We start from the raw sequence: 55,587 nt of genomic DNA, 5'->3' as shown, positions 1-55,587 counted from the left end.
GCACGACGCCGACGAGCGCGAGCACGATCATGAGATGGATGACAATCAATACGGTCTGCATGGGTCCAGTCCTGCCCGTCTGAGGACGGACATAAATTAAAAATCTGGCGGCTCTTTACATGAGGTCATCAGCTATTCCAAGCCCTTCGGCCAGGAATATGCAATCGACTCAGGCGAGCAGCGCCTCGTATGTGCCGTAGATGGCGAGGAAGTCGGTGGCTTTCAAGCTCGCGCCGCCGATCAGCGCACCATCGACATTGTCGACGGCAAGCAGTTCGCGGGCATTGCCGGGCTTGACCGAGCCGCCGTAGAGAATGCGCATGCCCTTGCCCTCATCACCGAAGCGGTGGACGAGTTCGGAGCGGATGAAGGCATGGGCGATTTCCACGTCCTTTGCCGTCGGTGTCAGCCCGGTGCCGATCGCCCAGACGGGCTCATAGGCAATGACGGTATTGTCAGCAGTTGCTTCCCCCGGCAGCGAGCCGGAAAGCTGGCGCTTGAGAATGTCGAGCGTCTGATAGGCGTCGCGCTCTTCGCCGGTCTCGCCGACGCAGACGATCGCCGTCAGGTCTGCCTGATAGGCGGCTTGCGCCTTGCCGCGGATCATATGGTCGGTCTCGGCATGGTCGATGCGCCGTTCCGAATGGCCAACGATCACGTAAGTGCCGAAGCAATCGGCGATCATGTCGGCCGAAATATCGCCAGTATGTGCGCCGGACTGGGCCTGATGGCAATCCTGTCCGCCGATCGCAAGTGGGCTGTCGGTCGCAAGCGCGGTCGAGACGTAAAGCAGTGTCGCCGGCGGGCAGATCAGCGTTTCGACCTTGTCGGACAAGGGAACCATGACGCCCTGGGCAATCGCCTTGATCTGGTCCAATGAATCGCGCGTGCCGTTCATCTTCCAGTTCCCCGCCACGAGCGGGCGTACGTCAGGTGTCATGCTGCTCTCCCAAAATCCGCATATCCGGCGGCCTTAGCAAAAGCTTAGCTCAAAGGAAAGCGCCTGGGGTGGCCTCGGCGAAATATGATGGCCTGAAAGCCCTATGTGACCTGGAATCTGCCCGCTCAGGACGCCAGAACCCAGTTCAGCACTCTGCGCCAGTCGATCATGCGGATCGGCGTCCCATGATTGCCATTCTGGAAGAGCGTGAAATGCGTCGGGTATTTTGCCTTGTGGAGCTTTTCGTACAGCGCCTGCTGGTCGGTGGCGGCATAGACAGGGTCACGGCTGCCATGGGCAAACCACAGCGGCAGCTTGGCCTTGTAGAATGGGCTTTTCGCAAAATCCGGGTCCGAGACGCCGCTCATGATCAGCATGCCCTTCAGCCGTTTGACGCTCTCGGCGTCACGGGTGATGCCCCAGCAGATCTGGCTGCCCATCGAGGCGCAGCTGAGGATGACCGGGCGGCCGGGAGACTGTGCGTTTGCATAGCGGATGAGCCCGGCAATGGCGGTCACGCCAGTGGCGTCGAAGGTTTTGACCGTCGGCGAATAGTAGACGCCGCCATTGCCCGCCGTAAGGTTCTTCAGCCGGTTGAAATTGCCGCCGAAGGAATAGTCGTTGGCGCCGAGGCGCCGGTCGCCGTCGCGGCCGTGTATGAAGATGACCGTGAAGGCGGCATTCTCAGCCGGTCCCACCCTGGTGACATCGAGTCTGATGCCGTCGAGCGACAGCGTTTCGTCCGCCTGCAGTTTCTTGATGCCGAGCGAGACATATTTCTGCTGTACCCGCTTTTGAGGGATCTGGTCGCGCCCATTAATGTCGCGCATCTCGTCGTAATCGATCACTTCCGATGCGCCGTCATCGCCCGTCTGCAGCACTTTCTGCGTCGAAAACAGATCGTCCTTGTAGGGCGGCAACGTCTCGGCCGAGGTGGTCGTGACAGCCACGGACAGGAAAAAGGCCGCAATTGCAGTGATTATGGTGCAATGACTTGTGGACATCGGCATGCAGATGGTTCCCAAAGAGCTGCCGCGACTTGCCATTCGGCGCCCGGCAACGCAAATCACATCTTGAAAAGCTCCGCAAATCCGGGGCGCGTCGCGTATCGGGGCGCTTTCTGTCAGAATTCCCCTGATTCGCAAACGCGATACGGACCGCGACTATTGTGGGCCAGCGGCGGCCCTTCACGAGAATGAAGATCTGAACGGTTCCATGGAAGACAGCAACGACCTCTTTTCCGGAATGCCCCTTACGCAAAAGCAGGAGGAGGCTGCAAAGCCTGCGGCACCTGCCGAACGGCCCGCCGCGGCTGCGGCACCCGCTGCCGCGCGCCCTGCCCCGGCAACGTCGAGCGGCGATGATTATGGCGCCTCATCGATCCGTGTTCTGGAAGGTCTGGAACCGGTGCGCATGCGCCCCGGCATGTATATCGGCGGTACCGACGAAAAGGCACTGCACCACCTCTTTGCCGAAGTCATCGACAACTCGATGGACGAAGCGGTGGCCGGCCACGCCGATTTCATCGACGTGCATCTCGATATTCAGGGTTATCTGACTGTCACCGACAACGGCCGCGGCATTCCGGTCGAGAACCATCCGCAGGTTCCCGGCAAGTCGACGCTCGAAGTCATCATGACCAAGCTTCATGCCGGCGGTAAGTTCGACGGCAAGGCCTATGAGACCTCCGGCGGTCTGCACGGCGTCGGCGTCTCCGTCGTCAATGCACTGTCGGATGTTCTCGAAGTCGAAGTCGCTCGCAACCGCAAGCTCTACCGCCAGCGCTTCTCGCGCGGCGTGCCGCAGGGCGGCATCGAGGAACTGGGTGATGTGCACAATCGCCGCGGCACCAAGGTTCGCTTCCACCCCGACCCGCAGATCTTCGGCGACCACGCGAAGTTCGATGCGGGCCGAGTCTTCCGCATGGCCCGGTCGAAAGCCTATCTCTTCGGCGGCGTCGAGATCCGCTGGAGCTGCGATCCGGGCGTGCTGCCCGAAGGCTCCGACGTGCCTGACAAGGCCGTCTTCCACTTCCCCGGCGGCCTGAAGGATTACCTGCAGGCGACGATGGGCAAGGAATTCACCGTCACCCGCGAAATCTTCGCTGGCAAGAGCGAAAAGGTTGCCGGCCACGGTGCGCTGGAATGGGCGATCACTTGGTATGGCGGCGATCCGCAGGTTCACTCCTATTGCAACACCATTCCGACACCCGAAGGTGGCACGCATGAGGCGGGTCTGCGCATCGCGCTGACCAAGGGCCTGAAGAGCTATGCCGAACTGACGCAGAACAAGCGCGCTGCACAGATCACCACCGACGACGTGATGATTTCGGCCGTCGGCATGCTCTCAGTCTTCATCCGCGAACCGGAATTTGTCGGCCAGACGAAGGATCGACTGGCGACGGTCGAAGCCCAGCGCCTTGTCGAAAACACTCTGCGCGACCCGTTCGATCACTATCTCGCCGATAATCCGGGTGAAGCCGAGAAGCTTCTCGACTGGGTGATCGAGCGAGCCGAAGAGCGCCTGCGCCGCCGCAAGGAGAAGGAAGTCAACCGCAAGACCGCGGTTCGCAAACTGCGCCTGCCCGGCAAACTTGCCGATTGCTCGCAGAACACCGCCGAAGGCGCCGAACTTTTTCTGGTCGAGGGTGACTCGGCAGGTGGCTCCGCCAAGCAGGCGCGCAATCGCGCCAATCAGGCGATCCTGCCGCTGCGCGGCAAGATCCTCAACGTTGCCAGCGCCGGCCGCGAGAAGCTCGGAGCCAACCAGCAGATCTCCGATCTCGTCCAGGCGCTCGGCTGCGGCACGCGCTCGAAATATCGCGAAGAGGATCTTCGCTACGAACGCATCATCGTCATGACCGATGCCGACGTCGACGGCGCGCATATCGCTTCGCTGCTCATCACCTTCTTCTATCAGGAGATGCCGGAGCTTGTGCGCGGCGGTCATCTCTTCCTCGCCGTGCCGCCGCTCTACAAGATCACGCAGGGCGCAAAATCTGCCTATGCCCGTGATGATGAGCATCGCGCCGAACTCATGGAGACGGAATTCAAGGGCAAGGCCAAGATCGAGATCAGCCGCTTCAAAGGTCTCGGCGAAATGCTGCCCGCCCAGCTCAAGGAAACCACCATGGACCCGTCTAAGCGCACGCTTCTGCGCGTGCTGATCGACGAGGTGGATTTCGAAGGCACGCGCAATGCCGTCGACGACCTGATGGGGACAAAGGCCGAGGCACGCTTCCGTTTCATCCAGGAACGTGCAGCTTTCGCCGAAGACCTCGATATTTAAGCCTTGGCGAATTCATAGAACTGACGAAGAACCGTTACGCTTCCGTCAAAATACCGGCGCAATAGAACGGCCGGCGCTCTGCCCTCCCGAGAGGTCACTGCAGCGCCGGCCCTCTTGTTTCAACCCTTTGCCGGATATTTGCCATGACCAAGCGTTTTCTCGCGACTGCCGCTTTCGTTTTCCTGTCCAGCACCGCTTCCGTTTTCGCAACCGATATTGGCGCGACCGTCGAGACCGCCTGCCCCTTCGGCGATTGCGCCGCTGCGATCTCCCTTTCCTATCTCGGTGAATTCGTCATCCCGACCGGTCAGATGGAAAACGGCGTTGAATTCGGCGGCATTTCCGGCCTCGATTTCGATGCCGCCACTGGCCATTACATTGCCATCAGCGACGATCGCTCCGAAAAGGCCCCGGCCCGCTTCTACGATCTTGATATCGATGTCGGCGCCGCCGGCCTGAAGGGCGTCACCGTCGTCAAGCATGTCACCCTCCAGGACAAGAACGGCCAGCCTTTTGCCTCGCGCACCGTCGATCCTGAATCCATCCGCTTCGGCAAGGACGGCATTTACTGGGGTAGCGAAGGCGACGCTAAGGCGCTGATCGCCCCCTTCGTGCGCGTCACCTCTCCTGATGGCGCCTTCGTGCGCGAGTTCAAGTTGCCCGACGGTTTTGCACCGACCGCCGACAAGTCGACCGGCATCCGCGACAATCTCGCTTTCGAGGATATCGCAGTGTCTCCATCCGGTGATGTCTTCGTCGGCGTAGAGGCAGCCCTCTATCAGGACGGCCCGAATCCCAGCCTGACGACAGGCAGCCTGTCGCGCATTATCCGCTATGACGGCGCAACCGGGGAGCCGAAGACTCAGTATGTCTATCCGGTCTCGCCAATCCCGCAGGCCGCCACGAAGGCCGACGGCGGCAACGACAACGGCATGTCGGAAATGATTGCGCTCGATGATCACCGCCTGCTTGCCGTCGAGCGCAGCTATGCCCAGGGCTTCGGCAACAACGTCAAGCTTTTCATGATGGATCTCGACGGCGCGACCGATGTCTCCGCCATCGCCTCGCTTGCCAAGAACGACCAGCGCGTCGTCCCGGCCCGCAAAAGCCAGGTGCTGGATCTGCGCGCCATCGGCCTGACGCCCGACAACATCGAGGCCATGGCAATCGGCAAGGCGAAGGACGGTACTGATGTCCTGATCCTCGGTTCGGACAATAATTTCTCGACCGGCCAGAAGAGTCAGTTCTACGCCTTCAAGATCAACCACCGCCCTCAATAATATCGAGGCGATCGGAAGCTGAAAACAGCCACGCTTTGTATACGCTTTATCCGGGCGGACCTTGAAACCGCCCGGTTCATAGCCCATAAACTAGGACAACAATAAAAAGAGGCGCGCGTGGGTGTGTTTGACCGTCAGAAAACCAATACGGAGCCGCGATGGCTGGGGCCATCGGCGACGATACGTACGCCGCTGATACCCTCCATTTCGGCTGCCCGCTGGCTGCTCGTGCTCGTTGCCGCAGCCGGCGTCTACTTCTTCTACGGCTTCGTGGTGCCGGTGCTTGCGGCCCTCGTCATCGGCTTTGCGAGCTGGCCGCTTTACCGCAAGCTCCTCGCCCGCGTGGGCGGCAATACGACCATTGCCGCGACCATCGCAATCATCCTTATTCTCACCTTCCTCGTCATTCCGATCGGCCTTGCCGTTGCCTACACGACCGGTGAAGTGCGCACCTGGGTTGCCTGGGCGATTCACGCCAACCGCTTCGGGGCGGAAACGCCGCAATGGATCATCGCGCTGCCGTTCGCCGGGCCCTATCTCGATGAGCTCTGGACGAAATATATCGGCAGCCCCGGCGCCATGGGTGAACTCATCCAGGCCGTCAGCGGCGCTCATATCGGCAACATTTACCGCGCGGTTCTGGCGGCGGGCGGCGGCGCCTTCCACCTGCTCCTGACGCTGCTGTTCATGCTGATTGCGCTCTTCTTCGTCTATCGCGACGGCTTCTCCTTCTCAAAGCAGATCGACATGCTGGGCGAGCGCATCCTGCCGAACCGCTGGGAGCGTATTTCCCGCGTCGTGCCTGCCACGATCAGTTCAACCGTCATGGGCATGACGCTGATTGCCATCGGCGAAGGCATCGTGCTCGGCGTCGCCTATTGGATCGCCGGCGTGCCCTCTCCGGTCACGCTTGGCGTGCTGACCGGCGTCATGGCGCTGATCCCGGGTGGCGCGCCGCTCTCCTTCACGCTGGTATCCGTCTATCTGCTCGCCAGCGGTTCGCATGTCGCCGGTATCGGCCTCTTCGTCTGGGGCACGGTCGAACTCTTCATCGTCGACAAGACGCTACGCCCGAAGCTCGTCGGCGGACCGATCAAGCTGCCGTTCCTGCCGACTTTCTTCGGCCTGGTCGGTGGCGTGAAGACGATGGGCTTCCTTGGCCTTTTCATCGGCCCGGTGCTGATGGCGCTCCTGGTCGCTATCTGGCGGGAATGGATACATGAGGTCCGCACCGCCGATACAGGCCCGCAGATCCTCCTCGACGAGCAGGCCCCCCCGGTGCAACGCGCCGCCGAGGGCTGATTTCCCTGTCAGCGAAGGTCGTCAGACAGTCAGCCGTTTTTCCATGAAAAGGCTGAGCGGATCTGGCTGATAGGGGCCGAAGGGCTCGATTTCGATGTATCCGTATTTCTTGAAGAGGCCGATCGCCTCGGGCTGGTAGATGCCGGTTTCCAGACGCACTGCCATAAGCCCTTTCTCCAAGCCAATTTCCTCCAATCGGTCCATCAGCCGGCTTGCGACCTTCAGGCCCCGCGCTTGCGGGTCGACGAACATGCGCTTGATCTCGGCCGTGCCGTCGCCCGCCTCGACCAGCGCGCAGCAGCCCACGATCTCGTCGTCGTTGCGCGCCACGAGGAAGCTCACCGACGGCTGTTCAAGGGTGGAGATATCGACGAGATGGTTGCTGTCGGGTGGATAGAGCGACTGCGCATAGGCGTCGGAGAGATCGAGAAGGCGGATCACGCCATCCTGGCGCGGCGGTTCAAGAGCGATGGTGACGGGCATTTTCTCTCCTATTGCGACGAAGGGCGCGAATTTTCCCGGATGACGGGGAGTTAACGTCGCTGCCTTCATTCCGTTGGAATTGTGCTGTCGAAGGTGATGACACGCTCAATAGCCATGGAGGCAATATATGCAAGCCGTCCTCATCGCCATGACGATCCTCGGTTGCGACGATTCCGTCAGCCAATGCAATTATGTGGCCACGGTGGACAAGCACTGGGAAACCGTCGTCGCCTGCGATGCCGAGGCTGAACAACGGCTGAAAAACTACGCCAATGCCAGCTATCCGACGGTCATTGCGGTCTGCGAGGCGCCGAAATCGCTTGCCGCTGCCGAACCGGCCAAGCCGGCACCATCCGCTCCAACAGCGCCCGAGGTCGCCGAACAACAGGATGGTATTGGGGCTTTCGTGGACAATATCGCCGGGCGTGTTCGCGCCAATCTGCCTTCCGGCCAGGATGTGAAGAATACCCTGGCGAAGCCATTGCATTTCGTCTCAGCGAGCTATTCCTGGGCCGCTGCTCGCTTTACCGACTAGGCAGCAGCCAGCGACGCATAGACACGGGCCGAACGGCGCTGCTCGGCCACATGCAGCTTCTCCACCATATCGAGCAGCTCGCCGACGGTATCATGCTGCCCCACCCGGCCGTGGAATTTCTGAAGCAGACGTCCGCAGATACTGCCGAGCAGCGAGGTCGATGTCTTGCGGGAAGCCTCACGCCACAGGAACGTCGCTTCCACGAAGATGATGCTGATATCCCGCGGCAGACCTGCCGATTCATAGAGCGCGCGCACGGCATGCATGCGGCCGGTGGCAAGAATTGCCCGTACGCGCCGGTCGCTGCAGCCGGACAGATTGACGATGGCGCAGGCGAAGAACTCCACCTTGCCGCAGCAGAGGGCGTGCATGAGGAAGGACGGCGTCAGACGGTCGTTCAGGCGAAGATGTTCGACCAGATCAGGCACTTCGATGGGCGCGATATCGCCGGCAATGGAAACGATTGCCGCTTCGGTCGCTTCACGGCTGATGCGCTGCAGCCTTTGCAGGCCGATTGCCGCCTGCGCCAGCGGCAGGCCGACCAGCGCATTGCTGACATGCTGTGTCAGAAGCTGGCGGGCATCTGCCGGCAGGTCGATGCGGTCGAGAAGCAGGTTTCTGATGTCGCTGACATCGCCAAGCCGTTCGGCAATCCGTTTCAGGGACTGGGTGGAAATCGTGGCGCCATCGTTTTCCAGGAGGCAGAGAACTTCGTCCTCATCGCCAACCTCGGCAAGTGCTGCGGAAACCGGGCGCGTCACATGGGCGCGTGCCGCAATCAGCATCCGTGTCGTGCCACTGCCGCGTGCTGCGAGATCGACGAGATCGGCGTCGGTCAGGATGGGCGAGCAGGTGACCGCATGGCAGGCGATCTCCGGCTGGTCTTCGGCGAGCGAAAGAATGATGTTGCGCGGTGCATGCGGCGCCCAGGCGATCGCTTCGGCGAGCGCTAAGCGCACACGCGGCGACGGATCGTCGAGCAGATAGGTCATTGCCTTCTCAGCCGCGTCGCGCCGCTCGTCCGACATTTCGCATCTGAGGTAGACGCGTCCGAGGGCATTTGCAGCGGCCGCCCTGTCGGCGGTCTTGGCCGTTTCAGCCCAACGAAGAAATGCCTCTATGATCACGACGACGCCCCAGCACTGAACGCGATTCCTTCGCGTCTCATTCAATACAGCGACGGTAGCCTGAAAAAGTTTATGATTGGTTCACCATATTTGTTAGGGTTTGCGCGGCCTTACGTAGAAACCGTCAGACCTTCGGCCTGAACATCTCGAAGACCTCGCTTCCTTCGCAATAGTCCATATAGCCCATGCGCGCGACCGGGCGCGCCAGCGCCTCATCGAACCGGCCATTGCTGATGATAGCCTCATCGATATGGATGCCGACGACCTGCCCGAAGACGAAGACATTCTCGGTCGGCTCACCGGATAGCGTCTTCGGCTCGATGATCTCGGTCACCTTGCATTCCAGCACGGCAAAGGCCCCAGCCACATAGGGCGCATCGATCAGTTCGGCCTGCTTCGGTGTCAACCCTGCGAATTCGAATTCGCTCGTACCGTAGGGTAGTGCTGCCGAGGAAAGGTTCATCTTCTCCGCCAGATTACGGCTGACGAAATTGCACGTGAAAACACCGGTCTCCCTGGCATTTCGCTGGCTGTGCTTGTGCCCAATCGACGAAAACATCACCAGCTTCGGCTTGTCGGCTACCGCGTTGAAGAAGGAATAGGGCGCAAGATTGAGCGTCCCGTCCCTGCCCTTGCTGCCGATCCAGCCGATCGGGCGTGGTGCCACGATCGCCTTGAAGGGATCTTGCGCCAGCCCGTGCCGATTGGTGTCCGTCGTATAGAACATCAGTCTTCCCCGCCGACCCAGGTCACCGTTTCGGTCAGTTCAGGGCGCGGACGCTCGACGGGCGGAAAGGTCGTCGAGCCGATATGGATGAAGCCGGCAACCTTTTCTCCCGGCTGAACGCCGAGCAGTGGATAGGCGCGCTCGTCGAAGGCGAACCATTCCGTCAGCCAGTTGGCGACATAGCCGTGCGCATTGGCGGCCAGGATGACATTGAGGCATAGCGCGCCCGCCGACATGATCTGTTCCCATTCCGGGATCTTGAAGTGCGGGCCAGCCTTGCTGACGATGCCGACAATGACGGGCGCACGGGTAAAGCGCGTACGCTCCACCTGGATCATTTCCTCGGAGAGATCGGGTTTTGCTTCGAGGGCGAGCTTCAGCAGTTCTTCGCCAAGCCGCGCGCGTTCCTCGCCGCGATAGACGATGAAGCGCCAGGGGGCGAGCTTGCCGTGATCGGGAACGCGTGATGCAAGGCGCAGGATTTCTTCGATTTCCGGCTTCTCCGGTCCAGGTTCGCACATCTGGAACGCGGGGATGGAGCGGCGCACGGAGAGGTAATCGATCAGTTTGATATCGGATTTCATGCGGGGGAAACTCTCATTTGTATGCAGAGGGAGGCCGGAGGTCTTGAATTTGCCACGGCATTGGTCTTGAAGTGGACTCTGCGATTTCAGAAGTCAATCGGTTCACGAACAGGATGTCTGGCATTTTGCCTTTTGCACGGATCGGCCTTGCTCTTGCCCTGATGCTGACGCCGTTTGGCGCTGCCGCCCAGGATGCCTTCAAGGAATTCAAGCAGCTTGAATCCACGCCCAAAATGCCGAAGCTCAACGCGTTCATCGCGCCGGGTGCGGCTCAGGAAGGCGTGCGCCTGCGTGATGTCTCGCTGGAAGCCAAATTGACGGCCGATGGCGCGCCGGTTGAAGACGGGCTTTCCTGGTATGTATTCAGCCCTGTTGCTGGAAATGACGGCAAGCTGCCGCTGATCGCCAGTTCTCGTGGCGGCACCGCGGCCTTCCAGCTCGCTGCCGGAGATTATTTCGTCAATGTTTCCTTCGGCCGCGCCGGCGTCACCAAGAAGCTGACGGTGCCGGATGATGGCGAGGTCGATAAACAGGTGATGGTTCTCGATGCCGGCGGGCTGTTGCTCAATGCCGTCTCCGGCTCCGATGTCCGTATTCGCCCGGATCAGCTGAGCTTCTCGATCTATTCCGCCGAGGTGCGCGACGATGGCGAACGCGGCCTTGTCATGGCCGACGTGCCGCCGAATACGGTCGTGCGCCTCAACGCCGGCACCTATCACGTCGTTTCCGAATACGGCGACGTGAACGCGAGCATCCGGGCCGACATCCAGGTGGAGGCGGGCAAGCTCACCGAAGCGACGATCCAGCACAGGGCGGCACAGATCAATTTCAAGCTGGTTTCGGAAACCGGTGGCGAAGCGATAGCGGATACGGCCTGGTCGATCCTGACGGCAGCAGGCGACAGCGTCGGCGAAAGCGTGAGCGCCTTTCCGACCATGGTCCTGTCCGAAGGTGAATATACGGCGGTCGCCCGCAACAAGGACAAGATCTATCAGCGTGACTTCACCGTCGCTGCCGGCGTCAATACCGATGTCGAAGTGCTGATGAAGAACCAGCAGGCCCAGCAGCCGATTGCCCCGGCTGCGACAGCCTTATCCCCGGGACCGGCCGCGGCCGGGCCGAAGGGCGTGCCGCAGCCCGGCGGTGAGATTCCGCCGCAGCCGGCTTTGCCGTCTTATGAGGATCTTCAAAACGGCGATGGCGCCAGCCTCGACTGACGTCGCCGCATCCGAACGATCGGGAAATTTCAGCTTGCGCGCTTGAGGAAGGCTTTCTTCTTCGGCGCCATCGAGAAGACAGCGTCAAAGAGGCGGACGAGCAGATCCTTGCGGTCGCTGCCGCTGCTCAATTCTTCCCAGGACAATACCCTGCCGACATGCGCCGTGATCGTGCTGCCTGAGAGACGGCGAAATTCGCGGATCAGCAGCGACAGACGCAGCGTCATCGAAACCCGGCTGGCGAGATGGAAGAGCCGGCCGTTCTGGCCCTCGAAATAGATCGGCAGCACGCTGGCGCGCGCCGCCTGGATGAGCTTGGCCGGGAACATTTTCCAAGGCAGGTCCTCGGCGCGGCCGAAACCCTTCTTTGCTGTAGCGACACCACCGGCCGGAAACACCACGATGGTCGTACCTTCCTTCAGCAGGCGGACAGCCTCGTGACGGCTCTTCATGTTCATTGCCATCGCTTCCTTTGTTTCCTCGAAGGAGATCGGCAGCGAGTAAGGGGCCATTTCCGGCACCTTCAGGAGATCATTGTGGATCAGCACCCGGAACGGGCGGCCAAGCTGCTCGGCAAGCGCCAGTACCGCAATGCCGTCGCCGATGCCGAAGGGATGGTTCGCGACGATGACGATGGGCTCGGTCGGCACCGGCTCAAGCGGCCAGTTGCCCTTCACCTCGACTTCCACATTGATGAGATCGAGCATCTTGCCGAAGACGCGGTCGCTCTTGCCGACGATGTCGCGGCGCCAGATGTCATAGAGCCGTACGTAACGGTCACGGCCGGAAAGGCCCTCGATGGAGCGGATCAGCCAACGCTTCAGGCGCGGATCCCGTTCGTTCGCGTAGGAAAGCTCTTTGAAGCGCACTCTGATGCCTGCCGGGATAAACCCGTCCCCTGTTTTGTGGCGGCTATATTACTGTTGCATGTCAGATTGCTGACAGCGCCGGACAGATCGATGCCGGGCGCTGTCATTGTCCAAGAAGGCAGTTTCAGGCTGCTTTGGCCTTCTTTGCCTCGAGCTTACGACGGATATCGGGCGCAGTTGCCTCCAGGGCAAGGCTTTCGATCGCCGAATCCAGCGACATCGACGTTTGCTCCTGGCTGCCGAGGCGGCGGATATTGACCGTACGCTCTTCCGCTTCCTTCTTGCCGCAAACGATGATGACGGGAACTTTCGTAACGGAATGTTCGCGGATCTTGTAGTTGATCTTCTCGTTACGGAAGTCGGTCTCGACATGCAGACCGGCGTCGCGGAGCGCATCGGCCACTTCCTGGCCGTAAGCATCGGCTTCCGAAGTGATCGTGGCGACAACCACCTGCAGCGGCGAGACCCACAGCGGCAGATGCCCGGCGAAGTTCTCGATCAGGATGCCGAGGAAGCGTTCCATCGAGCCGCAGATGGCGCGATGGATCATCACCGGCTGCGTCTTCTCCGAATTGCTGTCGATATAGAAGGCGCCGAAACGTTCCGGCAGGTTGAAGTCGACCTGCGTCGTGCCGCACTGCCATTCACGGCCGATGGCGTCCTTCAGCGTATACTCGAACTTCGGCCCGTAGAAAGCGCCCTCGCCCGGCAGGATGCCGGTCTTGATGCGTCCCTCGGACTGCGCCTCGATCGTCTTCAGGACGTCGGTCATGACGGCTTCCGCGCGATCCCACAGCGCATCGGAGCCGACGCGCTTTTCCGGACGGGTGGAGAGCTTGACGACGATTTCCTTGAAGCCGAAGTCTTCGTAGACCGAGAGGATCAGGTCGTTGATCTTCAGGCATTCGGCGGCCATCTGCTCGTCGGTGCAGAAGATGTGCGCGTCGTCCTGCGTGAAGCCGCGCACGCGCATCAGGCCGTGCAACGCGCCTGAAGGTTCGTAGCGATGCACGAGACCGAATTCGGCGAGACGGATCGGCAGCTCGCGATAGGACTTTAAGCCATGCTTGAAGATCTGCACGTGGCCGGGGCAGTTCATCGGCTTCAGAGCGAAGACGCGGTTATCCGCTTCCTTGTCTTCCGGATGCGTCATCGCATGCGCCGATTTCACGGCGAACATGTTTTCCTGATACCAGCCCCAGTGCCCCGAAGTTTCCCAGAGCGCGGTGTCGAGCACCTGCGGCGCGTTGACTTCTTCATAGTCGACGGCGAGCCGGCGACGCATGTAGGAGACCAGCGACTGGAAGATGCGCCAGCCCTTGCCATGCCAGAAGACGACGCCCGGGCCCTCTTCCTGGAAATGGAACAGGTCCATTTCGCGGCCGAGCTTGCGGTGGTCGCGCTTTTCAGCCTCGGCCAGCATATGCAGGTAATTGTCGAGATCGGCCTGGTCGGCCCATGCCGTGCCGTAGATGCGCGACAGCATGGCGTTATTGCTGTCACMGCGCCAATAGGCGCCGGCAACCTTCATCAGCTTGAAGGCGCTGCCGATCTGGCCGGTGGAGGCCATGTGCGGACCACGACAAAGGTCGAACCATTCGCCCTGATTGTAGATCTTCAGATCCTGGCCTGCAGGGATCGCGTCGACGAGTTCGACCTTGTACTGCTCGCCCTTGGCGGCAAACACTTCCTTGGCCTTCTCGCGCGACCAGATCTGCTTGGTGAAGGGCGCATTGCGGGCAATGATCTCCTTCATCTTCTTTTCGATCTTCGGCAGATCGTCGGGTGTGAACGGTTCGTTCTTGGCGAAATCGTAATAGAAGCCGTTCTCGATGACCGGGCCGATCGTCACCTGCGTGCCGGGCCACAGTTCCTGCACGGCTTCTGCCATCACGTGCGCAGCGTCATGCCGGATAAGCTCCAGCGCGCGCGGGTCCTTGCGCGTGACAATCTCAATCTTGCCGTCGGTCACGGCATCGGAAAGGTCTTGCACGGTACCGTCGATCGCAATGGCGACGGCGCTCTTGGCAAGCGATTTGGAAATGGATTCTGCGACATCCTTGCCGGTCGCGCCAGCCGGGAAGCTGCGCACCGAACCATCGGGAAATGTCAGGGAAACGGATTGGGACATTCAAATTCTCCTTGTCCAGTCCCGCCAACGAATGCGGGTGGTTGAAACGGAAGCGTCATCTGCTCGGGATGCCGCTGCCGCCTGATACTGATATTTGGTGTCTGAGTAAAGGAAAAGCGAGGCACTTCCGACGCAGAGACGGGAGGGAGCGCCTATCCGCCATAGCTATTCCTATAGTTCTTGAGGGCCGATTTCAGAGGCTGATCGATCTCATCGTCCATTGGGCCATCGTAGAGACCGCGTCGCGACAGGCTTCTTTTCAGCGCCGTGCGCGTGAAGGGCGAAAACGATTTCAGCTCATCGGCAATCTGTCCGTCGCCCTGCCGGATTGCCAGAAGTATGTTCTCGGCTGCATTATCGGAGCTAAAAGTCACGTCATAAGCATAGGCAAGTCGATAGGCGGCTCTTTTGTAGCCCATGTCTGCCGCTCGCAGATACCATTTGATGGCTTCCTGCCGGTTGACGTCAGTGCCTAGCCCATCATCGTAGAACCGCCCAAGCGCGAACATGCCCTCGGCCGAATTGAGTTCGGCTGATTTCTTGTAATAGTTGAAAGCGATCGCTTGATCCTGATCCTTGCCGTTTTCGTAGTACCACGCGAGATTGAGGGCACCGGCCGCAGATCCGGCGTCGGCCGCCTTCTGATACCAGTCGCGAGCGATGGTCTGGTTCTCTTCCGTGGCGATGCCATTCTGATAATAATAGCCGACGGCATTCATCGCGTCGGGGTATTGCTTGAAGGCTGCCATCATGAACCAGCTGAGCGCCTTGGAGCGGTCAATGGGCACGCCCTGCCCATACTCGTACATATCGCCCAGGGAATACTGTGCTTTCGCATTGCCGTTGGCGCCGGCCTTCGTCAACCATTCGAGGGCCTTGCCATAGTCCTTCTGGTTTCCATCCGCCAGGCGATAGAGTGTCCCGAGCCTATACATCGCGTCGGCGGATTTCTTGTTGGCCGCAGCTTCGTACCATTCGATCGCTTTGGCATAGTCTCGCGCGACCCCATCGCCATCCTCATATTTGATCCCGAGCAGGATCATCGCCGTAGCGTTGCCGGCGGCGGCACCCTTTTCCAGATAGTCGGTCGACTTGCCGTCGTCTCGCGGCAGCGTGGCATCATTGGCGTACATGTCACCAAGCTCGACAAAGGCCTCGGCATATCCGTTCTCTGCCGCGGCCTTGAACCAGTGCACCGCCTCTCTGGAATCCTGGGTTGTCCCCTCGCCTCTGCCGTATAAAAGCCCGACAGAATATTGCGCCTTGGCCGAGCCACTTTCCGCCGCCTTGAGATACCAGACAAAGGATTTTTTGACGTCGGCCGTCGTCCCGGCGCCGCTATAGAAGCAGTCGGCGACCTCGATAAATGGTATCTCCCGCGTCAGCCGCCTTATGGAACCATTCGAAGGCTTTTGCCGCATCCTTTGGGAGACCGTTACCCTTTTCATAGGAATAGGCGAGCGCCCGCATGGCATAGGTGTCGCTGTAAGCCGCAGCTTTTTCCAGCCATTTTACGCCAGTCGCGATGTCGCGGGGGCCGCCTATTCCGAAATAGAGCGCGTCGCCGAAACGCCGGGCGCCGGCAGTACTTCCAAGCTTGGCAGCTCTCTCATACCAGATGCGCGCTTCACTTTCGTCCGCCAGCACACCGTTGCCGCCCTCGTAGAGCATGCCCACATACGCCATGGCAGAGGCGTCGCCACGACCGGCAGCTTCCTTCAGCCAATACATGGCCTCGCCATAGCGCCGATCAGGCATATTGAGAAACAGCATGCCCTTGCCATAGTATGCGGCCAGCGTTCCCTGTCCTATTGCTTCATCCAGCAGGCTTTCGGCCTTGGCGAAGTCGCGCGGCAACTCCTTGCCCGCGATATAGACATCCGCCAGCTGTTTCATGGCATCGCCGTCACCAAGCGCGACCGCTTTCTCAAGCAGTTCCACGGCAGTCTTTTTCTGGATTTTGTCGCCGTCTCTCAAATAGTATCGCGCAAGCCTTCTCATACCTTCGACAGAGCCGCTTCGTACCATATCGTCGAACATGGCGACGGCGCGCGTAACGTTCTTCTCCGTGCCGATGCCCCTGGCGGAAAGATACGCCAACTCCGCTGCTGCGACATCGTTGCCTTGCTGCGCCGCTATGGAAAGCAGCTCGAAACCTCGCTTGGGGTTGATTGGAACGCCAGCCCCGTCAATATAAAGCCACGCAAGCGAACGTTTGGCAGGGATGTAGCCGAGTTCATCTGCAAGCTCGAAATAGAAGCGCGCCGTCGCGAAATCCTGAGCAACACCCCACCCCAGCCTATACATCTCTCCCAGATATTCGGCCGAGCGCGCGTCACCGGTTTTCCATGCCTTTCTCAACCAGGACAACGCCACGTCGAAGTCTTGCTGGCGCCCTTTGCCGTTCGCATAAGCGGTCGCAAGATAGACCATCGAGGGCGYGTGCCCCTGTGCCGCCAGGGCTTCGAAACCGGCAAGCGCCGGCTCGTATTGCTGAAGGTTGAACTGGCTGGCGAGCGTGAAATAACGAGCATCCTTAGAGTCGGGGGCAGCCTTTAAATAGGTCTGGCAGGCGGCAAGCGCGTCCCGCCAATGGGCGAGATAAGCGACATCGACGTCGTCCCCTGCCAGACGGCGGCACTCGGTCCAGGTGGTGTCGGTCACATTTGCAGCGTGTGCCGAAAAACTGGCGATGGAGCAGGCAAGAAAGAGCGACGCGGTCGCGAAATATTGAAAGAGTTTCATGAGCGCAAAATTTGAAAAACGGGGCGGGAAACACAGTGATATCTCCAAGTTTTTCAACTGCAAGTATATTTTTTGCCGAGAGGCGAAAAGCGCGGGTGGCGTGCTCTTCAGGCGGCGCCTAGACTACCATTTCAAAAAGGCCGCGCACGGTGTTCCAGTTGCGCATCGTGCCGACGCCCATGCGCTTGGTCGTGAGCGCCGAAAGCAGTTTCGACTGGCTCGGCTTGCCGTGGAAATCGATCCAGAGATCGCAGCCGACCAGCTTCATTCGTTGTCCCTCGACAAGAAGCTGCTTCAGTGCCTCCACCTTTTCCGGGTCGATCGGCAGGCGGTTGACGCGCACGATCACCTGATCCCCGATACCGTCCTTGAAGGGATTGGCACCGCAGAGCGCCATCCAGGTGCAGTCGCTGCGCACGATAATATCGACATGCTTACCGAACTTTTCTTCAAAAGCCTCTTCCAACTGCTCTTCGACCTCATGCGGCCGCATTCCGTCCGCCTCGAAAACAAGGTTGCCGGTGGACACAAGCGTGCGCGGGTCGTGATAGCCGAGTTCTTTGGCAAGCGCGCGCAGATCTTCCATGATGACGCGTCGCTCGGAGGTGAGGACGATGCTGTGCAGAAGTGCGATGAAGGTACACACCTTATGCCTCCTTTCGCCCAAGGGCGAAATAACGCCAGGGCGTGAACCAGCGGAAACGGGATGCGAGAATGTCCGGCACCGGGTCGAGCCCGCTTGTGCCGCCGGGGCCGCATCGGCCGACGCGGAAAAGCGTCATCCAGCCGCCGGCCCACAGCCCGTGGCGCGCAACCGCCTCATAGCCATATTCGGAACAGGTCGGGACATGCCGGCAGGAATTGCCGATGAAGCCTGAGAGTGTCAGCTGGTAGAGACGGATCAGCCCCATGCCAAGCAGGCGGTCCGGCGTCTTGCGGAACGGACCCCGGTAGTTGCGCGAGAATGTTTTCTGCGGCTCGGCGCGAGGCTTCGGGGCTGCGGCACCGCCCTCGTCCTCCTCCTCACGTAGCAGACAGAATTCGCACATGGCTCACGCCTCGACGGTTTCAGCGCGTCTTGCCTCTATCTGTCCGATCGCGTCCACGACGGCATCGAAGGTCAGCATGGTGGAGGCGTGACGCGCCTTGTAATCACGCACGGGAAGAAGATAGCGCATGTCGGCGAACCGTCCATCCGGACCTTCACCATCTTCTTTCAGCATGGCAAGCATATCTTCGCGCGCCTTGCGCACTTCGCCCGATGTCGCGCCGACGACATGGCGGGCCATGATCGAGGAGGACGCCTGCCCGAGCGCACAGGCCTTCACGTCATGCGAAAAGGCGCTGATCGTATCTCCATCCATTTTCAGCCAGATGCGCACTTTCGAACCGCACAGCCTCGAATGCGCCTGGGCGCTCGCATCCGCGTCGTCAAGCGTGCCGGTCAGCGTGATATTGCCGGCAAATTCGAGGATTTTGCTGTTATAGATGTCGTCCATGACGGATTTGGCTCCAAAAACGCCTAAAAGCGACGCTAATTCCTATGTGATTGTCGTGTAAACAAAAAACACACAGTCAAACGACAGCATACTTACATACCGGGGTCGTCTTCCTATATGTATGTCGTTCGAGGGTCATCGAAATGCAATGGCCCCGAACAACTTTGATTGGAGAACCAATAAGTTTGCCAATCGGGTTTGACTGGGAAACCGTGCCGGAAGGGTTCGACAAAACGAGCCTGGAAAGCCCCGGAACCTGCCAAAGGTGCAAGAATTCCCGCTTGGGGTACCAGTGGCTAGTCCGACTACGGTCCGCGTTGCGGGCAGGAGAGCATTGAATATGGACGCCATCGTCAAGAATTTTCCGCATACCGTCCACGAATCCGATCGCCCTTCCCAGCAGGAAGCAGAGGACGCCGTTCGCGTCCTGTTGCGCTGGGCCGGTGACGACCCGTCGCGTGAGGGCCTGCTGGATACGCCTGCCCGTGTTGCCAAATCCTATCGCGAGCTCTTCGCCGGTTACGAGATGAGCCCGGAAGACGTGCTCGGCCGGACCTTCGAGGAGGTTGCCGGTTATGACGACATGGTGCTGGTGAAGGACATTCCCTTCTTTTCCCACTGCGAGCATCACATGGTGCCGATCATCGGCAAGGCGCATGTCGCCTATATGCCTGACGGCCGCGTGCTCGGCCTTTCCAAAATTGCTCGTGTCGTCGAAATCTACGGCCGCCGCCTGCAGACGCAGGAAACGATGACTTCGCAGATCGCCAAGGCCATCGACGAAACGCTGCGTCCGCGCGGCGTCGCCGTCATGATCGAGGCCGAACATATGTGCATGGCCATGCGCGGCGTTCAGAAGCAGGGCTCGACCACATTGACGACAACCTTTACAGGAACGTTCAAGACTGAGCCGGCCGATCAGGTCCGATTCATGACAATGGTAAGGGGCCGCTGAGACCGGCTCCCTCAGGAGGGCCGCGATGAGTGAACTGATTTTCAATCAGCCATCGGACGATAAATCCGAGCTGGAGGACGCTGGCGATTTCACGCCGCGCTTCGACGATCGCGGCCTGATCACAGCCATCATTACCGATGCCGGCGACGGCGAACTGCTGATGGTCGCCCACATGAATGCCAATGCGCTGGCGCTGACCATCCAGACCGGCATCGCCCACTACTTCAGCCGCTCGCGCGGCAAGATCTGGAAGAAGGGCGAAACCTCGGGCAACCTCCAGACTGTGAAGGAAATCCGCACCGATTGCGACCAGGACGCCATCTGGCTGAAGGTCGAGGTCGCCGGTCATGACGCGACCTGTCACACCGGCCGCCGCTCCTGCTTCTACCGCACCATCACCCTGGAGGATGGAAAGCCCATGCTGACCATCGTCGATGACGACCTGCATTTCGATCCCAAGGATGTGTACGGAAAATAGACCGAATCCCCGTCACCTGCCCCTTATTGCGACGCAAGTCGGTTCCATATACCCTTTGGAAAGGGTTCGGGGCTGTTAATGGGAACCCGAGTGTTCTGCCGGGAGGGAGGAACGCCATGCTGGGCTGGAATATGCATCGTCAAAGCGCCGAGGGCGGAGGTTCTGCCACAACAGCGCTCCAGGATACGGCAATTCCCCCAGTCGAAACCCCCTCAGAAAAGAAAGCAAAGCTTGCCCTGGCGCTCGGCGGCGGCGCCGCGCGCGGCTGGGCGCATATCGGCGTATTGCGTGCGCTCGACGAGGCCGGCATCGAGATCGGCATGATCGCCGGCACCTCGATCGGCGCGCTCGTCGGCGGCTGTTATCTCGCCGGCAAGCTCGACGAGCTGGAAAGCTTCGCCCGTTCGCTCACCATGCGCCGCATCGCAAGCCTTCTCGACCTGACGATCGGTGGCTCCGGTCTCTTCGGTGGCATGCGCCTGACCAAGCGCATGCAGGAACATCTGGAAGGGCTGACGATCGAGGAACTCGACCGGCCCTTCGTCGCCGTCGCGGCAGAGGTCAACACGGGCCACGAAGTCTGGATCGCCAATGGCTCGCTGATCACGGCGATCCGTGCCTCCTACGCCCTGCCCGGCATTTTCGAGCCGGTGCGCAGCAATAACCGCACTTTGGTCGACGGCGCGCTCGTCAATCCCGTGCCGGTTTCCGTCTGCCGCAGCTACGAGCAACCGCTCGTCGTCGCCGTCAATCTCAATTATGATCTCTACGGCCGCTCCGCCGTCGTGCGCCACAATGCCAGCCTCTCGCCCGCCGAAGTGCAGCAGCAGAAGCAGGCTCCCTATTCCGCACGTATGGGCATGACCGGCGTCATGGTGCAGGCCTTCAACATCATCCAGGATCGTATCGCGCGGGCCCGGCTTGCCGGCGACCCGCCGGACATTTCACTGCAGCCGCGCCTGTCGGACATCGGCCTGTCGGAGTTCCATCGTGCGGGGGAAGCCATCGAACGTGGCTATGAAGAAGCCCGGGCAAGGCTGCCCGAGCTGCAGCGAATGCAGGAACTCTACGCCAGGCACCCGTAGTGCCTGGTGCGAAGCCTTATTCCCTTAACTAGCGATATAAGCCTTGATCTCTTCGGCTTCGCGCTCGACTTCGGCGATGCGTGATTTCACGACGTCACCGATCGAAATGATGCCGGCGAGCTTGCCGTTGGCTTCCACGGGAATGTGGCGGAAACGCTTGCTGGTCATCAGCTCCATGAGCTCGTTGACCGAGGTCTGCTCGTTGCAGCGAAAGACCTTCGAGGTCATGACGGAAGAAAGCGTCTGATCGAGCCCGTCCTTGCCGGACTTGGCGATCACATGCACGAGATCGCGCTCGGTGAACATTCCGGAAATCTTGTTTTCCATGCCGACGACGACGATCGCGCCGATCTTCTTCTTGCTGAGAATCGCGGCCGCTTCCGAAACCGTTGTATTCGGCCCGGTAGTGACGACGTCACGACCCTTCAGATCGAGTATTGCTTTGACGGAACTGGCCATATGGACCTCCTATGGAGAAAGTGAAACACTTCTCGGAAACACAGGTTCCGCGGCGGTCTCTCCTCCCATCGCGGAGATCAATGGTGCACTCGTTGGGTCAGGATTGCAACTCGTCGTCCGGCCAAGGCTGTTGGAAATTCTGGTGCGGCGGCTTCCGGTCGAAGAGCCCGAAAAGGAAAAAGCCGAAGACGAAACCGCCGATATGCGCATCCCAGGCAATCTCCTGGCTGCCATCGCCGACGAGCGGAATGCCGACGGCGATAAGCGCGTTGCCGACCAGCCAGAGCAGCATGAAGATGATCACCGTGCGGCTCTGCATTGCCTGCAGCACCGACAGTTGCGGATTGAGATGCGCGGGACGAACCATCTGTCGCCCGGAGGGAAAGGCAAAGCGGCAGGCCGCGCCCATGAGGCCAGAGACGACACCGGATGCACCGATGAGCAGTCCATCGCTGCCCCAGTTCAGCGCCGCATGCAGCGCCGCCGAAGCGATGGCGGAAAGAATCCAGAAGATGATGAAGCGGAACGCGCCGATGCGACGTACGACCGGCGCGCCGAAGGCCATCAGCCACAGGCCGTTGAAGACGATATGCTCGATGCTTCCATGCAGCAGCGAATAGGTGACCGGCGTCCAGTAGAGCTGCGGCCCCTGCTCTGCAAGCGAAACGGCATAGCGCAGCGGAATGAAGCCGAAATTGAACAGAAACCAGGAAAGCCCGTCGGGAGACAGCAGCGACTGCCCGGCGTAAATCAGGATGAGAAGCAGGAGCGTGGCAAACAGCGCGGGCGGAAGATTGAAAACCGGCTGGCGCGGCGGCCTGGCCGGCGGTTCGGGCTGCATAGGCTGGAAAGCCTGATCAGGCCCGGACGTCTGTTCGTTCATGCTCATCTCGCCTCGTTGGAGGCCACAGCCATACAGGAGCCGGCTTCAAAAAAAAAGCCGTCCGGAACTGGCCGGACGGCTCGCCTGGGTTCCCCGAAGGATGGCCCCTCCCCTGGCAGTCTGTGCAGAACTTCACTGTTTGAAGTGATGGAGAGACGGTCTCACGACAGGCCTTGGCGCTCAAGCGAAACCCTTCCTTAACCTTAACTCGCCGGATTTGGCATGAAATCCGCAAGGTAGAAGGTGAAGGGGCGAAAACCGCCCGCCAATGAACCGAAATGAGACATTGCCATGCGCCTTCAGATCACGATCGACATTTTCGACTACTGGAATGCTCTGCGCGGCGGGCGCGATGCGCCGCTGAAATCGCAGATCGAGCCTGGCGCGATCCCACATCTGCTGTCGAGCCTCTTCATTCTGGAGATGGAGGAAGACCGGCATATTCGCTTCCGTCTCGCCGGCACGAAAATCTGCGATCTCTTCGGCCGTGATCTGCGCGGCGAGCGTTTCTCCGCCCTCTGGGCCAACGGCCAGCACGAGGATATCGAAAAGACAGCGCAGGGCGTCATGGCGCACGCCATCCCGACGCTTTTCAACGCGACGGGCTACAGCACCGCCGGCCATCACGCGGCCTTCGAAATCATCATGATGCCGCTGCGTTCGCCGGAGGGCGGCTGCGACCGGCTCCTCGGCGCCATCGCGCCTGCGGCCGCCGCAAGCTGGCTGGAGATCGTACCGCTCGAGCTGCTCGCGCTTGATCGCAGCCGCCTGCTGCACGACAAGTTCGGCCGCGCGCTCGAGGCGGAACCGCGCCGTCCCGTCGAGATCGCCGTGGAAAAACAGGCCACGTTCGGCCAGGCCATGCTGCGTGTCATGTCGCATTTCCTGCATGGAGCAGCCGCTCGCTGACTGTTACGTTTTGGGTCGCCCCCCCCTAGTACTTTAGGGTTAGGCGCTGCCTGTTTCCACAACCTTCTGTTAAGGGATTGCGGGTAAGGATTGGGCTCAGCGATTTCATAAAGAAGCCCTTTGATGCACTCGTTCCAGCCCGCTCAGACGCACCGACCTGCGCCGCGCCCAGAACAGGGAGTGTTTCAGCGCGTGCCCATCAATATGCAGGGCCGCCTGATGCTTGCGAGCTACGAAGAATTCGAATGCATGGTGATCGATATGTCGCCCGGCGACATGTATGTCACCTGCGCCGGCCGCCCGCGCGCCAATGAACGTGTCGTCGCCTATATCGACCACCTCGGCCGCGTCGAAGGTCATGTGCAGACAGTCGACATGCGTGGCTTCACGATGTCGATCAACGCCACCGAACGCAAGCGCGAGAAGCTCGCCGCCCAGCTCACCTGGCTTGCCAACAAGCACGAGCTCGGTCTGCCGGAAGATCGCCGTCACGATCGTCTGACCCCGCGCGAGACCAAGACCGAACTCACGCTGGAGGACGGCACGCGCTACATGTGCCGCATCATGGACCTTTCGCTTTCCGGCGCCGCCGTCGATGTCGAAGTGCGCCCGACGCTCGGCACGCCCGTTCGTCTCGGCAACATGCGCGGTCGCGTCGTTCGTCATTTCTCGGAAGGCGTTGCGATCGAATTCCTGTCGGTCCAGTCGCGCGAGACGCTCCGCGAATTTCTCTAGAGCAATTCCAGAAAAAGTGCGCATCGGTTTTTCGTCCGGAATTGTGCCAAACCAAAAAGCAATTCCAGAAAAAGTGCGCAGCGGTTTTTCGTCCGGTTTCGGCCTGTCAGTCTATGCGGCACGGATGCCTTGGAACTCCACATCCGTCATCTATCCGTCACAGATTTGAAGGATACAGCGCGCCTCAACCAAGGCACGGTCATGTCAGTCCTCTTTCCCGAAATCGAACCGCATGAACACGGCTTGCTCGACACCGGCGACGGCAACCTCGTCTATTGGGAAGCTTGCGGCAATCCGTCCGGCAAGCCCGCGCTCGTCCTGCATGGCGGACCGGGGTCCGGCTGCTCGACAACGGCACGGCGCTATTTCGATCCTTCGGTCTACCGCATCATCCTCTTCGATCAGCGCAATTGCGGACGTAGTCTGCCGAACGCCGCCGACGCCGCAACTGACCTCTCGCGAAACACGACTGCCCACCTCATCGAGGACATAGAGCAGCTGCGCAGCCTCTTCGGCGTGGAAAAGTGGACGATCTTCGGAAATTCCTGGGGCTCGACGCTGGCGCTCGCCTATGCGCAAACCTACCCCGCCCATGTCAACGGCATCGTCATTTCGGGCGTTACGACGACGCGCCGCTCCGAAATCGACTGGCTCTATCGCGGCATGGCGCCGCTCTTCCCCGAGGAATGGCACAGGTTCGGCGAGGCGCTGCCGCCGGCGTTGCGTAGCCGCGATCGGGTGAGCGCCTACCATCAACTGCTCAATCATCCCGAGGAACAGGTGAGGCTGCAGGCCGCGCACGACTGGCATGAATGGGAAGCTGCCACGATCCTGCTTGCCGACCCCGCTGGCCTGCCCCGGCGCTGGTCCGATCCGCTCTATCGTCTGGCACGTGCCCGTATCATCACGCACTATTTCCTCGAGGGCGCCTGGCTCGAGGACGGCATACTCCTGAAGAATGCCGGGCATCTCGCAGGCATTCCTGGCGTCCTGATCCACGGACGTTTCGACATAGAGGCACCACTTGTCACCGCATGGGAACTTGCCCGCGCATGGCCCGGCGTCGAACTCGTGGTGTTGCCGAAGGCCGCCCATTCCACCGAAAACGCTGATATTGCCGCCGCGATCGTGGCTGCGACGAACAGGTTTCGTGATCTCTGACGAAATTATTTTTTCGCCGGCACATCCGGACATGAGTCGGAATCGGCTTTTGCAGAAGCGATTCAGCCCATTTGTGAGCTGCGGCCGGATTTGCCCCAACTACGGTTCTCGCCATAGGCCGCCGCAGAAATTTGTCCGGCTTACCAGATCTCGTTAACGACCTGCCCGGTTTTCGGTCATTTCCGGTCCAAAAGTCTTTTTCCCAAACCTTCAATTTTAATCGAATTTGCGACGAATGCGTCTTTAATTTTAGTCGTATTCGAGATGGATTTGATTCAACTTCGCTGCGTATTTGAATCAACTAAGCCATTAATTTGATTGCGTAATTTTGCGTGAGATAAAAACGTCCGTGTCATTGTCGTCCTCATAACGGGGAGACGATAATGTCAATTCGAAATCTACTGAAGAGCGGCCTTCTGGCCGTCGGCATGATAGCGGCAATGGCGGGCGCAGGACAGGCATCACCCGCCAGCATGACGCTTGCAGGAAATGCGAGCCCGCCAATCGGGCACTATGAATTCTGTCAGGCCAATCCGAAAGAATGCGCCTATGCCGGCGGCGATGCCGGCCCTGCGATCCTTACCGAGGATCGCTGGAAAAAGATCCTTGAGATCAACTATACCGTCAATTCCACCATCCAGCCGATGACGGACATGGAGATCTATGGTGTCGAGGAGCGCTGGGCCTATCCGAAGACCGCTGGCGACTGTGAGGACTTCGCGCTCCTGAAGCGCAAGATGCTGATCGACGCCGGCTTCTCTCCGTCCGATACGCTGATGACCGTCGTGCTGCAGCCGAATGGTGAGGGCCATGCCGTGCTGACGGTGCGTACCGACCACGGCGACTTCATTCTCGACAACATGCGCAACAAGGTGCTGCTGTGGTCGGATACCGAATACACCTACCTGAAGCGCCAGTCCGCCGATGATCCGGCCCGCTGGACGAAGCTGCAGGACGGCCGCGCCGTCGCAGTCGGTAGCGTGAAGTAACAGGCGTACCGGCTCCGGTCAGTCCCCCGCATCCCCGTCCCGACCGGCGCCCAGAGCCGTTCCCGCTGTCCCGGGAACGGCTCGCTTCTTTTGTAGCGCATCCCTTTGGTTGAGTTAACGACCCGTTAACTCCCGCTATTCCATCATCTCCCCGAGATTCATCACCGGCACCGACGACTCGCGTTCTTCTTACGGCGGCCCGATATCCGAGGACGACGATGAGCCAATCCGCCGTGGGCCATCCTGCCGAGCAACCCCTTCTCTCGACCCGGTTCCTGGTCCGTGTCACCGCGACGATTGCGGTTCTGGCGCTGCTGACGGTTGCGATCAGCATTGCCGGTCGCTGGTTCGGCCGTCACATCTCGCTTGCCGGCAATACGGAAAACACCGATGGGATCACACTCACAATCGGCCGCGATACGATCGGCCTGCCCGCCAACACGATTCGCTTCCCCAGCGAACGGCATGACGGCGCCGCCGAACGGGTCGATCTTTACCTCACCTGGCCGGAAATGCAGGGCTACAGCAAGGAAACGCGCCAGCGTTTCGACGACATCGCCCAATCGTCAGGCCTGATTTTCCTGCAGATCACGCAAGGCACGATGTCACGGGATATGTCGGGCCGGTTGGAACCGATCTATTCGCATCTGATGGATGGCGCCGCCGAACCCTTCTCGCATGGCTTGACGCTGCACCGCCTGCGGGCCGATGCCGGCTACAACGGTGAGATATTGTTGACCGCATCGCGTGAAGGGGCTGCAGATTATGTGGTTCGCTGTGTCTTGCCCTCGTCTGCCGAGGTCGCGACCAGCGGCGATTGCCAGCGCGATATCAAGGTCGGCAAAGATTTAAGTGTGCTTTACCGGTTCTCAAGTCGTCATTTGGCCGACTGGGACCATATTGATGCCGCGATCAGGACCTTTGTGGAAACCCGGCTTGTGAGCCGGTCTGCAACACCCCGCTAAAATCCCGGCAAATGTCTGAAGAAACGATTCATCATAAACGGATTGGTAACGCTGAACCGGTAGTTTTCCAAGACAGCCGGTTACGCAGTAGGGGGTGCGTGGCCCGCCAAACATCCGAAATGCAAGCGAAGAGTGGAATAGTGTCAAGGTCAATTTCCTCCGTATCATCGCCGTGGTCTGCCGGTTTCCTCGCAAAGGTGCTGACGATCCTTTCGATGGCTATCGCGATCGTCGCGGTCGACTCGGTCAATGCCGAAGCGGAAGCTGCAAATCCGAAATATGCCGGCATCGTCGTCGATGCCCGGACGGGAAATGTTCTCTACAGCGAGAATGCTGACCGTCTGCAGTATCCGGCGTCGCTCACGAAGATGATGACGCTCTACATGACCTTCGAGGCACTTGAGCAAGGCCGTATCCGCCTCGATACGCCCGTCCCCTTCTCTGCTCACGCATCCGCTCAGGCGCCGACCAAGCTCGGTGTGCGCGCCGGCGGCACGATTACTGTCGAACAGGGTATCCTCGGTCTCGTGACGTTGTCTGCCAATGACGCGGCGACCGCGCTCGGTGAAATGCTCGGCGGCTCGGAAGATCGTTTCGCCCAGATGATGACGGCCAAGGCGCATGCGCTCGGCATGACGCGCACGACCTATCGCAATGCCAATGGCCTGCCGAATACCGCGCAGATGACGACGGCCCGCGATCAGGCTCGCCTCGGCATCGCTCTTCGGCAGCATTTCCCGCAATATTACGGCTATTTCAATACGCGCGCCTTCAAGTTCGGCAATCGCGTCATTCGCAGCCATAACCGCCTCGTCGGCTCCGTCCGTGGCGTCGATGGCATCAAGACCGGTTATACCCGCGCTGCCGGCTTCAATCTGGTCAGTTCCCTGCAGGTCGACGGCAAGTCGATCGTCGGCGTGGTTCTCGGCGGTGCCTCCACCCCCGCCCGCGACTCGCAGATGCGCAGGCTGCTCGATGCCTATCTGCCAAAGGCCGCCGCCAGCGGCGGCACGCTCGTCGCCCAGTCGAAGCAGATGCCCGAGATGATCGAAACGCCCGCTCCGGTTTCTCCTGCCAAAGTTGCGCAGGTCGCGGAAAAGAAAACAATCCCGGCCAATCAGCCGCCAGTCGCGGCAGCCGCTGCCGATCTCGGTCTGCCGCACAAGGGGCCGCTTCCGGATAGCCGTTATCAGACTGCAGGGACCGAAGTTGCCTATGCGGAAACCGCCGCACCGAAGACAGGCAATCCCTTGCTGGCGCAGCCGATGCCGTCTCCGACCAAGGTAAAGACCGTCGCGATCAAGCAGCAGCAGGCCTCCGCCGCCGTCCCGACGCCGGCAGCTGCCTATGTGCCGCCGGAACAGGGTGACACCTCTGTCGACGAATTGACGACGGCCTCCACCAAGGTCGCCCCTGCAAAGGACGTTGCCGCCAAGGAAGTGCCGCAGCCGTCCGGCTGGGTCGTCCAGATCGGTGTCTCCTCCAGCCGGGAAATGGCGATGGACCTTCTAGCAAGCGCCAAGGCCAAGGGTGGCAAGGCGCTGAACTCCGCCAAGCCTTTCGCCGTCGCCTATGCCAGCGGAGCCGATCAGGTCTACCGCGCCCGCTTCGGCGGTTTCGACGACCAGCGTGATGCCGTCAATGCCTGCAAGGCCCTCAAGAAGGCCGGCGTGAAGTGCTGGGCGGCGGCACAATGAGATATCTGGCGCTGCCTGTGACTGACTTGGCGGCGCTCCCGCCTGCCGGCTGCGATGTTCGCGCCGCCGGCAGTCTATCCTAGTCGATTTGTATTGCGTACGGGGAAGATGATGTCGATCAACGAGAATGTACCAAATGCGCCTGCAGGGCGCCGGGCGGTCAACAAGGGACGCTCCGGCCTGCACCCGCTGCACGAGGCAGCACTCCGCCTCGCCGAAATCGGCCTGCAGCGCCCGAAGGCGAAATCGCCGAAGACCCGTGATCTCATCAACCTGTTGCTATGCCACGGCGCGCGCGCCTGGCGCTACTCGCAGCCGGAGGCGCATATTCACCTGCACATCACCTCGCCCGACGGTAATTCGCCGGTCGTGCTGCGCTTGCGGTAGGAGCAATTCCACCAAGGGTGTGCAGCGTTTTACATCCGGAACCGCTAGGGACGAGAAACCTTACAGCAATCCGAGTTCCGAAAGCTCGCGGCGCAGATCCGCGGGCATTTCCGCAATGCCGGCGCCGAGACTGTGGAGATCGCGCGGCACGTCCTCATCGGGATAATAACGCCAGCCCTGGAAGGCACGCTTCGGCTGAACCGAGGTTTCGATCACTTCGGGCCCGAGGACGAGATGGCAGCGTCCAATGCCCTCACCGTCGGTAAACGTCTGAACGTCCAGGATTTTCTGCCGCGCCTGAACCTGCCCCTTGATTACCCAATAGAGGGAGCCGCCGTCGAGCAGCTCGTCCACGCGCTTCGGTACCATGCGGGTCGTATGGACCGAGTGCGGTTCCAGTCCGGCGGCAATGGCGCGTAGCGAACGCTCGGCCACCCATTCGCGCAGGTCTTCGATCGAGTCGCAGCCGACGCAGAGCTTGATGAGATTTAGTGCCATGCTGCCGTTGAAATCCTTTTGGCCGGCAGCGTCAAGCGGCTAACGCAAGTCGAGCAAAAGTGTGCAGCGGTTTTGCGTCAACGACATGCGTGAAACAAAGCAAGTCGAGCTAAAGTGTGCAACGGTTTTGCGCCAGCGAGATGCCTAAAACAGCCTTAAACGTCCGCAAGCTCAGCATTCGACGACATTGACGGCAAGGCCCCCTGTCGAGGTCTCCTTGTATTTCTCGCTCATGTCGTTGCCGGTCTGGCGCATGGTCTCGATACAGGCATCGAGCGGCACGAAATGCTGGCCATCGCCCTTCACTGCGAGCGATGCGGCTGTGACCGCCTTAACCGCACCCAGCGCATTGCGTTCGATACAGGGCACCTGCACGAGGCCGCCGACTGGATCGCAGGTCATGCCGAGATGGTGTTCGAGCGCGATCTCGGCGGCATTTTCGATCTGTGCCGGCGTGCCGCCCATGACGGCTGCGAGGCCAGCGGCTGCCATGGCGGCAGCCGAGCCGACCTCGCCCTGACAGCCGACTTCCGCGCCCGAGATCGAGGCATTGTGCTTGATGATGCCGCCGATCGCCGCTGCGGTCAGCAGATAGTCATGGATCCCCTTCCGGTCCCAATCCTCGTGGAAATGCTCGTAGTAGCGGATCGTTGCCGGAATGACGCCGGCCGCGCCATTGGTCGGCGCCGTCACGACGCGCCCGCCTGCGGCATTCTCCTCGTTGACCGCCATCGCATAGACGCTCAGCCAGTCGTTGGCGAGCAGCGGATTGACCCGGTTGCTGCGCCATTCTTCCTGCAGCTTGTCGTGAATATGCTTGGCCCGGCGCCGGACGTTGAGGCCGCCGGGCATGATGCCCTCGACCTTCAGCCCGCGCTCGATGCAGGAGCGCATTGCTTCCCAGATGCGGTCGAGACCGGTATCCAGTTCTTCACGGCTGCGCTGGCTTTCCTCATTGGCGCGCTTCATCTGCGCAATCGACAGGCCGGAGCGCTCGGCCATATCAAGCATCTGCTTGGCGCTGGCGAAGGGGTAAGGCACCTTGTAATTGCCTTGTTGCGCCTTCTTGCGCGCCCGCATCTGTTCGAGCTCCGTATCGGTGACGACGAAGCCGCCGCCGACGGAATAATAGATGCGCTTGACGAGAAGCCGTCCGTCCTTGTCATAGGCGGAGAAACTCATGCCGTTGGCGTGGCCTGGCAGCGGCTGCTTCTTGTCGAAAATCAGATCCGTCTTCGGCTGAAACTGGTAGCCCGGGTGGCCTTCCGGCGTGATCCGGCCGCTCTTTTCCACGCCATCGATAGTGGCGTCCATATGATCCGGGTCGACCTTGTCGGGCGCCTCGCCCATCAGGCCGAGGATGACCGCCCTGCCCGTACCATGGCCGATGCCCGTATGGGCGAGCGAACCGTGCAGGCTGACCTTGATGGCGGCCACCTGAGCGCCGATGGAAGGACGCGGCCATTCATCGGACAAGATAAGGTCGAGGAACCGGTTGGCAGCCGTCATCGGTCCCATCGTATGCGAGCTCGACGGGCCGACACCGATCTTGAACACATCGAATACCGAAAGAAACATGGAGGCGCCTTCTAAAATTCACGATGCAGACTATGCGAGCCCGGCTCGACATCCGCGTGGCGGACCGACATCGCCTTGAACCGGTGCGACATCAGGCCGGACACTAATTGGAAGCTGGCTATCTTGCCAGTAATTCTCGTCTTGCCGGTCATTGCAGCATTGAAATGCATCTGTAGAGTGGCCGCATTTATACGGGAACTGACTCGCTGATGATGACGACGGCGGATTATATCGCGCTTGGCTTCTTTCTCTGTATCTGGATGGGCTATTCCTGGCTGCTGCGCGGCCAGACTTTCTTCGGGCGCACGAGCCTGACCCATGCCATGGCGGAGCGGCGGCGTGAATGGATATATAATTCCCTGCGCCGTGATTTGAAGATGATCGACACCCAGATCATGGCCGGGTTGCAGAACGGCACGGCCTTTTTTGCCTCGACCTCCATTTTTGCCATCGGCAGCTGTTTTGCGCTTCTCGGCGCAACGGAAAAGGTCGATGCAGTCTTTGCCGACTTGCCTTTCGTCTTTCATAGCGGCCATGCCGTCTTCGAAATGAAGGTCGGCGGCCTTGCTGCCTTGTTCGGCTATGCCTTCTTCAAGTTCGGCTGGTCTTACCGTCTCTTCAATTATTGCACCATCCTGTTCGGCTCCATGCCCATGATGCACGATACCGACAAGGATATCATTGCCGCCGAGCGCGCCGCCGAACGCGTCATCCGCATGAACGTCCTTGCCGGCAGYCACTTCAACGAGGGGCTGAGGGCTATCTTCCTGTCGATCGGCTACCTCGGTTGGTTCATCAATCCCTATGTCTTCATGGGAACGACATCGATTGTCGTCTTCGTGCTCACCCGCCGGCAGTTCTTTTCGGCAGAACGGCTGGCGATCATGGAGCAGCAAGTGCCACCAAATCTCCATCTTTCTCCTGTTCTGCCCAATACGCCTTCACCGACTGACGGCGACGAATTGTCCGGGAGATTGTGAATGACATTGCCGGCAACGGAAGCGGCGCCTTATGCAAAACCGCCGCGCATCGGCCTTGTGGACACGGCGCGGGGTGCGGCGCTCATTGCGATGGCCACCTATCATTTCAGCTGGGATCTCGAATTCATGGGCTATCTGCAGCCTGGAACGGCCGAGACCGGCTGGCTGAAGATTTATGCCCGGGCGATCGCCGCCACCTTCCTCTTCATCGTGGGTGTCAGCCTCGTGCTCGCCAGCCGGCCGGACATTCGCTGGCCCTCCTTCTGGAAGCGTTTTGGCATGATCGCCGCTGCGGCCGTGCTCATATCGGCGGCGACCGCCTATCTTGTGCCCGGGGAATGGATTTACTTCGGCATCCTGCATTCCATTGCGGTTCTGAGCCTCATCGGCGTGGTCTTCCTGCGCCTGCCCTTGCCTTTGACGCTGCTGGTCACGCTGGCACTGCTAGTCGGCTGGATTGCTGATATTTTCGTGATGCCAGGCGTGCTCGGTTCGCACCTGTTCGATCCGAAATATCTTGCCTGGCTCGGCTTTGCGGCCACGCCCGATCGCTCCAATGATTTTGTGCCGCTCTTCCCCTGGGCGACACCCTTCTTCCTCGGCATGAGCCTTGCGCGCCTTGCCTTCCGGACGAACCTGCCGCAGCAGCTGGCGGCGTTAGGCACAGGCGGCACATGGCTTGCGCGCCTCGGCCGCCACAGCCTCGCCTTTTACCTCATTCATCAGCCGGTGCTGATCGCGATCGCTTACGGTCTGACATTCATCATCGCGCCGCCGAAGCCCGATCCGGTCGCGACCTATCTGCGCCAGTGCAACACGTCCTGCACGGTCGAACAGGGTGAAGCGGTCTGCCGCAGCTTCTGCCAGTGCACGCTCGAGCAGCTGCAGGCGCAGCAGCTCTTCACGCTATTTCAGGCAGGTCAGGTCAAAGCCGACGATGAGAGGATCATGGCGCTTGCCGGCCAGTGCAGCGCCCAAATCGAGCCCGAGCTGCAGCCCGAGCCCCAACAGTGATCAAGCAATGATCAGGTGGTGACGCCGATTTCGGCGAGGCGGCCGAGGCAGGCCTCTTCGATATTGTCGAGCTCGGTGATCGTTTCATCGATATCCTTACGCTTCTGGCGCAGGTCTTCACGCTTTTCGTCCACGCGTTTCATCAAGAGCTTGAGCTGGCCGAGCTCGCCCGGCGGCTCCTTGTAGACCTGGATGATTTCGCGGATCTCGGCAATGGTGAAGCCGATGCGCCGGCCCCGCAGGATTTCCTGGATGAGGCGCCGGTCGGCAGGTCGAAACAGGCGCGTGCGTCCGCGACGTTCCGGATGGATCAATCCCTCATCTTCATAGAAGCGAAGCGTGCGCGTCGACACTCCGAATTCGCGCGTCAGCTCCGTTATGGTATAGTATTTGTTCACTAGCATCTCATCCCCGTCATCGACCTGACATATTATTGACTTTTACGTAATAGTCAATTTCGGCGGGTTTCAGATGCCGAACCACCACGTCGCGAGGCCGAGGAAGGCGAAGAAGCCAGTGCAGTCGGTAACGGTCGTGACGAAAACGGATGAAGCGATCGCCGGGTCGGCCCCCATCTTGTCGAGAAGCAGCGGCAGCAGGATGCCGGCAAGCGCCGCCGCCATCAGATTGATGATCATGGCTGCGCCGATGACGGCGCCGAGCTGGTAGTTGTGGAACCAGGTGCCGGCGATGGCGCCGAGCAGGATGGCGAAGAGAATGCCGTTCAGAATGCCGACGCCCGCTTCTCTTCGGATGATGCGCCCCGCATTATATATATCGAGATCGCGGGTCGCGAGCGCGCGCACCGTCACGGTCATGGTCTGTGTGCCGGCATTGCCGCCCATGGAGGCAACGATCGGCATCAGCACCGCGAGTGCGATCATCTTCTCGATCGAACCGTCGAACAGGCCGATGACGCTGGCAGACAGCATCGCCGTACCGAGGTTGATCAGCAGCCAGAGGAACCGCGAGCGCACGGTCGAGATCACATTGTCGGACAGTTCTTCGTCGCCGACACCGCCGAGGCGCTTGATATCCTCGTCCGCTTCTTCATGGATCACGTCGACCACGTCGTCGATGGTGAGCACGCCGACGAGGCGTTCGTTCTCGTCGACGACGGCAGCCGAAAGAAGGTCATACTGTTCGAAGAGCTGGGCCGCCTCTTCCTGGTCCATCTCGGCCGGAATCGGATGGTTCGTCTCCCGCATGATGGCTTCGATCTTTGACTGCCGCTTGGTGCGCAGGATCTGGTCGAGATCGACGGCGCCGAGCAGCTTGAAGGTCGGGTCGATCACGAAGATCTGCGAAAAGGAATAGGGCAGATCCTCTTCGTCGCGCATGTAGTCGATCGTCTGCCCGACAGTCCAGAATGGCGGCACGGCGACGAATTCCGTCTGCATGCGTCGGCCGGCGGAGCTTTCAGGGTAATCAAGCGCGCGCCGAAGGCGAACCCGCTCCGTGAATGGCAGTTGCGCGAGAATCTCTTCGCGGTCTTCCTGGTCGAGATCTTCGAGAATGTAGACGGCGTCGTCGGAATCCAGTTCGCCGATCGCTGCGGCAATCTGTTCGTTCGGCATCTGATCGACGATTTCGCGGCGGATCGTCTCGTCCACCTCGGTCAGCGCCGTCATGTCGAAATCGTCGCCGAGCAGATGCACCAGTGCCAGACGCTGATCCGGCTGGATCGATTCGAGCAGGTCGCCTATTTCCGATTCGTGGAGGCGCGCGACATTCTGGCGGAGAAACAGCGTGTCGCGATCGGCAATGGCGGCGCCGAGGCGCACGAGGAAATCGCTGCGCACATTGCCGTCTTCATTATAGATATCGACGTCTTCGTCTGCCGGACGTTTGCGATTGCGGTCTTCGGTATCGGTCGTCGTCATATGCCGCCCTCGCATTTCTGTCAGATTTCAACGACTGTCGCGCCGCATTCGAAAATGTCGGCTGAAAATGCATTGTCAACAAGCGGATAAGCGAATTCCGCCCTGCCCTTTTGGTCGCCGGAATGCACATCGACCTGCTAGCTGAAAGCATTTCTGCCGTAAAGCGCAAACCCATGCTTTCTGATGACAATGCCTGTGGCCAGCTATAGTTTCCGCTGCCATTTATCGAAAGGAAGCTCAGCCGTGCCGATCCGCCCGATTCTCCGCTATCCGCATCCCGGCCTGAAGACGGTCTGCACGCCCGTTACCGCGTTCGATTCGGCCCTTTCCGCCCTCGCCGACGATCTGCTACAGACGATGCGCGCGGCACCCGGCGTTGGCATCACCGCTGCCCATATCGGCGTCTTCCAGCGCCTGACGGTGCTGGAACTCGACAAGGCGGACGGCGTGCGCATCTACGCCAATCCGGAGATCACGTGGTTTTCAGATCAGACGATGGTTCATATGGAAGGCAGCGTCTCCATGCCGGGGGCGACGGACGAGGTCACACGGCCGAGCGCGGTTCGTTTCCGCTACCAGGATCTGGATGGCCATCAGCATGAAGAAGAGGCCACCGGCTTCCTCGCCATCTGCATCCAGCATGAGATCGATCAGCTCGACGGCATTTTCTGGCTGCAGCGTCTGTCGCGGCTGAAACGTGACCGGCTGATCAGGAAATGGGAAAAGACGAAAAGCTGAGTCGCGCTATTAAACGCGCGAACCAAGTGCACCCTTCCGACGTTTGCCTTGCAGTGAAACCGGAAGGAGACGGAAATGCCTCGCAACAACGACAAGTCCTCGCTTTCCCGCGAGGAAGACTACCGCGACTTCGAAGAGCGCAATCTGGACGACGGCTGGCCCTACGCGGACGGCAGCGGCGCCAAGGCTGCCGGCAGTGAAAACCGTGCCTACGGCGAAACCTCGGCCAATTTCGACCGCGACCGCAACAGCGGTTTCCGCATCGACGGCACGGACGAGGACGGCAACGAAAACCGCCTGAAGGATTCGCTCGAGTCTGACACGATCGACCGCGACGAAAGCGACGATCTCGAAGCCCGCGTGACCGAGAACCTGGAGAATATCCCCGAGGTCGATATCGACAGTGTGGAAGTTCACGCCGACGGCCATACCGTGACGCTGGAGGGTTCTGTCGAAACGATCGGCATTGCCCGCAAGGTCGAACTTGGCGCCCTGTCGGTAGACGGTGTCCATCATGTCCGCAACCACCTGCACACAACCGGTGTCGATGCCCATATCCCGAACGAGGATTGAGGCGAAAAACACAAAGTCGCCACATTTGAAAACCGGAAAGCGGCCTGCTTTCCGGTTTTGCTGTCTCTAAAATTAAAAATAGTTAATCAATCAAAGATTGCAGGATTGTAATCTTTCGGAAAGCCCTGACATCTCAGGCAATTAACTGTGCCGGCTAAGGTAACGTGCCCGTCAAAAACGTTGACAAATATGTGATTTTGTTCGGACAAAACGCCGCAACAGAGCTGTCATCTTTCTCACAAAATCGCCCAAATTGGAGCGCGAACTTATCTTGCCGAGGGTTGGATTTACGTTGTTGAATTCAACAATAGATTGAGGAGATAGACCCATGCGCATGAAGTTCGCCGCCGCCGCCACCCTGTTCGCCGTCAGCATGGCAAGTGCCGCTTTTGCACAGCCGAAATTTATGGACGACTATTCCAATAATGGTGATGGCCTCTACCAGACGCCGGTCGCGCCGGCGAAGCCTATTCACTACCCGACCCATGTGGCCCCCCCGGCCTATTCCAGCGACTATACGAATGATAGTGACGGCTTCGCACCGGCCGCGATGGCCAAGCCCGCGAAGGTCGACAACACTGCCACCGCCAGCATCAAGCCTCTTCCGGATTGCCACAGCATGGTCGGCCCGAAGGGTTCGCATCAGAAAGGTGCCGATAGCGGCGCAAGCCGCACTGAGGCCTGCCGCGCAATGCACTGACATGATCCGAGAAAGGGCCGGTTTCCGGCCCTTTTCCTTTGCAATTTCAATGCTCCACACGGCGTAATCCACACCTCGGGCAAGCTTTTAAAAAAAACTGTCATATCGCGCTTGTGTCCGTCAGAGGCTTTTGCTACATGCTGCCTCGCCGACGCAAATCGGCCTACCACGATGCGGTCGTGGCGGAATTGGTAGACGCGCAGCGTTGAGGTCGCTGTGGGGCAACCCGTGGAAGTTCGAGTCTTCTCGACCGCACCAAAGAAACCCGCTTCGGCGGGTTTTTTCTTTTTTGGCCAAAGGTTTAGTCTCCGGTCCTGACGGCCTCGCCGCAAGAAGTAGCGCGCGGCGGCCCTTTCCCGCCTATATCGCCCCTGGTGGATATCACAGCAAAGCCAGCCGGCACTTGCTGCAATTCTGGTGCGCAATCTGCCGCTTGACTTCCATCTGGAATTGAGAACATAGATGGAACGCTTAGGGGTTCAGGGGTGTTCCTTTCATGAAAATTATTTCGATCGGCAATTTTTGACGTTTCGCTAGAAGAACTAGCTTCCGCTGATGCCGGTTCCTGCGTGAGGTAACTCACGCTCGCTGGCAATCCAGCCTTTCTCATACATTCGAACGCAAGCCGGACATTTCGGCTTGGCGCTTATTTCGCTTTGCCCGCGCATTGCATCGCGCCTAACCATGGGGGACCGCATGACATCGGAAGATCGCTATAAATACGTCAAGGGCGGCGTAGCACTCGCGATTCTCGGAACCCTCGTTATCGGCCTTTACATCGACTCGCTGTATCACGGCGATACCGAGACGGCGGCCTACAAGACGGTCGATGACTGCCTTAAGGACAACAAGTTCGGTCCTGACGACTGCAAAAGCAGCTTCGCGATCGCTCGCGATGAACATCTGAAAAGCTCCCCCTCCTACGATAAACGCGAGGATTGCGAGGAGGAATTCGGCGACGGCCGTTGTGAGCAGACCTCTTCGGTCCATGCCTCCGGAGGAGGACATTTCAGCCCTTATCTCGGCGGGTATCTCGTTGGTCAGCCCGATAAGAAGGTCAATGGCGTCTACTATCCGGCTGTGCCCGCATCGGCGTTGTACGAGAGCCGCCATGTTCCGGGTTTCGTGGACGCGCGGGGCATTCTGGTCACCAACAAGGTCGGCGGCTTCAAGATGGCCTATCAATCCGCCGCTCACTATAAGCCCGCAGCCCCCACGACGACGCTCGCCCGCTCCGGTTTTGGCGCCCGCCACTTTGCTGCGTCCTGAGGGCTCAAGATGAAGCGCATCGCGACCGGCGAAAGACCTGACTGGGTGCGGAAACTCGAAGACCTCGATTTCACCATCCACCACATGTATGGCGAACTCTATTGGGATGAGCGCAATGCCTACCAATTCACGCTCGCTGAGATCGAGGATGGTCTCGAGGATCCGACCAACGAGATTCTGCAGCTCTGCTACAAAGCAGTCGATCGCATTTGCGCCGATCCCGCATTGATGACGCGCATGGCGATCCCGGCCGAGTTCCACGCCGCCGTCAGCAGGTCCTGGAAATGGTCCGATCGTGATATCTACGGCCGCTTCGACCTGCGTTACGATGGCAAGGGTCCGGCAAAACTCTTCGAATTCAATGCCGATACGCCGACGTCACTCTTCGAAAGCGCTGTCATCCAGTGGGAATGGCTCCAAGACATGAAGCGCCTTGGCCGGTTGAGCGCCGATGCCGACCAGTTCAATTCGATCCACGAGAAGCTCATCGGCGCTTTCCAGTATTTCAAGAATGCCAGCGACAGCGGCGTCTTCCATTTCGGCTGCATCACCGACAATGAGGAAGACTATCTGACGACCAAATATCTCGCCGACGTTGCCTTCCAGGCGGGCTTCGAAGTTGTGGTGCTTGATATGGAAGAGATTGGCATCGATCCCGAGAACTGGTTCACCGATCTCGAAGACCGCCGGATGGAGAATCTCTTCAAGCTCTACCCGCTGGAATTCATGGTGCACGAGGAGTTTGGCGCACATCTCATCTCCACGCCCACAAAGATCCACGAGCCGCTGTGGAAGATGACGCTGTCGAACAAGGGCCTCCTCGCCGTCCTCTGGGAAATGGCGCCCAACCATCCGAACCTGCTGCCCGCCTATTTCGCCGACGATCCGCAGGCGCTGCGTCTGGAAAACGCCGTCAGAAAACCGCTCCTGTCGCGCGAAGGCGCAAATGTCACGCTGACGTCGGGGGAAACGATAATCGCGGTGGATGGCGAATATGGCGCAGAGGGCTACATTGTGCAGGAAACCTGCCTGCTCCCGCAGTTCGGCGAGGATTATGCCGTGATCGGCTCCTGGGTCGTCGCCGGCGAAGCCTGCGGCATCTGCATCCGCGAGGACAAATCGCCTATTACCCAGAACCTCTCCCGTTTCGTCCCGCATTTCATTATGGATTGATTGCACGGGGCTGCATCTCCAGGATGGCTGACCGCCACAAAGAGCGATTGAATCGCTCTTCGCCCAAGTCCATATAGAAGCCCGCGCCCGCCCTCTCCATTTTTGCGGATTGCGCCAAGGACTGCCATGCTACGCACCGATCTCGATTTTTCCATGCTCCCGAAACTCGGCTCACGTCCCGTACGCTGGCGCATCTCAGACGGGCTCGTTCCCTATGAGGAAGCGGTAGAGACGATGGAGCGGGAAGTCGCAGTGATTTCCGAAGGCGGGGACGAGCTCGTCTGGCTGCTGGAACATCCGCCGCTTTATACAGCCGGCACCAGCGCCGACGCGAAGGATCTCGTCCAGCCGGATCGTTTTCCGGTCTTCGCTACCGGTCGTGGTGGCGAATACACCTATCATGGCCCCGGCCAGCGCGTTGCCTATGTCATGCTCGATCTCAAGCGCCGCAGGCAGGATGTGCGCGCCTTCGTGGCAGCGCTCGAAGAGGTCATCATCCGCACGCTCGATTCGATGAATATCCGCGGCGAACGCCGCGAGGATCGTGTCGGCGTCTGGGTCCGACGGCCGGAGAGACCCTTGCTGCCTGACGGCACCATGGCGGAAGACAAGATCGCGGCACTCGGCATCCGTCTGCGCAAATGGGTGACCTTCCACGGCCTGTCGCTGAACGTCGATCCCGATCTCGATCATTTCGGCGGCATCGTGCCCTGCGGCATCTCGGCCTATGGCGTCACCAGCCTCGTCGATCTCGGCCTGCTCGTGACGATGGTCGACGCTGACATCCGCCTGCGCGCCGCCTTCGAAGAGATATTCGGCGAAACCGTCAACGATACAGCACTCTGTCCCTGATTGCCGTCCTTGATTGCCCGGGCTTCCTGTGGTTGATGACATCATCCGCAAGAAGCAGCCGTCATGTCCGAATCTCCCTCCACCCAGAATCCCCTCCGGGGCATGGCCATCATGGCCGGCGCCATGGCCATCCTGCCGACGATGGATGCGATCGCCAAATATATGGCGACCTTTGAGGGCATGTCGCCCGGACAGGTAACCTTCTACCGCTTCTTCTTCCAGCTCGTCTGTACCTTGCCGATCCTTTTCGCCATGTTCGGTACGCAGGCTCTGTCGGCCAAGCGCCCGTGGATGAATCTGCTTCGTGGCGCGCTGCATGGTGCGGCCAGCCTGCTCTTCTTCGTCGCCGTCAAATACATGCCGCTCGCCGATGTCTTCGCCATCTATTTCGTCGAGCCCTTCATGCTGACGGCACTTTCGGCGCTCTTCCTCGGCGACAAGGTCGGCTGGCGGCGTTGGACGGCAATCGTCGTCGGTTTCGGCGGCGCCATGATCGTCATCCAGCCGAGCTACGAGATTTTCGGCCTGAAGGCGCTGCTGCCGGTCTTCTGYGCCTTCCTCTTCTCGCTCTATCTCTTCCTCAACCGCGCCATCGGCGAGGCAGATTCGCCGCTGACGATGCAGACCATGTCCGGTATTGGCGGTACGATCTTCATGGCGGGCGCAATGTTTGTCGGAAACAGCTTCGGCAATGCCGACTTCACGCCCTCCCTGCCGGCCTCCTGGCTCGGCCTCGTCCTGCTGCTGATCCTCGGCACGATTTCGGGCTATGCGCACATGCTGGTTGTTAAGGCTTTCCGGCTCGCGCCACTGTCGCTGCTGGCACCCTTCCAATATTTCGAGATCATTTCGGCAACCATGCTCGGTTATGCCCTCTTCGGCGATTTTCCGAATTTTTCCAAATGGATAGGCATTGCAATTATTGTTGCATCGGGGCTCTTCATCATCTGGCGCGAGCGCGTCCAGGCGCGATCATTAAAATCCGCGTGAAATCCCCAAACTGCAGTTAACCCTTCTTCTTGAGGGATCTTCAATTCGGCACCGATAAAACCATTTCCGGCTTCATGATGAAGTCTGGAGATAAAACATGAGTGAGTTCCGTCTCGCTTTTCCGGCGTGTGTCATCGCCGGGAAGCATCGGCTGACGGCCGAAGACATTGTGCTTTTGCGCAAACACACCTTCCCGGAGGGAATCCGGACTTCCGATCATGTCGTAGTGTTGTTGGCGCTCAATAATTCCTGCCCCGAAAAATGCCCCGAGTGGAACACGTTTTTCATCGAACAGCTGGCAGGCTTCATCGTCGATTACACCTATCCGCAGGGCTCGCTGGACGAGATCAATGTCGCATGGATCATGCGCATGTTCACGACCGACGGCGTCGTCAATTCCGCCCTCGAGCTGGAGCTCATCCTGCATGTCATGGAGCTCAGCGCCCACGTACCCGATGAACTGCGCGCCCTGGTGCTTGATCAGCTCCGTCTGGCGCTCTCAGAGGATCTCGGTGGTTACAAGCTGACCCGCGCCACCGACCGCAAAAGCATCACGCGGCAGGATGTGGATTACCTGATGCGTGTTTTGAGAAACGTCAGCGACGGCGGCGTCATCGGCGTGTCGCCGGTCGAATATGGCGTGCTGCAGCGCATTGATGCGGTAACCCAGCCTGGCGCCAATCATCAGCGCTGGGGCGAGATCATGGCCGCGGTCGAACTCAGGGACTATGCCCAGCCGAGGCGGAGCCGCTGGCTTCGTATTATCGATGAAGAGCCGGTTGCCGCTGCCGCAGTTGCCTGATCTGCCGGTGATTTCTCAGCCCGATTGTGCGTTCCGGCTTTTTATGCGTAAAACTCCGGAGCGCATTTCCTGGGTGGAGACTCGATGTTCAAGAAGATCCTGATCGCGAATCGCGGCGAGATTGCCTGCCGCGTGATCAAAACCGCTCGCCGCATGGGCATTGCCACCGTTGCGGTCTATTCGGATGCGGATCGGGATGCCCTGCATGTCGAAATGGCCGATGAGGCTGTTCATATCGGCCCTGCCCCGGCAGCCGAAAGCTATCTCGTCGCCGACAAGATCATCGCCGCCTGCAAGGAAACCGGTGCCGAAGCCGTGCATCCCGGCTACGGCTTCCTGTCCGAGCGCGCCTCATTCTGCGAGGCCTTGGAAAAGCAGGGCATCGTCTTCATCGGTCCGAAGCCCAAGGCCATCATGGCGATGGGCGACAAGATCGAATCGAAGAAATTCGCCAATGCCGCCAAGGTTTCCACCGTTCCCGGCTATCTCGGCGTCATCGAGGATCCGGCGCACGCTGAAAAGATCGCCGCCGAGATCGGCTATCCCGTGATGATAAAGGCGTCGGCCGGCGGCGGTGGCAAGGGCATGCGCATTGCATGGACGCAAGCGGAAGTACGCGATGGTTTCGACCGCGCCCGCTCGGAAGCCAAGAGTTCCTTCGGCGACGACCGCGTCTTCATCGAGAAATATGTCGTCGATCCGCGCCATATCGAAATCCAGGTTCTGGCCGATGCGCATGGCAACGTCGTCTATCTCGGCGAGCGCGAATGCTCCATCCAGCGCCGGAACCAGAAGGTCGCCGAAGAAGCGCCCTCGCCTTTCCTCGACGAGAAGACCCGCGCTGCCATGGGCGAGCAGTCTGTGGCGCTGGCCAAGGCCGTCGATTACCAGAGTGCCGGCACGGTGGAATTCATTGTCGACCGCGACCGCAATTTCTATTTCCTGGAAATGAATACCCGTCTGCAGGTCGAGCATCCTGTGACGGAGCTGGTGACCGGCATCGATCTCGTCGAGCAGATGATCCGCGTTGCTGCCGGGGAAAAGCTGCCCTTCGCGCAGAAGGATATCAAGCTCAACGGCTGGGCGGTGGAAAGCCGCCTCTATGCCGAAGATCCCTACCGCAACTTCCTGCCCTCGATCGGCCGCCTGACGCGCTACCGCCCGCCGGCGGAAGGCCGCACCGGCGACGTCATCATCCGCAATGATACCGGCGTTTTCGAAGGCGCCGAAATCTCCATGTACTACGACCCGATGATCGCCAAGCTCTGCACCTGGGCGCCGAGCCGCCTGCAGGCGGTGGAAGCCATGGGACAGGCGCTGGATGCTTTCGTGGTCGACGGCATCGAGCACAATGTTCCCTTCCTCGCAGCCCTCATGAAACACCCGCGCTGGCGCGAAGGCCGCCTCTCCACCGGCTTCATTGCCGAGGAATATCCCGAGGGATTTGCGCCGATGGCGCCAGATGCGGCGGAAGAGGCAGCCCTTGCCGCCATCGCGCTTTCCGTTTCCCTGAGCGAGGCCGGGCGCCGCGAAGGTTTTGCCGATCGTCTGCGGCAGGCAAGYGGCCCGTTGCGCGAAGAATGGGTCGTCAAGCTCGGCGGAAATTACGTGCCGGTGAAACTGGTCGATGGCCTCGTCACCATCCCCTTCGAGATGGAAATGGAGGTTGCCGGCCGCACCGAAACCGTTGTCACCGATTGGCGACCGGGCGAGCCGGTCTGGCATGGCAGGATTGCCAGCCGCCCGGTAACCGCGCAGATCCGACCGATCCTCAATGGCCTGCGCATCGACTGGCAGGGTCTATCGGTCAAGGCGCGCGTCTTCACGCCTCGCCATGCCGAGCTCGACCGCCTGATGCCGGTCAAGCTGCCGCCGGATACGTCCAAGCTCCTGCTCTGCCCCATGCCCGGCCTCGTCGTCTCGATTGCCGTCGCCGAGGGCCAGGAGGTCAAGGCTGGGGAGACGCTTGCCGTCGTCGAAGCCATGAAGATGGAAAATGTGCTGCGCGCCGAGCGCGATCTCGTCGTCGGCAAGATCAAGGCTGCGCCCGGCGAGAGCCTCGCTGTCGATGCCGTCATCATGGAATTCGCCTGAAGCATCGACCACGATTTCCGGATGGCCCTCTAAGCCTTTTTTGTGCTTGAGCCACCCTTGCCGAGCGTGCAAGAGTCCGCCACGCAAATCACGAGGAGATCGAAGATGGATGTTCGCGCCGCCGTTGCCGTTCAGGCAGGAAAACCCCTTGAGGTCATGACCGTTCAGCTCGAAGGCCCGAAGGCCGGCGAAGTGCTGATCGAGGTCAAGGCGACGGGCATCTGCCACACCGATGATTTTACCCTGTCAGGCGCCGATCCGGAAGGTCTCTTCCCGGCGATCCTTGGCCACGAAGGCGCGGGCATCGTTGTCGATGTCGGCCCCGGCGTCACATCGCTCAAGAAGGGCGATCACGTTATCCCGCTCTACACGCCGGAATGCCGTGAGTGCTACTCCTGCACCTCGCGCAAGACCAATCTCTGCACCTCGATTCGCGCAACCCAGGGCCAGGGCGTGATGCCGGACGGCACCTCGCGCTTCTCGATCGGCAAGGACAAGATCCACCACTATATGGGCTGCTCCACCTTCGCGAACTTCACCGTTCTGCCGGAGATCGCGCTGGCGAAGATCAATCCCGACGCTCCCTTCGACAAGGTCTGCTATATCGGCTGCGGTGTGACGACGGGCATCGGCGCCGTCATCAACACGGCCAAAGTCGAGATGGGTGCAACCGCCATCGTCTTCGGTCTCGGCGGTATCGGCCTCAATGTTCTTCAGGGCCTGCGTCTTGCCGGTGCCGACATGATCATCGGCGTCGATATCAATCCCGACCGCAAGGCATGGGGCGAGAAGTTCGGCATGACGCATTTCGTCAACCCGAAGGAGGTCGGCGATGACATCGTGCCCCATCTCGTCAACATGACGAAGCGCCATGGCGACCTGATCGGCGGCGCCGATTACACCTTCGATTGCACCGGCAACACCAAGGTCATGCGCCAGGCGCTGGAAGCCAGCCACCGCGGCTGGGGCAAGTCCGTCATCATCGGCGTTGCCGGCGCCGGCCAGGAGATCTCGACGCGTCCCTTCCAGCTCGTCACCGGCCGCAACTGGATGGGCACGGCCTTCGGCGGCGCCCGTGGCCGCACAGACGTGCCGAAGATCGTCGACTGGTACATGGAAGGCAAGATCCAGATCGACCCGATGATCACCCACACCATGCCGCTCGAAGACATCAACAAGGGCTTCGATCTCATGCACAAGGGTGAGAGCATCCGCGGCGTCGTGGTTTACTAGTCGTCCATGGATCTGCTGAAGAACTGGAAATTGAAATTGAGATACGGAAAGCTGAAAACGGCTTTCCGCCATTTCACGGTTATCGCCGACGGAGAAATCGCCGAGGCCAATCCGGATTTCGAGACCACCTTCGGCATGGCCGCCTTCTTTACTATCAAAGCGTGGGCTACCGACGGCGACGAAGCCACGGATATGGTCGTCAGCATAGGAAGACACGTCGGTTTCAATGCCACCGGCCGCATTTATCTTTACTCGACTGATCCGCAGCAGCCTCCGCAAGACAAGCCATTTGCTTACKACTTGGATTTTCACCAATATAAGCGTGGCGACGACGATGTAGAGGAAGATCCACCTCTACCAGATAGCGGCATTCATTGATTTATCTTGTCGAGAGCCGCCGCGCCATCCTTGCGAAATATCTATGAGGGCTCTGTGCTCATGTGTTCCATTATATCTATCTCTACTGGGGTTTTGTATCGATGACTGCGCCTAGCTACACAGTCGATCTCAAGGGTCTCGATGAGCTCTCCGCGCGAGAGCTCTACGACCTCCTGCGGATGCGTGTGGATGTCTTCGTCGTCGAGCAGAACTGCCCCTATCCGGAACTGGACGGCAAGGATATCGACGCCTTGCATCTGCGGCTCATGGAGGGCGGCGAACTGCTCGGCTCGACACGGCTCTTGAAGCCCTACGGTGCGCAAGATCCGGCAAAGGTCGGCCGCGTCGTCGTCTCTCCCGCTCATCGCGGCAAGCGACTTGGCGATGCGCTGATGAGCGAATCGATCGCGGCCTGCGAAAGGCTTTATCCGGCAAATCCGATTGCCCTCTCCGCGCAGGCGCATTTGAGCCGCTTCTATGAATCCTTCGGTTTCGTGAAAACCTCGGAGGAATATCTCGAAGACGGCATTCCCCATATCGATATGGTCCGTCCGCTGGCCACAGAGCCCGCTTGAGGATATCGCCATGATCTATGTTGATGCCGATGCCTGCCCCGTCAAACCCGAAATCCTGAAAGTGGCCGAACGCCTCGGAATGGAAGTGACCTTCGTCGCCAATTCGGGCCTGCGCCCGTCCCGCGACCCGATGGTGCGCAACGTCATCGTCTCCAACGCCTTCGACGCTGCCGACAACTGGATTGCCGACAATACCGGCCCGACAGATGTCGTCGTCACCGCCGATGTGCCGCTTGCGGTCCGCTGTGTCGCCAAGGGCTCCTTCGTGACCGGTCCGACGGGCCGTGTCTTCGACGAAACGAATATCGGCATGGCAAGCGCCATGCGCGATCTCGGCGCGCATCTGCGTGAAACCGGTGAGAGCAAGGGCTACAACTCCGTCTTCAGCCCCAAGGACCGGTCGCGTTTTCTCGAAACGTTCGATCGTCTTTGCCGCCGCGCCAAGAACGCCTGACTTCATTCTCCGGGCGCTGGAATCGGGTGGCATGGCAGCTATGCCAATTCCTAGCTTGAAGTCAGCCGTTCCCTCGTCCATATGAAGTGCGACGCAGACGACTGCGGCGCTCGGGTCTGCCCGGGTCGCAAAAGTCGCGGGGACGGCCTCGCTCTTGATATGGAGAGTATGATGGCCTGGTTCCTGCTTTTTCTCGCTGGCCTTTTTGAATGTGGTTGGGCAATCGGTCTGAAATATACCGATGGCTTCACTCGTCCTATGCCGACCATCCTCACGGTGATTTCGATGGTCATCAGCGTCGTTCTGCTTGGTCTTGCCGTTAAAACCCTGCCGATCGGCACGGCCTACGCGATCTGGACCGGTATCGGCACGGTCGGCACAGTCCTGCTCGGTGTATGGCTTCTGGGCGATGCGGCAAGCGCCTCGCGCCTGATCTGTATTGCCCTTATTGTTGCAGGCATCGCCGGTCTCAAGTTGACGGCCTGAAGGCAATCATCAGAAATAAACAGGGCCGCGGGAAGAAAACCCGTGGCCCAAACCAATGCCCTCAACCCGAAATTCCTTAACCCTCAAGCCTGGCGGCCGAGGGTTTGATTTTACCCGATCTTCTCAGGGGAGTACGATGCCTTCCAGCTTGGTGGCGAAGGCGCTCTCCCCGCATTTAAGCTGTAATTCGTTTCCTTTGCGGCCTTATCCGCAGTTGCCGGAAGTTTCGCGTCCGGATGGGAAACGATTGATCGATGCATCAACAAGACGTCGTATTCTTGACCATCAGCGAGCACGCTCTCGGCGTTTTTCGACGGGCTGCCTCCAAGGAGGTATGCAATGACAACAGCGAATTTGACAATATTTCTGGCCGCGACAGCTGCAGCCCTGGCCAGCATGTCGGATAGAACCGACGCTCATGAGACCGAGAGCGGCTGGACCTACCCACCGGCCTGTTGCAAGTCCGATCAACTACACCGGGATTGTGATGCCATTCCAACGCTGGATGTCAGGCCAGGGCATCGCGGTTTTTCCGTCTTTCTGCGTGCCGGAGATCATCCGCTTGCCACCAGACCGCATCTCTTTTTCATCCCGTACGGGGATGAGATTCCGTCCGGAGACGGTCGTTATCACATCTGTCTTCATCCGACGGAAAACGACGTGAACTGCTTTTTTGCGCCTCCTGGCAATATCTAGACAGACGTCCGAATGTGGAAGCGCCTGCTAGGCGCTTCCACATCCAGGCCGAGGGCTAAGACGTCACGCTGATGCGTTTCGGTTATCGACGGACCATGCACCGGCGCCGGCAAAGAACAGGTAGAGGAAGATGAAGCAGAACAGCACCGCGCCGTCGCCCTGGTTGAGAGCCGGGAAGAAGCTGTGCGGCATATGCGCCATGAAATAGGCGATCGCCATTTCGCCCGACAGCAGGAAGGCTACCGGTCGTGTTGCGAAGCCGATGAGAATGAGGATACCGCCAAAGGTTTCCAGCAATGCCGCAATCAGGAATAAGGTGGACAGCGGACCGTCGCCTTGGGCGGCCGGGAAGCCGAAAAGCTTCATCGTACCGTGCTCGATGAACAGAAGCGCGGTCATGATTCTGAGAGCGGCCAGACCATAGGGGCGGTAGGCAGATAGACGCTCGAAAGTTGACATAAAGACTCTCCTTAAGGGTGTACTGCCGAGCGTTATCGTGTCTCTATCGACGACTGAAGACACAATTTGCTGACAGGCGTTCACAACTTTGACTGTGGATAAACACTTGAATAGGCTATTTTATTCGATCATAGCGGAATGTTGTCGTGCTTCTTCCACGGATTGCTGAGGTCCTTGTTCTTCAACATCTTCAGCCCGCGCGCCAGCCGCCGCCGTGTCGAATGCGGCATGATCACCTCATCGACATAGCCGCGTTCGGCAGCCACGAAAGGTGACAGGAAACGGTCCTCGTACATCTTCGTGTGCGCGGCGATCTTTTCGGGATCGGCGATATCCTTGCGGAAGATGATCTCGACAGCACCCTTGGCGCCCATGACGGCGATCTGCGCCGTCGGCCAGGCATAGTTCAAATCGCCGCGCAGATGCTTGGATGCCATCACGTCGTAGGCACCGCCGAAGGCCTTGCGGGTAATGACCGTCAGCTTCGGAACCGTTGCCTCCGCATAGGCAAAAAGCAGCTTGGCGCCGTGCTTGATGAGCCCGCCATATTCCTGTGCCGTGCCCGGCAGGAAACCCGGTACGTCGACGAAAGTGACGATCGGAATGTTGAAGCAGTCGCAGAAGCGCACGAAGCGCGCCGCCTTGCGCGAGGCGTCGCTGTCGAGCACGCCGGCAAGCACCATCGGCTGATTGGCGACGAAGCCGACCGTCGAACCCTCGATACGCCCGAAACCGCAGACGATATTCTTGGCAAAGCTCGCCTGGATCTCGAAAAAATCCCCCTCGTCCGCCACCTTCTGGATCAGTTCCTTGATGTCGTAGGGCTTGTTCGCATTGGCGGGGATCAGCGTGTCCAGCGAATTGTCCGCGTCCGTCACCGACTGGTACCATTCGATTTCCGGCACCGGCGATGTGTTCGACTGGGGCAGGAAGTCGATGAGACGTCGCACCTGACTGAGCGTATCGACATCATTGTCATAGGCGCCATCGGCGATCGACGAGCGTGTCGTGTGCACGCTGGCGCCGCCGAGTTCCTCCGACGTCACGGTCTCGTTGGTGACGGTCTTGACCACATCGGGACCGGTGACGAACATGTAGGACGTGTCGCGCACCATGAAGATGAAGTCCGTCATGGCGGGCGAATAGACGTCGCCGCCGGCGCAAGGTCCCATGATGACGGAGATCTGCGGAATGACACCGGAAGCCAGCACGTTACGCTGGAAGACCTCCGCATATCCGCCAAGCGCAGCCACCCCCTCCTGGATGCGTGCGCCGCCCGCATCATAGATGCCGATGATAGGGGCGCGGTTCTTCAGCGCCATATCCTGCACCTTGATGATCTTCTCGGCATGGGCTTCCGAGAGCGAGCCGCCGAAGACGGTGAAATCCTTGGCAAAGACGAAGACGGTCCGGCCGTTGACCGTGCCCCAGCCGGTCACCACGCCGTCGCCGGCGATGCGGCTCTTGTCCATGCCGAAATCGGTGGAGCGGTGCTCCACGAACATGTCGAACTCTTCGAAAGAGCCTTCGTCGAGGAAAAGATCGATGCGCTCGCGCGCCGTCAGCTTGCCGCGCTGGTGCTGCGCGTCGATACGCTGCTGGCCACCGCCGAGACGGGCAATACCGCGGCGGCGTTCGAGTTCTTCAAGAATATCCTTCATGATTTCCCCTCGCCGCTTGCAACGGCCGATTTTACAGCTCGGGCAATTCCAGCAAAACTGCGCAGCGGTTTTGCATGCGGAATTGCGTTAAAACAAAGAGATAGATCATTCCGGATTCGACGAGAAACGGAAATGATCTATCGCCCGCTGAGTGCGAAGGCGGAGCGCACGCGTGCCGCGATATCTTCCGCAAGAATTTGGTCCGCCAGATCAGGATCTGCGGTCAGGCTGGTGACCTCAAAGGATGTAACTGCAATGACGGATCCGTCCTCCACAGAAGCGGCATCGATACTGACCTTGGCGACGTTGCGGTCCTTCTGGAAGCCGAGACCCTTTGTGACAGAAACGATGCGAATCGTCAGCACCACGCGCGGCAGTTCGGTCGTGCGCACCGTTGCACGGATGGCCGCGTTGACGCGATCGTTGATGCCGGAGAGCAGCTCTGCCGACATGGTCGTGCTGGACAGAACCACGGCACTGCGCACGTCATAGACGGGCTTTTCCTGCTTCTTCGGCATAAGGCTGGCACAGGCCGTCAGCGCCACGCAAACAAGCGCCATCAGGCAAATTCTCGACCTCAGCCACGCCATTCCAAATTCCCGCAAATCCCCGTCCGGAGTCGCAGATTTGGTCATAAAGCCCATCAAAGCAATATGATTCAGGCTCTTAGCGCGAAAAAAACATCCGTTGCCGCTTTGAAATCCTCAAAACGCTTGGCCCGGCGCTGCTCGGCTTCTTCGTCGCTTCCCCAATGTTCGATGGTCCAGTCCTCATCGAGATGGGCGAGCGACCAGGCTTCGTCCGGCGTGATCGCGGTCTCGGCAATGGCAAGCGCCAGCAGCGCCGAACCGGTGATCGTCGTCATCGTGTGGAGAGCTGCGAGCTCGAGGGCACTGTCATGCCGGCGCAGTGCCGAGCCGAAGGCGGCGATCGCCTCGCGCGGCTGCTCATGATGCATCACGCCTTCGACAAGGATGAAGCGTGCGCCGAGATCGGCGGCTGCCCAGTCGAGCACCGGATCCCAGCGTTCCATCTGTCGTTCGACCAGCTTTTCGGGGCCTTCGGCGCGATAGCAGAGGAGATCGCTTGACGAAAAGCGCAGAATATCCTCGAAGACGGCCTGCGTGTCTGTCGCGACACCGTCGATCGCCGTGTTGACGAGGCGCGTTGCCGGCATCAGCGAGGGATCGATGACCTCGCGCTGTGCGTCCCATTCGGCGGCCACGAGCTTTGCCAGGGCTTCGCTCGGCACGGCCAGGATCTGGCGGGCCGGCGTGCGTACGGCCTTGCCGTCGAGCATGATGGCGAAACCGTCCTCATTCGGTTCGACGGAAACAGCCTGATAGAAGCGCTTCGGCAGCGGCTTCTTCATCTGGATCTGCGCGCGGCGGATCGGATCGGGATGGCTCAAGTCTTCGGAAAAGTCGTTCAGCAGGTCGCGCATGGGCTCACCTCAGGAAAAATGGCGCAAGATCTCGTCAGGATGATAGGCGATCGCATCGGCGCCGTTGGCGATCAGCTCATCCACGCTGGCATATCCCCAGGCAACGCCGATCGCCTTGGCGCCGGCGGCCTTTGCCATCTGCATATCGTAAATCGCGTCACCAATGACAATGGCATCGGCCGCGTCAATGCCGGTTTCGTCGCAGCATTCGCTCACCATGGCCGGATGCGGCTTGGAGGGGCAATCGTCGGCGGTGCGTGCAACGACGAAATGCTTGTCGAAGCCGTGCGTCTCCATCACGAGCTTCAGCCCGCGCCGGGACTTGCCGGTCACCGCACCGATCAGCAGATCCTCGCGCCCGGTAAGCGCATCGATCATCTCGCGAATGCCGGGAAAGAGCGGCTCGCGATAATCGAGATCCTGACGCACGACCGAAAACAGCGATTTGTAATGCGCGGTCATGTCGACATCTTCCTGCTCGACATGCGGCTTGCCCTGCATGCGGGCAATGGCGATATCGAGCGTCAGGCCGATGATCGCCTTGGTCTCCTCGAAGCGCGGCTCGGGCTTGCCGAATTTTTCGAAGGTGCGGCGCATGGTTTCATGGATCAGCCCGGCACTATCGACCAGCGTGCCGTCACAGTCAAAAAGCGCGAGTTTCATTCGTCATCTCTCTCAGCCCCGGCAAGGTCGAGACCGAGCAGGTTCCATGTCTGTACCATGTGCGGTGGCAGCGGCGCACTGACGCGCAAGCGCCCACCGGATGGGTGCGGGATATCGATATGGCGTGCGTGCAGATGCAGCTTCTTTTGGATGCCGCCAGGGAAATCCCAGTTTGGATCTTCGTCGTAATATTTCGGATCGCCGATGATCGGGTGGCCGATATGCAGCGCATGGACACGCAGCTGGTGGGTGCGCCCCGTATAGGGCTCCATCTCCAGCCAGGCCAGGTTCTGTGCCGCCGTCTCGCGCACGCGGTAGAAAGAAATCGCGTGATCGGCGCCCTCCTCACCATGCTTGGCGATGCGCATGCGATCACCGTCGGCCGTCGGCTCCTTGACGAGCCAGGTCGAGATCCTGTCCTCGTGCTTGCGCGGCACGCCCTTGACCAGCGCCCAGTAGGTCTTCTTGGTATCGCGCTCGCGGAAGGCAGCCGTCAGCTTCTGCGCGGCACCGCGGGTGCGCGCAATCACGAGCACGCCCGACGTATCGCGGTCGAGGCGGTGAACGAGGCGCGGCTTCTCACCCTTCGGGCTGGTCCAGGCTTCGAGCATCTGATCGATATGCCGGGCGACACCGGAGCCGCCTTGCACTGCAAGGCCGGGTGGCTTGTTGAGCACGATGACCTTCTCGTCCTCGTGCAGCACCATTCGCGAGAGCAGTTCGAAATCGCTCGAATGCTTGAGATCCTTGCCGGCGATCGGTCCGGCCTTCGCCTTGGCATCGACGTCGAGCGGCGGTATGCGCACCATCTGACCGGGCTGCACGCGGGCATCCGATTTGACGCGGCCGCCATCGATACGCACCTGGCCGGAGCGCAAGAGCTTCTGCAACGGGCCGAAGCCGAGACCCGGGTAGTGGATCTTGAACCAGCGGTCGAGCCGCATGCCCGCTTCATCGGGCTCCACCTTGATGTGTTCTATACCTGCCATGGAATTCTTTCGGAAAATATGGGCGCGATCGAAGCCGGCGCCTCTCTTGCCGCTGCCTTTAGAGCATTTTTCGCAAAACGGAAATCGGAATCGAAATCAGATGAGCGCGCGCATCAGGCCGAGGCCGGCCATGACGGCCACCATCGAGAGCCCGACGCTTGCTGCGATATAGATGCCGCCTGCAAAGACCTCGCCGCGCTCGAACAGCGTGATGGCATCCAGCGAGAAGGCGGAGAAGGTGGTAAAGCCGCCGAGAAAGCCGGTGATCAGCAGCAGCCGCAGTTCCACCGAAGCATTGAAACGGCGCATGATCATCTCGGCAAAGACACCGATAATGAAGCAGCCGACGACGTTGACGATGAGCGTTCCCCAAGGGAAGCCCGGCCCCATGAGCCGCAGAGAGCCGAGGCCGACATAATAACGCAGAAGCGAACCGATTGCGCCGCCGACCGCGACGAGCAGAGCCTGGAACATGCCCCCGGTTTATTGCGATTCCTCACTGATTCCAATCGCGGCCGCGGAATTCTTACCATCCGGTAAAATGTGAGTGATTTTCTTAAGCCGAATGCGAAGATCGCATAGGTATGACAGGCGCATGACACAGGTCGTTTCCATATCCGCGAATACTGCGGCTGTCGCCTTCGAATCCTTGCGCATCCCGCAGCGCGTGGCAACGGGTACGGCCGCGCGCGAGGCTCGGAAGATCGCGGAACGCCAGCTCAATCAGAGCGGCGAAGATCCCGAGGAAGTGACCAACATCATCCAGAATACCGAAATCGCGCTCGATCTCATGACGAAAGGTTATCGCCAGCCGCAGGCCGGCTTGCAGCAGGCCCTGCAGTCCTACGAGGACGTCTGAGATTTAAAGATAGCTGGGAGGAGCAAAGCCCGCGCCCTGTCGCGGGCTTTTTCTTCGCGGGATCAATTGCCCGATCTTACTTGCCTTGGGCCGATAGTACGTTCAGCACCAGATCGACCTTGCCAGCCTTCTCGAAGGTCAGCGTGACGGGCACCTTGTCGCCCTGCTTGAAGGGCGTCTTCACCTTCTGGAACATCAGATGCAGATTGCCGGGCGAAAGCTCCACGGTTTTGCCCGCCGGTATGGCAATACCATCCTTCAGCTGACGCATCTTCATGACATTATCCTGCATGGCCATTTCGTGGATCTGCACTTCGCCTGACGTGGGAGATGTGACAGAAACGAGCCGGTCCTCTGTCGCACCATTGTTCTTCACGGTGAAGCCGCCGCCGCCAACGGGCTGGCCGGGGAGCATGGCCTTGGCAAACCCGCCGGAAACTTCGAGATCGCCGACCTTCACTGTGTCGCCATCCGATGACATGTCCATGGAGCCCATGTTGCCCATGTCCATGCCCTGCATATGCTGGTGGTCCTGACCGATGGCCGATCCGGCAAAGCCGCAGGCGCAAAGAAGTGCCGCAAAAGCCGATGTCCTGACAATGTTCATGGAATATCTCCTCGCTCCAGAGCCTTTCCTGACCGGAGTGTTCCGATCTGATCAGGAAAAGGCTCTCGGCTGCCGTTAGCCAATTTCGCCGCCAAATGCAAAAGCCCTTTTGCCGCTGCCGGCCTCGCTATTCCAAAGCCGCGACAAAAATTTGTGCGGTCGCGACATTTTGCTTGCCAAGGCCTGCCACCCCCGGATAATTGCCGCAACCTTGTTGGGAGAAGCCGGTACGCTGATGCCGGTGCCGAAGGAGCAACCGCCCCGGAAACTCTCAGGCAAAAGGACCACAAGGGGCAGACGGAACTCTGGAGAGAGGCGTTCTCGAAACGTCCGCCGAAGGGATAACAATCTCAGGCACAGGGACAGAGGGGGCTCAAGGAGACAAGGCGCAGCCGCGCCTTCAGTTTTGAGCCCGCGCCCGGAATTTCCGGCGCAAACCCCGGAGGCGTCGTTTGGACGATACTGCTGCCCTCAAGAAAACCCCGCTTCACGCGCTGCATCTGTCGCTC

At 59.9% G+C, this 55,587-nt stretch carries 60 protein-coding genes, 1 tRNA gene, 3 pseudogenes and 1 riboswitch (2 of these 65 cut by a window edge); of the genes and pseudogenes, 35 read left to right on the top strand and 29 right to left on the bottom strand.

The annotated features are described in order from the left end of the window. The 3 genes from secG to AC1DF8_RS14735 form a co-directional block, all read right to left on the bottom strand. On the bottom strand, positions 1-61 hold the beginning of the coding sequence (gene secG, locus AC1DF8_RS14745; RefSeq protein WP_112968145.1) for a preprotein translocase subunit SecG. The gene continues 485 nt to the left of window position 1, outside the view; 61 of the gene's 546 nt are visible here — the first part of the coding sequence; its start codon is at positions 59-61; its stop codon lies beyond the left edge, outside the window. 108 nt (positions 62-169) lie between these two features. Continuing rightward, on the bottom strand, positions 170-940 hold the full coding sequence (gene tpiA, locus AC1DF8_RS14740; RefSeq protein ID WP_112547659.1) for a triose-phosphate isomerase: 771 nt from the start codon (positions 938-940) through the stop codon (positions 170-172). 125 nt (positions 941-1,065) lie between these two features. Next, positions 1,066-1,950 carry an alpha/beta hydrolase gene (locus AC1DF8_RS14735; RefSeq protein WP_478154013.1) on the bottom strand — a complete coding sequence of 295 codons (885 nt, stop codon included), beginning with the start codon at positions 1,948-1,950 and terminating at the stop codon, positions 1,066-1,068. Positions 1,951-2,155: 205 nt separating this feature from the next. Between AC1DF8_RS14735 and parE the strand changes: the two genes are divergently transcribed. The 3 genes from parE (at position 2,156) to AC1DF8_RS14720 (ending at position 6,810) form a co-directional block, all read left to right on the top strand. Then, a complete protein-coding gene (gene parE / locus AC1DF8_RS14730) occupies positions 2,156-4,228 on the top strand; it encodes a DNA topoisomerase IV subunit B (protein ID WP_478154012.1) in 2,073 nt (690 codons plus the stop codon). Between the two features lie 143 nt (positions 4,229-4,371). After that, the gene (locus AC1DF8_RS14725; protein ID WP_112968147.1) at positions 4,372-5,508 is read left to right on the top strand and encodes an esterase-like activity of phytase family protein; all 1,137 of its coding nucleotides are present in this window, start codon (positions 4,372-4,374) and stop codon (positions 5,506-5,508) included. A gap of 117 nt (positions 5,509-5,625) precedes the next feature. Next, positions 5,626-6,810: an AI-2E family transporter gene (locus AC1DF8_RS14720; protein ID WP_112547663.1), complete on the top strand. Its 1,185-nt coding sequence runs from the start codon at positions 5,626-5,628 to the stop codon at positions 6,808-6,810. Positions 6,811-6,831: 21 nt separating this feature from the next. Here the strand turns inward: AC1DF8_RS14720 and AC1DF8_RS14715 are convergent, their stop codons facing one another. After that, complete coding sequence (locus tag AC1DF8_RS14715) at positions 6,832-7,293, bottom strand: GNAT family N-acetyltransferase (protein ID WP_478154011.1); 462 nt, start codon at positions 7,291-7,293, stop codon at positions 6,832-6,834. A gap of 127 nt (positions 7,294-7,420) precedes the next feature. Between AC1DF8_RS14715 and AC1DF8_RS14710 the strand changes: the two genes are divergently transcribed. Continuing rightward, on the top strand, positions 7,421-7,828 hold the full coding sequence (locus tag AC1DF8_RS14710) for a hypothetical protein (RefSeq protein WP_113015879.1): 408 nt from the start codon (positions 7,421-7,423) through the stop codon (positions 7,826-7,828). Here the strand turns inward: AC1DF8_RS14710 and AC1DF8_RS14705 are convergent. From AC1DF8_RS14705 to AC1DF8_RS14695, 3 genes are all read right to left on the bottom strand, one after another. Then, on the bottom strand, positions 7,825-8,955 hold the full coding sequence (locus AC1DF8_RS14705; RefSeq protein WP_478154010.1) for a DUF2336 domain-containing protein: 1,131 nt from the start codon (positions 8,953-8,955) through the stop codon (positions 7,825-7,827). The genes AC1DF8_RS14710 and AC1DF8_RS14705 overlap by 4 nt on opposite strands. A 124-nt stretch (positions 8,956-9,079) precedes the next feature. After that, positions 9,080-9,682 (bottom strand): flavin reductase family protein, encoded by a 603-nt coding sequence (locus AC1DF8_RS14700; RefSeq protein WP_478154009.1) that lies wholly within the window; start codon positions 9,680-9,682, stop codon positions 9,080-9,082. Beyond that, positions 9,682-10,266 (bottom strand): nitroreductase family protein, encoded by a 585-nt coding sequence (locus tag AC1DF8_RS14695; protein WP_478154008.1) that lies wholly within the window; start codon positions 10,264-10,266, stop codon positions 9,682-9,684. Before AC1DF8_RS14695 ends, AC1DF8_RS14700 begins: the two co-directional genes overlap by 1 nt. Before the next feature lie 113 nt (positions 10,267-10,379). Here AC1DF8_RS14695 and AC1DF8_RS14690 point away from each other — a divergent pair, with 113 nt between their 5' ends. Further along, complete coding sequence (locus AC1DF8_RS14690; RefSeq protein WP_112547668.1) at positions 10,380-11,483, top strand: hypothetical protein; 1,104 nt, start codon at positions 10,380-10,382, stop codon at positions 11,481-11,483. A gap of 29 nt (positions 11,484-11,512) precedes the next feature. Here AC1DF8_RS14690 and AC1DF8_RS14685 read toward each other — a convergent pair whose 3' ends face one another. The 8 genes and pseudogenes from AC1DF8_RS14685 to AC1DF8_RS14650 form a co-directional block, all read right to left on the bottom strand. Continuing rightward, positions 11,513-12,352, bottom strand: a complete 840-nt coding sequence (locus AC1DF8_RS14685) for a lysophospholipid acyltransferase family protein (protein WP_112547669.1) — start codon at positions 12,350-12,352, stop codon at positions 11,513-11,515. Between the two features lie 124 nt (positions 12,353-12,476). Beyond that, entirely contained in the window at positions 12,477-14,483 is a 2,007-nt protein-coding gene (gene thrS / locus AC1DF8_RS14680) for a threonine--tRNA ligase (protein WP_478154007.1), read from the bottom strand. Between the two features lie 152 nt (positions 14,484-14,635). Beyond that, a complete protein-coding gene (locus AC1DF8_RS14675) occupies positions 14,636-15,679 on the bottom strand; it encodes an SEL1-like repeat protein (protein ID WP_478154089.1) in 1,044 nt (347 codons plus the stop codon). A 15-nt stretch (positions 15,680-15,694) separates the two neighbouring features. Next, a pseudogene (locus tag AC1DF8_RS14670) lies at positions 15,695-15,904 on the bottom strand (tetratricopeptide repeat protein); the annotation flags it as partial. Further along, positions 15,822-17,228: a tetratricopeptide repeat protein gene (locus AC1DF8_RS14665; protein ID WP_478154006.1), complete on the bottom strand. Its 1,407-nt coding sequence runs from the start codon at positions 17,226-17,228 to the stop codon at positions 15,822-15,824. The gene AC1DF8_RS14665 and the pseudogene AC1DF8_RS14670, both read right to left, overlap by 83 nt. Before the next feature lie 118 nt (positions 17,229-17,346). Further along, positions 17,347-17,874, bottom strand: a complete 528-nt coding sequence (locus AC1DF8_RS14660) for a DUF1697 domain-containing protein (protein WP_112968153.1) — start codon at positions 17,872-17,874, stop codon at positions 17,347-17,349. A gap of 1 nt (position 17,875) precedes the next feature. Next, positions 17,876-18,277 carry a membrane protein insertion efficiency factor YidD gene (yidD, locus tag AC1DF8_RS14655; protein WP_478154005.1) on the bottom strand — a complete coding sequence of 134 codons (402 nt, stop codon included), beginning with the start codon at positions 18,275-18,277 and terminating at the stop codon, positions 17,876-17,878. 3 nt (positions 18,278-18,280) lie between these two features. Then, positions 18,281-18,727: an iron-sulfur cluster assembly scaffold protein gene (locus AC1DF8_RS14650; protein ID WP_112547674.1), complete on the bottom strand. Its 447-nt coding sequence runs from the start codon at positions 18,725-18,727 to the stop codon at positions 18,281-18,283. Positions 18,728-19,067: 340 nt separating this feature from the next. Here AC1DF8_RS14650 and folE point away from each other — a divergent pair, with 340 nt between their 5' ends. The 3 genes from folE (at position 19,068) to AC1DF8_RS14635 (ending at position 21,245) form a co-directional block, all read left to right on the top strand. Continuing rightward, positions 19,068-19,682, top strand: coding sequence for a GTP cyclohydrolase I FolE (gene folE, locus AC1DF8_RS14645; protein ID WP_029869256.1), 615 nt, complete (start codon positions 19,068-19,070; stop codon positions 19,680-19,682). Positions 19,683-19,707: 25 nt separating this feature from the next. Further along, entirely contained in the window at positions 19,708-20,160 is a 453-nt protein-coding gene (gene hisI, locus AC1DF8_RS14640; protein WP_478154004.1) for a phosphoribosyl-AMP cyclohydrolase, read from the top strand. Between the two features lie 116 nt (positions 20,161-20,276). Continuing rightward, the gene (locus tag AC1DF8_RS14635; RefSeq protein ID WP_029869208.1) at positions 20,277-21,245 is read left to right on the top strand and encodes a patatin-like phospholipase family protein; all 969 of its coding nucleotides are present in this window, start codon (positions 20,277-20,279) and stop codon (positions 21,243-21,245) included. A 24-nt stretch (positions 21,246-21,269) separates the two neighbouring features. On the opposite strand, the gene AC1DF8_RS14630 is transcribed toward AC1DF8_RS14635, so the two are convergent. Continuing rightward, entirely contained in the window at positions 21,270-21,704 is a 435-nt protein-coding gene (locus tag AC1DF8_RS14630; protein ID WP_029869207.1) for a CBS domain-containing protein, read from the bottom strand. Positions 21,705-21,801: 97 nt separating this feature from the next. Next, positions 21,802-22,587: a rhomboid family intramembrane serine protease gene (locus AC1DF8_RS14625; protein WP_478154003.1), complete on the bottom strand. Its 786-nt coding sequence runs from the start codon at positions 22,585-22,587 to the stop codon at positions 21,802-21,804. A 291-nt stretch (positions 22,588-22,878) separates the two neighbouring features. On the opposite strand from AC1DF8_RS14625, the gene AC1DF8_RS14620 reads away from it, so the two are divergent. From AC1DF8_RS14620 to AC1DF8_RS14590, 7 genes and pseudogenes are all read left to right on the top strand, one after another. Next, positions 22,879-23,496, top strand: coding sequence for a PAS domain-containing protein (locus AC1DF8_RS14620; RefSeq protein ID WP_113117053.1), 618 nt, complete (start codon positions 22,879-22,881; stop codon positions 23,494-23,496). Positions 23,497-23,619: 123 nt separating this feature from the next. Next, positions 23,620-24,231, top strand: coding sequence for a PilZ domain-containing protein (locus AC1DF8_RS14615; RefSeq protein WP_029869225.1), 612 nt, complete (start codon positions 23,620-23,622; stop codon positions 24,229-24,231). Positions 24,232-24,432: 201 nt separating this feature from the next. Continuing rightward, entirely contained in the window at positions 24,433-25,392 is a 960-nt protein-coding gene (pip, locus tag AC1DF8_RS14610; RefSeq protein WP_478154002.1) for a prolyl aminopeptidase, read from the top strand. Positions 25,393-25,775: 383 nt separating this feature from the next. Further along, the gene (locus AC1DF8_RS14605; RefSeq protein ID WP_113117052.1) at positions 25,776-26,381 is read left to right on the top strand and encodes a transglutaminase-like cysteine peptidase; all 606 of its coding nucleotides are present in this window, start codon (positions 25,776-25,778) and stop codon (positions 26,379-26,381) included. A gap of 204 nt (positions 26,382-26,585) precedes the next feature. Further along, positions 26,586-27,346, top strand: a pseudogene (locus tag AC1DF8_RS14600) (hypothetical protein). A gap of 119 nt (positions 27,347-27,465) precedes the next feature. Further along, entirely contained in the window at positions 27,466-29,043 is a 1,578-nt protein-coding gene (locus AC1DF8_RS14595; RefSeq protein ID WP_113148228.1) for an SPOR domain-containing protein, read from the top strand. 111 nt (positions 29,044-29,154) lie between these two features. Beyond that, entirely contained in the window at positions 29,155-29,430 is a 276-nt protein-coding gene (locus tag AC1DF8_RS14590) for a hypothetical protein (RefSeq protein ID WP_112547680.1), read from the top strand. A 60-nt stretch (positions 29,431-29,490) separates the two neighbouring features. Here AC1DF8_RS14590 and AC1DF8_RS14585 read toward each other — a convergent pair whose 3' ends face one another. Next, positions 29,491-29,928, bottom strand: a complete 438-nt coding sequence (locus AC1DF8_RS14585; protein WP_112547681.1) for a DUF1489 family protein — start codon at positions 29,926-29,928, stop codon at positions 29,491-29,493. 171 nt (positions 29,929-30,099) lie between these two features. After that, entirely contained in the window at positions 30,100-31,506 is a 1,407-nt protein-coding gene (locus AC1DF8_RS14580) for an L-serine ammonia-lyase (protein WP_112968159.1), read from the bottom strand. A gap of 212 nt (positions 31,507-31,718) precedes the next feature. Here AC1DF8_RS14580 and AC1DF8_RS14575 point away from each other — a divergent pair, with 212 nt between their 5' ends. Continuing rightward, on the top strand, positions 31,719-32,486 hold the full coding sequence (locus AC1DF8_RS14575) for a DUF599 domain-containing protein (protein ID WP_478154088.1): 768 nt from the start codon (positions 31,719-31,721) through the stop codon (positions 32,484-32,486). Further along, entirely contained in the window at positions 32,487-33,500 is a 1,014-nt protein-coding gene (locus AC1DF8_RS14570; RefSeq protein ID WP_478154001.1) for a heparan-alpha-glucosaminide N-acetyltransferase, read from the top strand. Between the two features lie 11 nt (positions 33,501-33,511). Here AC1DF8_RS14570 and AC1DF8_RS14565 read toward each other — a convergent pair whose 3' ends face one another. Then, positions 33,512-33,904: a MerR family transcriptional regulator gene (locus AC1DF8_RS14565; protein ID WP_007826104.1), complete on the bottom strand. Its 393-nt coding sequence runs from the start codon at positions 33,902-33,904 to the stop codon at positions 33,512-33,514. Positions 33,905-33,967: 63 nt separating this feature from the next. Beyond that, positions 33,968-35,383: a magnesium transporter gene (mgtE, locus tag AC1DF8_RS14560; protein ID WP_112547684.1), complete on the bottom strand. Its 1,416-nt coding sequence runs from the start codon at positions 35,381-35,383 to the stop codon at positions 33,968-33,970. A gap of 243 nt (positions 35,384-35,626) precedes the next feature. Between mgtE and AC1DF8_RS14555 the strand changes: the two genes are divergently transcribed. The 16 genes from AC1DF8_RS14555 to AC1DF8_RS14480 all read left to right on the top strand — a co-directional run bounded on the left by AC1DF8_RS14555 (position 35,627) and on the right by AC1DF8_RS14480 (position 48,396). Continuing rightward, entirely contained in the window at positions 35,627-36,121 is a 495-nt protein-coding gene (locus AC1DF8_RS14555) for a peptide deformylase (protein ID WP_113213217.1), read from the top strand. A 75-nt stretch (positions 36,122-36,196) separates the two neighbouring features. Further along, a complete protein-coding gene (locus tag AC1DF8_RS14550; protein ID WP_478154000.1) occupies positions 36,197-36,694 on the top strand; it encodes a BON domain-containing protein in 498 nt (165 codons plus the stop codon). Positions 36,695-37,022: 328 nt separating this feature from the next. Then, complete coding sequence (locus AC1DF8_RS14545; protein ID WP_112968163.1) at positions 37,023-37,394, top strand: hypothetical protein; 372 nt, start codon at positions 37,023-37,025, stop codon at positions 37,392-37,394. Between the two features lie 173 nt (positions 37,395-37,567). Continuing rightward, a tRNA-Leu gene (locus tag AC1DF8_RS14540) sits at positions 37,568-37,652 on the top strand. 438 nt (positions 37,653-38,090) lie between these two features. Then, entirely contained in the window at positions 38,091-38,663 is a 573-nt protein-coding gene (locus tag AC1DF8_RS14535) for a DUF1190 domain-containing protein (RefSeq protein WP_162710234.1), read from the top strand. Positions 38,664-38,672: 9 nt separating this feature from the next. Next, positions 38,673-39,836 (top strand): glutathionylspermidine synthase family protein, encoded by a 1,164-nt coding sequence (locus AC1DF8_RS14530; RefSeq protein ID WP_112547689.1) that lies wholly within the window; start codon positions 38,673-38,675, stop codon positions 39,834-39,836. A gap of 126 nt (positions 39,837-39,962) precedes the next feature. Next, the gene (gene lipB / locus AC1DF8_RS14525) at positions 39,963-40,688 is read left to right on the top strand and encodes a lipoyl(octanoyl) transferase LipB (protein WP_113015861.1); all 726 of its coding nucleotides are present in this window, start codon (positions 39,963-39,965) and stop codon (positions 40,686-40,688) included. A 63-nt stretch (positions 40,689-40,751) separates the two neighbouring features. Beyond that, on the top strand, positions 40,752-41,678 hold the full coding sequence (locus AC1DF8_RS14520; protein ID WP_478153999.1) for a DMT family transporter: 927 nt from the start codon (positions 40,752-40,754) through the stop codon (positions 41,676-41,678). Positions 41,679-41,775: 97 nt separating this feature from the next. Continuing rightward, positions 41,776-42,480 (top strand): hypothetical protein, encoded by a 705-nt coding sequence (locus tag AC1DF8_RS14515; protein ID WP_478153998.1) that lies wholly within the window; start codon positions 41,776-41,778, stop codon positions 42,478-42,480. An 84-nt stretch (positions 42,481-42,564) separates the two neighbouring features. Beyond that, on the top strand, positions 42,565-44,574 hold the full coding sequence (locus tag AC1DF8_RS14510) for an acetyl-CoA carboxylase biotin carboxylase subunit (protein WP_478153997.1): 2,010 nt from the start codon (positions 42,565-42,567) through the stop codon (positions 44,572-44,574). A 105-nt stretch (positions 44,575-44,679) separates the two neighbouring features. Continuing rightward, positions 44,680-45,807 carry an S-(hydroxymethyl)glutathione dehydrogenase/class III alcohol dehydrogenase gene (locus AC1DF8_RS14505; RefSeq protein WP_112968168.1) on the top strand — a complete coding sequence of 376 codons (1,128 nt, stop codon included), beginning with the start codon at positions 44,680-44,682 and terminating at the stop codon, positions 45,805-45,807. A gap of 6 nt (positions 45,808-45,813) precedes the next feature. Continuing rightward, positions 45,814-46,185: a hypothetical protein gene (locus AC1DF8_RS14500; protein ID WP_478153996.1), complete on the top strand. Its 372-nt coding sequence runs from the start codon at positions 45,814-45,816 to the stop codon at positions 46,183-46,185. A 101-nt stretch (positions 46,186-46,286) separates the two neighbouring features. Beyond that, positions 46,287-46,760 (top strand): GNAT family N-acetyltransferase, encoded by a 474-nt coding sequence (locus AC1DF8_RS14495; RefSeq protein ID WP_112547786.1) that lies wholly within the window; start codon positions 46,287-46,289, stop codon positions 46,758-46,760. Positions 46,761-46,770: 10 nt separating this feature from the next. Next, positions 46,771-47,214 (top strand): YaiI/YqxD family protein, encoded by a 444-nt coding sequence (locus AC1DF8_RS14490; RefSeq protein WP_478153995.1) that lies wholly within the window; start codon positions 46,771-46,773, stop codon positions 47,212-47,214. Between the two features lie 171 nt (positions 47,215-47,385). Further along, positions 47,386-47,700: a quaternary ammonium compound efflux SMR transporter SugE gene (sugE, locus tag AC1DF8_RS14485; protein WP_113117043.1), complete on the top strand. Its 315-nt coding sequence runs from the start codon at positions 47,386-47,388 to the stop codon at positions 47,698-47,700. A gap of 339 nt (positions 47,701-48,039) precedes the next feature. Next, the gene (locus AC1DF8_RS14480) at positions 48,040-48,396 is read left to right on the top strand and encodes a hypothetical protein (protein ID WP_112968170.1); all 357 of its coding nucleotides are present in this window, start codon (positions 48,040-48,042) and stop codon (positions 48,394-48,396) included. A gap of 63 nt (positions 48,397-48,459) precedes the next feature. On the opposite strand, the gene AC1DF8_RS14475 is transcribed toward AC1DF8_RS14480, so the two are convergent. The 7 genes from AC1DF8_RS14475 to crcB all read right to left on the bottom strand — a co-directional run bounded on the left by AC1DF8_RS14475 (position 48,460) and on the right by crcB (position 54,086). Beyond that, positions 48,460-48,855 carry a DoxX family protein gene (locus AC1DF8_RS14475; protein WP_112547700.1) on the bottom strand — a complete coding sequence of 132 codons (396 nt, stop codon included), beginning with the start codon at positions 48,853-48,855 and terminating at the stop codon, positions 48,460-48,462. Positions 48,856-48,983: 128 nt separating this feature from the next. Further along, entirely contained in the window at positions 48,984-50,516 is a 1,533-nt protein-coding gene (locus AC1DF8_RS14470) for an acyl-CoA carboxylase subunit beta (protein WP_029868833.1), read from the bottom strand. A gap of 137 nt (positions 50,517-50,653) precedes the next feature. Beyond that, positions 50,654-51,106, bottom strand: coding sequence for a calponin homology domain-containing protein (locus tag AC1DF8_RS14465; protein WP_029868834.1), 453 nt, complete (start codon positions 51,104-51,106; stop codon positions 50,654-50,656). A gap of 68 nt (positions 51,107-51,174) precedes the next feature. Then, positions 51,175-51,960, bottom strand: coding sequence for an ATP12 family chaperone protein (locus tag AC1DF8_RS14460; protein ID WP_478153994.1), 786 nt, complete (start codon positions 51,958-51,960; stop codon positions 51,175-51,177). Positions 51,961-51,969: 9 nt separating this feature from the next. Further along, positions 51,970-52,623, bottom strand: coding sequence for an HAD-IA family hydrolase (locus tag AC1DF8_RS14455; protein ID WP_478153993.1), 654 nt, complete (start codon positions 52,621-52,623; stop codon positions 51,970-51,972). Next, a complete protein-coding gene (locus tag AC1DF8_RS14450; protein WP_029868837.1) occupies positions 52,620-53,612 on the bottom strand; it encodes an RluA family pseudouridine synthase in 993 nt (330 codons plus the stop codon). Before AC1DF8_RS14450 ends, AC1DF8_RS14455 begins: the two co-directional genes overlap by 4 nt. 96 nt (positions 53,613-53,708) lie before the next feature. Beyond that, positions 53,709-54,086 carry a fluoride efflux transporter CrcB gene (crcB, locus tag AC1DF8_RS14445; protein ID WP_029868838.1) on the bottom strand — a complete coding sequence of 126 codons (378 nt, stop codon included), beginning with the start codon at positions 54,084-54,086 and terminating at the stop codon, positions 53,709-53,711. A gap of 121 nt (positions 54,087-54,207) precedes the next feature. Between crcB and AC1DF8_RS14440 the strand changes: the two genes are divergently transcribed. Beyond that, positions 54,208-54,471 (top strand): hypothetical protein, encoded by a 264-nt coding sequence (locus AC1DF8_RS14440; protein WP_029868839.1) that lies wholly within the window; start codon positions 54,208-54,210, stop codon positions 54,469-54,471. 76 nt (positions 54,472-54,547) lie between these two features. Here AC1DF8_RS14440 and AC1DF8_RS14435 read toward each other — a convergent pair. Beyond that, positions 54,548-55,024, bottom strand: a pseudogene (locus AC1DF8_RS14435) (copper chaperone PCu(A)C); the annotation flags it as partial. 258 nt (positions 55,025-55,282) lie between these two features. Then, a riboswitch (glycine riboswitch) is annotated at positions 55,283-55,375 on the top strand. A gap of 155 nt (positions 55,376-55,530) precedes the next feature. On the opposite strand from AC1DF8_RS14435, the gene gcvT reads away from it, so the two are divergent. Beyond that, positions 55,531-55,587, top strand: partial view of a glycine cleavage system aminomethyltransferase GcvT gene (gene gcvT, locus AC1DF8_RS14430; protein ID WP_029868841.1) — the start only. The gene runs 1,080 nt beyond the window's last position; 57 of the gene's 1,137 nt are visible here — the first part of the coding sequence; it begins with the start codon at positions 55,531-55,533; its stop codon lies off the right edge, out of view.

The sequence above is a fragment of the Rhizobium sp. 05N49 genome, assembly GCF_056396805.1.
This window is presented reverse-complemented; position numbering and strand designations above follow the sequence as displayed.

Excerpts from the sequence above, each read along its gene's own strand:
- tpiA (WP_112547659.1), bottom strand. The coding sequence starts at position 940 with ATGACACCTGACGTACGCCCGCTCGTGGCGGGGAACTGGAAGATGAAC.
- AC1DF8_RS14735 (WP_478154013.1), bottom strand. The coding sequence starts at position 1,950 with ATGCCGATGTCCACAAGTCATTGCACCATAATCACTGCAATTGCGGCC.
- parE (WP_478154012.1), top strand. The coding sequence starts at position 2,156 with ATGGAAGACAGCAACGACCTCTTTTCCGGAATGCCCCTTACGCAAAAG.
- AC1DF8_RS14725 (WP_112968147.1), top strand. The coding sequence starts at position 4,372 with ATGACCAAGCGTTTTCTCGCGACTGCCGCTTTCGTTTTCCTGTCCAGC.
- AC1DF8_RS14715 (WP_478154011.1), bottom strand. The coding sequence starts at position 7,293 with ATGCCCGTCACCATCGCTCTTGAACCGCCGCGCCAGGATGGCGTGATC.
- AC1DF8_RS14710 (WP_113015879.1), top strand. The coding sequence starts at position 7,421 with ATGCAAGCCGTCCTCATCGCCATGACGATCCTCGGTTGCGACGATTCC.
- AC1DF8_RS14700 (WP_478154009.1), bottom strand. The coding sequence starts at position 9,682 with ATGTTCTATACGACGGACACCAATCGGCACGGGCTGGCGCAAGATCCC.
- AC1DF8_RS14695 (WP_478154008.1), bottom strand. The coding sequence starts at position 10,266 with ATGAAATCCGATATCAAACTGATCGATTACCTCTCCGTGCGCCGCTCC.
- AC1DF8_RS14690 (WP_112547668.1), top strand. The coding sequence starts at position 10,380 with ATGTCTGGCATTTTGCCTTTTGCACGGATCGGCCTTGCTCTTGCCCTG.
- yidD (WP_478154005.1), bottom strand. The coding sequence starts at position 18,277 with ATGTGCGAATTCTGTCTGCTACGTGAGGAGGAGGACGAGGGCGGTGCC.
- AC1DF8_RS14650 (WP_112547674.1), bottom strand. The coding sequence starts at position 18,727 with ATGGACGACATCTATAACAGCAAAATCCTCGAATTTGCCGGCAATATC.
- folE (WP_029869256.1), top strand. The coding sequence starts at position 19,068 with ATGGACGCCATCGTCAAGAATTTTCCGCATACCGTCCACGAATCCGAT.
- hisI (WP_478154004.1), top strand. The coding sequence starts at position 19,708 with ATGAGTGAACTGATTTTCAATCAGCCATCGGACGATAAATCCGAGCTG.
- AC1DF8_RS14635 (WP_029869208.1), top strand. The coding sequence starts at position 20,277 with ATGCTGGGCTGGAATATGCATCGTCAAAGCGCCGAGGGCGGAGGTTCT.
- AC1DF8_RS14630 (WP_029869207.1), bottom strand. The coding sequence starts at position 21,704 with ATGGCCAGTTCCGTCAAAGCAATACTCGATCTGAAGGGTCGTGACGTC.
- AC1DF8_RS14625 (WP_478154003.1), bottom strand. The coding sequence starts at position 22,587 with ATGAACGAACAGACGTCCGGGCCTGATCAGGCTTTCCAGCCTATGCAG.
- AC1DF8_RS14620 (WP_113117053.1), top strand. The coding sequence starts at position 22,879 with ATGCGCCTTCAGATCACGATCGACATTTTCGACTACTGGAATGCTCTG.
- AC1DF8_RS14615 (WP_029869225.1), top strand. The coding sequence starts at position 23,620 with ATGCACTCGTTCCAGCCCGCTCAGACGCACCGACCTGCGCCGCGCCCA.
- pip (WP_478154002.1), top strand. The coding sequence starts at position 24,433 with ATGTCAGTCCTCTTTCCCGAAATCGAACCGCATGAACACGGCTTGCTC.
- AC1DF8_RS14605 (WP_113117052.1), top strand. The coding sequence starts at position 25,776 with ATGTCAATTCGAAATCTACTGAAGAGCGGCCTTCTGGCCGTCGGCATG.
- AC1DF8_RS14595 (WP_113148228.1), top strand. The coding sequence starts at position 27,466 with ATGCAAGCGAAGAGTGGAATAGTGTCAAGGTCAATTTCCTCCGTATCA.
- AC1DF8_RS14590 (WP_112547680.1), top strand. The coding sequence starts at position 29,155 with ATGTCGATCAACGAGAATGTACCAAATGCGCCTGCAGGGCGCCGGGCG.
- AC1DF8_RS14585 (WP_112547681.1), bottom strand. The coding sequence starts at position 29,928 with ATGGCACTAAATCTCATCAAGCTCTGCGTCGGCTGCGACTCGATCGAA.
- AC1DF8_RS14580 (WP_112968159.1), bottom strand. The coding sequence starts at position 31,506 with ATGTTTCTTTCGGTATTCGATGTGTTCAAGATCGGTGTCGGCCCGTCG.
- AC1DF8_RS14570 (WP_478154001.1), top strand. The coding sequence starts at position 32,487 with ATGACATTGCCGGCAACGGAAGCGGCGCCTTATGCAAAACCGCCGCGC.
- AC1DF8_RS14565 (WP_007826104.1), bottom strand. The coding sequence starts at position 33,904 with ATGCTAGTGAACAAATACTATACCATAACGGAGCTGACGCGCGAATTC.
- mgtE (WP_112547684.1), bottom strand. The coding sequence starts at position 35,383 with ATGACGACGACCGATACCGAAGACCGCAATCGCAAACGTCCGGCAGAC.
- AC1DF8_RS14550 (WP_478154000.1), top strand. The coding sequence starts at position 36,197 with ATGCCTCGCAACAACGACAAGTCCTCGCTTTCCCGCGAGGAAGACTAC.
- AC1DF8_RS14545 (WP_112968163.1), top strand. The coding sequence starts at position 37,023 with ATGCGCATGAAGTTCGCCGCCGCCGCCACCCTGTTCGCCGTCAGCATG.
- AC1DF8_RS14535 (WP_162710234.1), top strand. The coding sequence starts at position 38,091 with ATGACATCGGAAGATCGCTATAAATACGTCAAGGGCGGCGTAGCACTC.
- AC1DF8_RS14530 (WP_112547689.1), top strand. The coding sequence starts at position 38,673 with ATGAAGCGCATCGCGACCGGCGAAAGACCTGACTGGGTGCGGAAACTC.
- lipB (WP_113015861.1), top strand. The coding sequence starts at position 39,963 with ATGCTACGCACCGATCTCGATTTTTCCATGCTCCCGAAACTCGGCTCA.
- AC1DF8_RS14515 (WP_478153998.1), top strand. The coding sequence starts at position 41,776 with ATGAGTGAGTTCCGTCTCGCTTTTCCGGCGTGTGTCATCGCCGGGAAG.
- AC1DF8_RS14505 (WP_112968168.1), top strand. The coding sequence starts at position 44,680 with ATGGATGTTCGCGCCGCCGTTGCCGTTCAGGCAGGAAAACCCCTTGAG.
- AC1DF8_RS14495 (WP_112547786.1), top strand. The coding sequence starts at position 46,287 with ATGACTGCGCCTAGCTACACAGTCGATCTCAAGGGTCTCGATGAGCTC.
- AC1DF8_RS14490 (WP_478153995.1), top strand. The coding sequence starts at position 46,771 with ATGATCTATGTTGATGCCGATGCCTGCCCCGTCAAACCCGAAATCCTG.
- sugE (WP_113117043.1), top strand. The coding sequence starts at position 47,386 with ATGGCCTGGTTCCTGCTTTTTCTCGCTGGCCTTTTTGAATGTGGTTGG.
- AC1DF8_RS14480 (WP_112968170.1), top strand. The coding sequence starts at position 48,040 with ATGACAACAGCGAATTTGACAATATTTCTGGCCGCGACAGCTGCAGCC.
- AC1DF8_RS14475 (WP_112547700.1), bottom strand. The coding sequence starts at position 48,855 with ATGTCAACTTTCGAGCGTCTATCTGCCTACCGCCCCTATGGTCTGGCC.
- AC1DF8_RS14470 (WP_029868833.1), bottom strand. The coding sequence starts at position 50,516 with ATGAAGGATATTCTTGAAGAACTCGAACGCCGCCGCGGTATTGCCCGT.
- AC1DF8_RS14465 (WP_029868834.1), bottom strand. The coding sequence starts at position 51,106 with ATGGCGTGGCTGAGGTCGAGAATTTGCCTGATGGCGCTTGTTTGCGTG.
- AC1DF8_RS14460 (WP_478153994.1), bottom strand. The coding sequence starts at position 51,960 with ATGCGCGACCTGCTGAACGACTTTTCCGAAGACTTGAGCCATCCCGAT.
- AC1DF8_RS14455 (WP_478153993.1), bottom strand. The coding sequence starts at position 52,623 with ATGAAACTCGCGCTTTTTGACTGTGACGGCACGCTGGTCGATAGTGCC.
- AC1DF8_RS14450 (WP_029868837.1), bottom strand. The coding sequence starts at position 53,612 with ATGGCAGGTATAGAACACATCAAGGTGGAGCCCGATGAAGCGGGCATG.
- crcB (WP_029868838.1), bottom strand. The coding sequence starts at position 54,086 with ATGTTCCAGGCTCTGCTCGTCGCGGTCGGCGGCGCAATCGGTTCGCTT.
- AC1DF8_RS14440 (WP_029868839.1), top strand. The coding sequence starts at position 54,208 with ATGACACAGGTCGTTTCCATATCCGCGAATACTGCGGCTGTCGCCTTC.